The sequence below is a fragment of the Pedobacter jamesrossensis genome (assembly GCF_042650905.1).
GTDB lineage: Bacteria > Bacteroidota > Bacteroidia > Sphingobacteriales > Sphingobacteriaceae > Pedobacter > Pedobacter jamesrossensis.
In genome coordinates, this window is sequence record NZ_JBHSBY010000019.1 from 1 (window position 1) to 57,671 (window position 57,671).

The 57,671-nt window shown below is 33.5% G+C and carries 54 protein-coding genes and 1 tRNA gene (1 of these 55 running past the window's edge); 31 read left to right on the forward strand and 24 right to left on the reverse strand.

Going from position 1 to position 57,671, the window contains the following annotated elements; genetic code table 11:
* The first annotated feature begins 165 nt into the window (after window positions 1-165).
* The gene (locus tag ACFOUY_RS02935) at window positions 166-315 is read left to right on the forward strand and encodes a hypothetical protein (protein WP_378958957.1); all 150 of its coding nucleotides are present in this window, start codon (window positions 166-168) and stop codon (window positions 313-315) included.
* Between the two features lie 239 nt (window positions 316-554).
* On the opposite strand, the gene ACFOUY_RS02940 is transcribed toward ACFOUY_RS02935, so the two are convergent.
* Window positions 555-1,151 (reverse strand): P63C domain-containing protein, encoded by a 597-nt coding sequence (locus ACFOUY_RS02940; RefSeq protein WP_378958958.1) that lies wholly within the window; start codon window positions 1,149-1,151, stop codon window positions 555-557.
* A gap of 6 nt (window positions 1,152-1,157) precedes the next feature.
* Window positions 1,158-2,393 (reverse strand): ImmA/IrrE family metallo-endopeptidase, encoded by a 1,236-nt coding sequence (locus ACFOUY_RS02945; protein WP_378958959.1) that lies wholly within the window; start codon window positions 2,391-2,393, stop codon window positions 1,158-1,160.
* 493 nt (window positions 2,394-2,886) lie between these two features.
* On the opposite strand from ACFOUY_RS02945, the gene ACFOUY_RS02950 reads away from it, so the two are divergent.
* The 3 genes from ACFOUY_RS02950 to ACFOUY_RS02960 all read left to right on the forward strand — a co-directional run bounded on the left by ACFOUY_RS02950 (window position 2,887) and on the right by ACFOUY_RS02960 (window position 9,793).
* The gene (locus ACFOUY_RS02950) at window positions 2,887-6,003 is read left to right on the forward strand and encodes an Eco57I restriction-modification methylase domain-containing protein (RefSeq protein ID WP_378958961.1); all 3,117 of its coding nucleotides are present in this window, start codon (window positions 2,887-2,889) and stop codon (window positions 6,001-6,003) included.
* A gap of 124 nt (window positions 6,004-6,127) precedes the next feature.
* Window positions 6,128-7,888 (forward strand): DUF262 domain-containing protein, encoded by a 1,761-nt coding sequence (locus tag ACFOUY_RS02955; RefSeq protein ID WP_378958962.1) that lies wholly within the window; start codon window positions 6,128-6,130, stop codon window positions 7,886-7,888.
* 15 nt (window positions 7,889-7,903) lie between these two features.
* Window positions 7,904-9,793, forward strand: coding sequence for an SIR2 family protein (locus tag ACFOUY_RS02960; RefSeq protein WP_378958964.1), 1,890 nt, complete (start codon window positions 7,904-7,906; stop codon window positions 9,791-9,793).
* A gap of 313 nt (window positions 9,794-10,106) precedes the next feature.
* Here the strand turns inward: ACFOUY_RS02960 and ACFOUY_RS02965 are convergent.
* From ACFOUY_RS02965 to ACFOUY_RS02985, 5 genes are all read right to left on the reverse strand, one after another.
* Window positions 10,107-10,191: transfer RNA gene (locus ACFOUY_RS02965), tRNA-Ser, on the reverse strand.
* A 94-nt stretch (window positions 10,192-10,285) separates the two neighbouring features.
* Window positions 10,286-11,275 carry a YihY/virulence factor BrkB family protein gene (locus ACFOUY_RS02970; RefSeq protein WP_378958965.1) on the reverse strand — a complete coding sequence of 330 codons (990 nt, stop codon included), beginning with the start codon at window positions 11,273-11,275 and terminating at the stop codon, window positions 10,286-10,288.
* On the reverse strand, window positions 11,275-11,685 hold the full coding sequence (locus ACFOUY_RS02975) for an acyl-CoA thioesterase (RefSeq protein ID WP_378958966.1): 411 nt from the start codon (window positions 11,683-11,685) through the stop codon (window positions 11,275-11,277). The genes ACFOUY_RS02970 and ACFOUY_RS02975 overlap by 1 nt, the downstream gene beginning before the upstream one ends.
* The gene (gene mltG, locus ACFOUY_RS02980; protein ID WP_378958967.1) at window positions 11,685-12,740 is read right to left on the reverse strand and encodes an endolytic transglycosylase MltG; all 1,056 of its coding nucleotides are present in this window, start codon (window positions 12,738-12,740) and stop codon (window positions 11,685-11,687) included. The genes ACFOUY_RS02975 and mltG overlap by 1 nt, the downstream gene beginning before the upstream one ends.
* A gap of 18 nt (window positions 12,741-12,758) precedes the next feature.
* Window positions 12,759-13,529: a PASTA domain-containing protein gene (locus ACFOUY_RS02985; protein ID WP_378958968.1), complete on the reverse strand. Its 771-nt coding sequence runs from the start codon at window positions 13,527-13,529 to the stop codon at window positions 12,759-12,761.
* Window positions 13,530-13,698: 169 nt separating this feature from the next.
* Here ACFOUY_RS02985 and ACFOUY_RS02990 point away from each other — a divergent pair, with 169 nt between their 5' ends.
* The 3 genes from ACFOUY_RS02990 (at window position 13,699) to ACFOUY_RS03000 (ending at window position 15,825) form a co-directional block, all read left to right on the forward strand.
* The gene (locus ACFOUY_RS02990) at window positions 13,699-14,685 is read left to right on the forward strand and encodes a D-alanine--D-alanine ligase (RefSeq protein WP_378958969.1); all 987 of its coding nucleotides are present in this window, start codon (window positions 13,699-13,701) and stop codon (window positions 14,683-14,685) included.
* Window positions 14,686-14,724: 39 nt separating this feature from the next.
* Entirely contained in the window at window positions 14,725-15,306 is a 582-nt protein-coding gene (locus ACFOUY_RS02995; RefSeq protein ID WP_378958970.1) for a Crp/Fnr family transcriptional regulator, read from the forward strand.
* Between the two features lie 120 nt (window positions 15,307-15,426).
* Window positions 15,427-15,825 carry a DUF983 domain-containing protein gene (locus ACFOUY_RS03000; protein ID WP_378958971.1) on the forward strand — a complete coding sequence of 133 codons (399 nt, stop codon included), beginning with the start codon at window positions 15,427-15,429 and terminating at the stop codon, window positions 15,823-15,825.
* Window positions 15,826-15,872: 47 nt separating this feature from the next.
* Here ACFOUY_RS03000 and ACFOUY_RS03005 read toward each other — a convergent pair whose 3' ends face one another.
* From ACFOUY_RS03005 to ACFOUY_RS03025, 5 genes are all read right to left on the reverse strand, one after another.
* Window positions 15,873-16,397, reverse strand: a complete 525-nt coding sequence (locus ACFOUY_RS03005; protein ID WP_378958973.1) for a hypothetical protein — start codon at window positions 16,395-16,397, stop codon at window positions 15,873-15,875.
* A gap of 524 nt (window positions 16,398-16,921) precedes the next feature.
* The gene (locus ACFOUY_RS03010) at window positions 16,922-17,665 is read right to left on the reverse strand and encodes a copper homeostasis protein CutC (RefSeq protein ID WP_378958974.1); all 744 of its coding nucleotides are present in this window, start codon (window positions 17,663-17,665) and stop codon (window positions 16,922-16,924) included.
* The gene (locus tag ACFOUY_RS03015; protein WP_378958975.1) at window positions 17,665-18,699 is read right to left on the reverse strand and encodes a N(4)-(beta-N-acetylglucosaminyl)-L-asparaginase; all 1,035 of its coding nucleotides are present in this window, start codon (window positions 18,697-18,699) and stop codon (window positions 17,665-17,667) included. The genes ACFOUY_RS03010 and ACFOUY_RS03015 overlap by 1 nt, the downstream gene beginning before the upstream one ends.
* A gap of 109 nt (window positions 18,700-18,808) precedes the next feature.
* Window positions 18,809-19,612, reverse strand: coding sequence for a nitrilase family protein (locus tag ACFOUY_RS03020; protein ID WP_378958976.1), 804 nt, complete (start codon window positions 19,610-19,612; stop codon window positions 18,809-18,811).
* A 21-nt stretch (window positions 19,613-19,633) separates the two neighbouring features.
* Window positions 19,634-20,779 (reverse strand): methionine aminotransferase, encoded by a 1,146-nt coding sequence (locus tag ACFOUY_RS03025; RefSeq protein WP_378958978.1) that lies wholly within the window; start codon window positions 20,777-20,779, stop codon window positions 19,634-19,636.
* Between the two features lie 328 nt (window positions 20,780-21,107).
* Between ACFOUY_RS03025 and ACFOUY_RS03030 the strand changes: the two genes are divergently transcribed.
* Both ACFOUY_RS03030 and ACFOUY_RS03035 read left to right on the forward strand, forming a co-directional pair.
* On the forward strand, window positions 21,108-22,619 hold the full coding sequence (locus ACFOUY_RS03030) for a DUF2271 domain-containing protein (RefSeq protein ID WP_378958979.1): 1,512 nt from the start codon (window positions 21,108-21,110) through the stop codon (window positions 22,617-22,619).
* Window positions 22,600-23,274, forward strand: coding sequence for a PepSY-associated TM helix domain-containing protein (locus ACFOUY_RS03035; protein ID WP_378958980.1), 675 nt, complete (start codon window positions 22,600-22,602; stop codon window positions 23,272-23,274). Before ACFOUY_RS03030 ends, ACFOUY_RS03035 begins: the two co-directional genes overlap by 20 nt.
* Window positions 23,275-23,340: 66 nt before the next feature.
* Here ACFOUY_RS03035 and ACFOUY_RS03040 read toward each other — a convergent pair whose 3' ends face one another.
* Window positions 23,341-24,567 (reverse strand): multidrug effflux MFS transporter, encoded by a 1,227-nt coding sequence (locus ACFOUY_RS03040; RefSeq protein WP_378958982.1) that lies wholly within the window; start codon window positions 24,565-24,567, stop codon window positions 23,341-23,343.
* Window positions 24,568-24,726: 159 nt separating this feature from the next.
* Between ACFOUY_RS03040 and ACFOUY_RS03045 the strand changes: the two genes are divergently transcribed.
* Window positions 24,727-25,497 carry a queuosine precursor transporter gene (locus ACFOUY_RS03045; protein WP_378958984.1) on the forward strand — a complete coding sequence of 257 codons (771 nt, stop codon included), beginning with the start codon at window positions 24,727-24,729 and terminating at the stop codon, window positions 25,495-25,497.
* Window positions 25,498-25,764: 267 nt separating this feature from the next.
* Here ACFOUY_RS03045 and ACFOUY_RS03050 read toward each other — a convergent pair whose 3' ends face one another.
* Both ACFOUY_RS03050 and ACFOUY_RS03055 read right to left on the reverse strand, forming a co-directional pair.
* Window positions 25,765-27,189 (reverse strand): MATE family efflux transporter, encoded by a 1,425-nt coding sequence (locus tag ACFOUY_RS03050; RefSeq protein ID WP_378958985.1) that lies wholly within the window; start codon window positions 27,187-27,189, stop codon window positions 25,765-25,767.
* A 349-nt stretch (window positions 27,190-27,538) separates the two neighbouring features.
* Window positions 27,539-27,958, reverse strand: a complete 420-nt coding sequence (locus ACFOUY_RS03055) for an acyl-CoA thioesterase (protein ID WP_378958986.1) — start codon at window positions 27,956-27,958, stop codon at window positions 27,539-27,541.
* A gap of 157 nt (window positions 27,959-28,115) precedes the next feature.
* On the opposite strand from ACFOUY_RS03055, the gene ACFOUY_RS03060 reads away from it, so the two are divergent.
* The 12 genes from ACFOUY_RS03060 (at window position 28,116) to ACFOUY_RS03115 (ending at window position 39,151) form a co-directional block, all read left to right on the forward strand.
* Window positions 28,116-28,937 carry a carboxypeptidase-like regulatory domain-containing protein gene (locus ACFOUY_RS03060; RefSeq protein WP_378958987.1) on the forward strand — a complete coding sequence of 274 codons (822 nt, stop codon included), beginning with the start codon at window positions 28,116-28,118 and terminating at the stop codon, window positions 28,935-28,937.
* Window positions 28,938-28,985: 48 nt separating this feature from the next.
* Window positions 28,986-29,135 (forward strand): hypothetical protein, encoded by a 150-nt coding sequence (locus ACFOUY_RS03065; RefSeq protein WP_378958988.1) that lies wholly within the window; start codon window positions 28,986-28,988, stop codon window positions 29,133-29,135.
* 62 nt (window positions 29,136-29,197) lie between these two features.
* Window positions 29,198-29,329 (forward strand): hypothetical protein, encoded by a 132-nt coding sequence (locus ACFOUY_RS03070; RefSeq protein WP_378958989.1) that lies wholly within the window; start codon window positions 29,198-29,200, stop codon window positions 29,327-29,329.
* 152 nt (window positions 29,330-29,481) lie between these two features.
* Window positions 29,482-29,673: a hypothetical protein gene (locus ACFOUY_RS03075; protein ID WP_378958990.1), complete on the forward strand. Its 192-nt coding sequence runs from the start codon at window positions 29,482-29,484 to the stop codon at window positions 29,671-29,673.
* 325 nt (window positions 29,674-29,998) lie between these two features.
* A complete protein-coding gene (gene rpsO / locus ACFOUY_RS03080) occupies window positions 29,999-30,283 on the forward strand; it encodes a 30S ribosomal protein S15 (protein WP_025146265.1) in 285 nt (94 codons plus the stop codon).
* Window positions 30,284-30,456: 173 nt separating this feature from the next.
* Window positions 30,457-32,592 (forward strand): polyribonucleotide nucleotidyltransferase, encoded by a 2,136-nt coding sequence (pnp, locus tag ACFOUY_RS03085; RefSeq protein ID WP_378958991.1) that lies wholly within the window; start codon window positions 30,457-30,459, stop codon window positions 32,590-32,592.
* Between the two features lie 117 nt (window positions 32,593-32,709).
* On the forward strand, window positions 32,710-32,889 hold the full coding sequence (locus ACFOUY_RS03090; protein ID WP_378958992.1) for a hypothetical protein: 180 nt from the start codon (window positions 32,710-32,712) through the stop codon (window positions 32,887-32,889).
* A 3-nt stretch (window positions 32,890-32,892) separates the two neighbouring features.
* Complete coding sequence (locus ACFOUY_RS03095) at window positions 32,893-33,369, forward strand: DUF6036 family nucleotidyltransferase (RefSeq protein ID WP_378958993.1); 477 nt, start codon at window positions 32,893-32,895, stop codon at window positions 33,367-33,369.
* A complete protein-coding gene (gene rpe / locus ACFOUY_RS03100; RefSeq protein ID WP_378958994.1) occupies window positions 33,370-34,041 on the forward strand; it encodes a ribulose-phosphate 3-epimerase in 672 nt (223 codons plus the stop codon).
* An 82-nt stretch (window positions 34,042-34,123) separates the two neighbouring features.
* A complete protein-coding gene (locus ACFOUY_RS03105; RefSeq protein WP_378958995.1) occupies window positions 34,124-36,544 on the forward strand; it encodes a TonB-dependent receptor in 2,421 nt (806 codons plus the stop codon).
* 521 nt (window positions 36,545-37,065) lie between these two features.
* Window positions 37,066-38,139 (forward strand): 3-phosphoserine/phosphohydroxythreonine transaminase, encoded by a 1,074-nt coding sequence (gene serC, locus ACFOUY_RS03110; RefSeq protein WP_378958996.1) that lies wholly within the window; start codon window positions 37,066-37,068, stop codon window positions 38,137-38,139.
* Between the two features lie 61 nt (window positions 38,140-38,200).
* On the forward strand, window positions 38,201-39,151 hold the full coding sequence (locus tag ACFOUY_RS03115; protein ID WP_378958997.1) for a D-2-hydroxyacid dehydrogenase: 951 nt from the start codon (window positions 38,201-38,203) through the stop codon (window positions 39,149-39,151).
* Window positions 39,152-39,248: 97 nt separating this feature from the next.
* On the opposite strand, the gene ACFOUY_RS03120 is transcribed toward ACFOUY_RS03115, so the two are convergent.
* From ACFOUY_RS03120 to ACFOUY_RS03130, 3 genes are all read right to left on the reverse strand, one after another.
* On the reverse strand, window positions 39,249-39,395 hold the full coding sequence (locus ACFOUY_RS03120; RefSeq protein ID WP_378958998.1) for a hypothetical protein: 147 nt from the start codon (window positions 39,393-39,395) through the stop codon (window positions 39,249-39,251).
* The gene (locus tag ACFOUY_RS03125; RefSeq protein ID WP_378958999.1) at window positions 39,376-39,894 is read right to left on the reverse strand and encodes a hypothetical protein; all 519 of its coding nucleotides are present in this window, start codon (window positions 39,892-39,894) and stop codon (window positions 39,376-39,378) included. Before ACFOUY_RS03125 ends, ACFOUY_RS03120 begins: the two co-directional genes overlap by 20 nt.
* Window positions 39,895-40,073: 179 nt before the next feature.
* Window positions 40,074-40,853 (reverse strand): SAM hydrolase/SAM-dependent halogenase family protein, encoded by a 780-nt coding sequence (locus ACFOUY_RS03130; protein WP_378959000.1) that lies wholly within the window; start codon window positions 40,851-40,853, stop codon window positions 40,074-40,076.
* 104 nt (window positions 40,854-40,957) lie between these two features.
* On the opposite strand from ACFOUY_RS03130, the gene ACFOUY_RS03135 reads away from it, so the two are divergent.
* From ACFOUY_RS03135 to ACFOUY_RS03150, 4 genes are all read left to right on the forward strand, one after another.
* Entirely contained in the window at window positions 40,958-41,917 is a 960-nt protein-coding gene (locus ACFOUY_RS03135) for a PhoH family protein (RefSeq protein ID WP_378959002.1), read from the forward strand.
* 116 nt (window positions 41,918-42,033) lie between these two features.
* Window positions 42,034-42,978 carry a phosphoribosylaminoimidazolesuccinocarboxamide synthase gene (locus tag ACFOUY_RS03140; RefSeq protein ID WP_378959003.1) on the forward strand — a complete coding sequence of 315 codons (945 nt, stop codon included), beginning with the start codon at window positions 42,034-42,036 and terminating at the stop codon, window positions 42,976-42,978.
* A 45-nt stretch (window positions 42,979-43,023) separates the two neighbouring features.
* Window positions 43,024-43,401 (forward strand): STAS domain-containing protein, encoded by a 378-nt coding sequence (locus ACFOUY_RS03145; RefSeq protein ID WP_378959004.1) that lies wholly within the window; start codon window positions 43,024-43,026, stop codon window positions 43,399-43,401.
* Between the two features lie 67 nt (window positions 43,402-43,468).
* On the forward strand, window positions 43,469-44,374 hold the full coding sequence (locus ACFOUY_RS03150) for a ribonuclease Z (protein WP_378959005.1): 906 nt from the start codon (window positions 43,469-43,471) through the stop codon (window positions 44,372-44,374).
* A 116-nt stretch (window positions 44,375-44,490) separates the two neighbouring features.
* On the opposite strand, the gene ACFOUY_RS03155 is transcribed toward ACFOUY_RS03150, so the two are convergent.
* The 3 genes from ACFOUY_RS03155 to ACFOUY_RS03165 all read right to left on the reverse strand — a co-directional run bounded on the left by ACFOUY_RS03155 (window position 44,491) and on the right by ACFOUY_RS03165 (window position 47,262).
* Window positions 44,491-45,444 carry an MlaD family protein gene (locus ACFOUY_RS03155; protein ID WP_378959006.1) on the reverse strand — a complete coding sequence of 318 codons (954 nt, stop codon included), beginning with the start codon at window positions 45,442-45,444 and terminating at the stop codon, window positions 44,491-44,493.
* Between the two features lie 167 nt (window positions 45,445-45,611).
* Window positions 45,612-46,388: an N-acetylmuramoyl-L-alanine amidase family protein gene (locus ACFOUY_RS03160; protein WP_378959007.1), complete on the reverse strand. Its 777-nt coding sequence runs from the start codon at window positions 46,386-46,388 to the stop codon at window positions 45,612-45,614.
* 10 nt (window positions 46,389-46,398) lie between these two features.
* Window positions 46,399-47,262 (reverse strand): N-acetylmuramoyl-L-alanine amidase family protein, encoded by an 864-nt coding sequence (locus tag ACFOUY_RS03165; RefSeq protein WP_378959023.1) that lies wholly within the window; start codon window positions 47,260-47,262, stop codon window positions 46,399-46,401.
* A 74-nt stretch (window positions 47,263-47,336) separates the two neighbouring features.
* Between ACFOUY_RS03165 and ACFOUY_RS03170 the strand changes: the two genes are divergently transcribed.
* The 5 genes from ACFOUY_RS03170 (at window position 47,337) to trxA (ending at window position 53,692) form a co-directional block, all read left to right on the forward strand.
* A complete protein-coding gene (locus tag ACFOUY_RS03170) occupies window positions 47,337-49,994 on the forward strand; it encodes a putative LPS assembly protein LptD (protein ID WP_378959008.1) in 2,658 nt (885 codons plus the stop codon).
* Window positions 49,995-50,000: 6 nt separating this feature from the next.
* A complete protein-coding gene (locus ACFOUY_RS03175; RefSeq protein ID WP_378959009.1) occupies window positions 50,001-51,245 on the forward strand; it encodes a competence/damage-inducible protein A in 1,245 nt (414 codons plus the stop codon).
* Between the two features lie 56 nt (window positions 51,246-51,301).
* Window positions 51,302-52,639, forward strand: a complete 1,338-nt coding sequence (locus ACFOUY_RS03180) for a dihydrolipoamide acetyltransferase family protein (protein ID WP_378959010.1) — start codon at window positions 51,302-51,304, stop codon at window positions 52,637-52,639.
* Between the two features lie 61 nt (window positions 52,640-52,700).
* Window positions 52,701-53,315 (forward strand): hypothetical protein, encoded by a 615-nt coding sequence (locus ACFOUY_RS03185; protein ID WP_378959011.1) that lies wholly within the window; start codon window positions 52,701-52,703, stop codon window positions 53,313-53,315.
* A gap of 80 nt (window positions 53,316-53,395) precedes the next feature.
* The gene (gene trxA, locus ACFOUY_RS03190) at window positions 53,396-53,692 is read left to right on the forward strand and encodes a thioredoxin (RefSeq protein ID WP_378959012.1); all 297 of its coding nucleotides are present in this window, start codon (window positions 53,396-53,398) and stop codon (window positions 53,690-53,692) included.
* Here the strand turns inward: trxA and pdeM are convergent, their stop codons facing one another.
* From pdeM to ACFOUY_RS03205, 3 genes are all read right to left on the reverse strand, one after another.
* On the reverse strand, window positions 53,693-54,331 hold the full coding sequence (gene pdeM, locus ACFOUY_RS03195; protein ID WP_378959013.1) for a ligase-associated DNA damage response endonuclease PdeM: 639 nt from the start codon (window positions 54,329-54,331) through the stop codon (window positions 53,693-53,695).
* A 198-nt stretch (window positions 54,332-54,529) separates the two neighbouring features.
* Window positions 54,530-57,007: a ligase-associated DNA damage response DEXH box helicase gene (locus ACFOUY_RS03200; RefSeq protein ID WP_378959014.1), complete on the reverse strand. Its 2,478-nt coding sequence runs from the start codon at window positions 57,005-57,007 to the stop codon at window positions 54,530-54,532.
* 360 nt (window positions 57,008-57,367) lie between these two features.
* A protein-coding gene (locus tag ACFOUY_RS03205) for an ATP-dependent DNA ligase (protein ID WP_378959015.1) crosses the window boundary here: on the reverse strand, window positions 57,368-57,671 show its end. It continues 1,295 nt past the right edge of the window; the window shows 304 of its 1,599 coding nt (coding positions 1,296-1,599); its start codon lies off the right edge, out of view; the stop codon is at window positions 57,368-57,370.

Sequence of the window (57,671 nt, forward strand, 5' to 3'; positions counted from 1 at the left end):
CTTGGAATATTTAATTACCTCAACAAAAACTGGTGCACTTTGGCTCGGAATGACTGGTGTACTATGCCTCGGAATGGGTGGTGTAGTATGGGTCGGAATATCCATGAAACGCTAAATATTAAGAATAATGGCTCAATAGTTTATATCTGCATAAGCGAATTGCCTTTGAATGAACAAGAGCCTTTTAAAAATTGGCTTTTGAAAGAGGGGCAAACACAACCAGTAATAGAAGAAGAGCCGATTAAATTTGATTGCGCCTATCCGTGGGATTATGAGCTTTGGAAATCAAATCCAAATGCTACTCATTTGCTGTAGATTATTTTTTTTCTTTTGCTGTAACTAGACGTCTTTTTTTTCTTTAAAATACGGTTTTGCTATATTTTCTATCAATTTTGCTATAAAAATATATCGTTCAATGTCTTTTAAGGATTTTGATTACTTAATATCTATATTGAGAATTAGATAACCGTAATTTGTTTTTTTAAAAAAAACTTGAGCGGATTAATTTTATATAATCGGCTCAAGTAATTTCGTTTTGCATATTGAATAATTTGTTAATTAAATAAATCCATTTGATATGGAACACCGTGTTGTTCAAACATTTTAACTCTAAATTCATACCAAGTAGTTGAGTTTTTCATCACTTCAACTGCTTCATCAATAAACTGTTCAAGTTTACTTTGTCCCGCTTCATTTAAATATTGAAAATGTTTAAATCTTCTAACGCCAGCAACTATATAAGGGTTTTGCAATTGTATTGCCATTAATATATCTTTTGTGAAACGCCCGTAAATTACTTCAACAGTATATTTTGCAACCAACCAAGGTTTCCTGTAAACATTTGCACCTTGAACTTTCCAGCCCTTTAATCGAAACATCTCTTTGTAATACACTTGAGGGAATGTAACTTGATGAGCCTTAGCTGTATGCAAAACAAAGTTTTTTATCGCGTCTAATGAGATTTGGCTTGCTCCAAGTATAGCTAATCTTTCAAATTCTTTTTCCTTGTTTTCTTTCGATGGACTTTGCTTAATTCTTAATTCTGGTCCATCTAATAGAAACTGGAATAGTTCTGCTCCTGCAACTGGAATGTCTTCAATCTGATGTTCGTCCTTGACGGCATCCTCTGGTTTGGGTTTGTGTTTTTTCATATTTTATTAATTATAAATTTTTAATTTAAGAGGCTTTACAAATTGGGAAATGGGTTTATAATTTCCCCAAGAATTTTCCAGTAGAGTTAGTATGTTAGTGATGTCTGGATTATACTTTTTTGCTCTTGGCCAAGCATATTTATCTTTATTATTTTTCCCAATGTTATAAGCGTGAAATACATATATGAAGCTTTTATGCACGTGATTCGCTTTTGCGAACGAATCCACGTAGCTGTCATCATTGATGTAAGCTTGAATGTGTTTCAGTTTTTCGTTTGAAAAAAGATATTCTCTAGCAAAATTATCCGCTTCCTGCTCTTTTTCTCTTACTGAAAGTTGTCTTTCGCTTTCATCTTCAGAAAAATGATATTGTCCAACTTTAATTTCATCCCAGTCAAAAATTACGTGATACAATTCGTGGAGTAGGGCAAACCAAATTGTTGGATAAAAACCCCTGTAATCCGTTAATATAATGCAAGGTTTTCCATTAACGGGTATTGTAGCACCTCGTAAATGTATTGATGGAAGAGAAGCTTGCCAAACAACTGTAATGCCTAATTTAAACAAATCCTTTATTACATTAATTAATCCAAAATGTACATCAGTTGAATGCCATCTAATCTGCGAGAAATATTTAATAAGAGAGTTTCTGTTATATTCATACGAATTATTTAATGCCTTGATAGTTTTCTCAGCTTGCATTAACCATATTGACCTATTTTGTAAATTTTTAGGCTGAACTGCACCGGAGCTAAAAGCTACATCTACACTTGGGCTTTGATATTGAAAGATATCCTTTAGCTCAAAAAGCTCGCAAATATTTCGTTCAATTTCTTCAAAATCACTAATGCTTTTTATAAAGCCAACTTTTTTGAGCGTTGCTAAATCGAAGTTAGATTTTATGAATTCAATTTTGTCACTTGCTAATCTGTTCGTATCAGGAAAAGATTGCTCTAATGCCTCTAAATATAATTCGGCAACTTTTTGTTTTGAAATTTTAAGAAAACCAGCAAGTTTTAAAAGGATAAAAAAATCAACCCTTTTTTGAGAACCACTCAAAATTCCATTTAATGTTCTATATTCAATATCTATAATTTTTTGAGCATCTGTTCTGGTAATATCCAGTTCGTGAAGCCTTTTTTCAAACAGTGTGGTTAGCGTCGCTTTTTCGTTAACTTCTTGTGGTTTATACAAGTCGTTAAGTAATTGGTCTAAGCTAAAACTTTCGTTGTTTTCTGTCATTTATAAAATGTATTATTACAGATGCTAATATATCAATAATATATATTTAAATGTCATTTGGGTTGAAAAAATGTATTAGTACATTTTTTTTAATTAAACCTTAGCAAGAAGTTGATTTTTTAATTTCCAAAAAAATACGGTTTTGCTATATTATACGGTTTCCCGTAATTTAAATATGTGATTACTATCTATCTTAGTTCTAAAATTAAATAACTCAATTTATAAAAAGATGAATATTTAATCTGTCGGTCGGTATGTTATAATGGTTTTATGAAATTTACATTTATAGGAGAATAGAATCGTTACTTATGCCTGTATCGGTCGGCATGTTATAATGGTTTTTATAAATGAGCTTTAATTTACCATTAAACATCATTCTCTTAAAAACATTCGGTCGGTATACTATTACACTTTTAGATAAATTATCAACTTGTATTCATTTAATCTTTCTATTTTAGGAAATATTTAAATTAAAAATGTCTCATTGCCCTTTATGCCATTATTTCAAAAATCTGTAATTACCAAACATTTACAAAGTCAAGATAAATCTAAATTGCTTTTACAATGGAGCATATTTAAAAATCACTTTCACAATCTATTTATTCAAGAGAATATCCGTAGCAGTAAAGAAGAACAATACCAAGGAGAGTTCTTAATTGATTTGTTTGTTAATGGTTTAGGATATGTTAAAAACCCTACGCCAAATTTTAACTTAACGACAGAATACAAAAATGTAAAGGATAGTAAGAAAGCAGATGGTGCAATATTAGTTGATGGCAAGGTAAAAGCTGTTATTGAGCTAAAAGGAACAAACACTACCGATTTAGGCAAGATAGAAGTACAGGCATTCGGCTATAAAAACAATCAACCAGACTGTGCTTACGTTGTAACATCTAACTTTGAAAAGTTGAGGTTTTACATCGATAACGCAACAGAATTTTTAGAGTTTAATTTATTCCAACTTACAGAAAAAGAATTTGAATTACTTTATCTGTGTTTAGCTTACGAAAATATTGCAAATGATGTTCCTAAGAAATTAAAGGAACAATCGTTAAGCAAAGAAAAAGACATTACCAAAGCCTTATATACTGATTATTCGCTGTTCAAAAGAGAATTGCATCAAGATTTAGTAAAACAAAATTCAGCATTTGATGCATTGGAATTATTTAAAAAATCGCAAAAATTATTAGATAGATTTTTGTTTCTATTCTTTGCAGAAGACCGCCAATTGTTACCACCTAACTCTGTACGTTTAATTTTAAACGATTGGCGAGATTTACAAGAGAGGGATGAAAACGTCCCCCTCTATAACCGATTTAAAAAGTATTTCGAATATCTTAATACAGGATTTAAGGGCAAACGTTATGATGTTTTTGCTTACAACGGTGGCTTATTTAAACCCGATGAGGTTTTGGACGTTATCAAAATTGATGATGAATTGCTTTACAAGCACACACTAAAACTATCTGAATACGATTTTGCAAGTGAAGTTGATGTAAATATTTTAGGGCATATTTTTGAAAATTCCTTAAATGAATTGGATGAAATAAAAGCACAATTAGAGGGGACAGTAGCTGAAAAGGCAACAACTAAAAGAAAAAAAGACGGGGTATTTTACACACCAAAGTACATCACAAAATACATTGTCGATAATACCATTGGTAAGCTGTGCACCGATAAAAAAACAGAATTTAACCTGATTGAGGAAGATTACACAAACGATAAAAAACGTACTAAAGCAACCAAACAACCACTTTTAGAAAAACTAAATAACTACCGAAATTGGTTACTGCAAATTACTATCTGCGACCCAGCCTGTGGAAGTGGAGCTTTTTTAAACCAAGCTTTAGACTTTTTAATTACCGAGCATAAATACATTGATGAATTGCAAGCCAAACTATTTGGCGATGCATTGGTTTTGAGCGATATTGAAAAAAGCATTTTAGAAAATAATCTATTCGGGGTTGATTTAAACGAAGAAAGCGTAGAGATTGCAAAGCTGTCTTTATGGTTACGCACTGCACAACCCAATCGAAAACTAAACGACCTAAACAACAATATTAAGTGTGGAAACTCATTGATAGATGATGTGGCCATTGCCGGCGATAAAGCATTTAATTGGCAGACGGCATTTCCTAAAATATTTGAAAATGATGGTTTTGATGTGATTATTGGAAATCCGCCTTATGTTAGGCAAGAGCTATTAGGGAATATTCAGAAGAAGTATTTTTCTGAAAATTATCCAAATGTATTCAATGGTACTGCTGACTTATACGTTTATTTTTATAGTCTATCATTAACAATATTAAAGCCAAAGGGAATATTAGGATTTATAACTCCAAATAAATGGATGGAAAGAAAATATGGTTTTGAATTAAGGAATTATTTGAAGTCATTTTATATTCTTCAAATTATTAATTATGGTGAACTAAAAATCTTCGAAGATGCTTCTACTGAACCTGAAATCACAATTATCGAAAACACTATCAATAATCAAGATATAAAATATTCTATTATTAAATCATTAATTGATGCTCAAAATTATGATTATAAGTTACAATCATATAAAAAGGAAAATTTGGAAGATGCAATTTGGAGGTTTACTGATAATGAGGTTAATAATATCCTTAGAAAATTTAACAGTTCAAATTATACTTTAAACGAGTATACAAATGGAGGAAACTATAGAGGTATATTAACGGGACTAAATGAGGCATTTATTATTGATGAAAATACAAGAAATAAAATAGTTAGTAATGATAATAAATCCATTTCAATTTTAAAAAAGATGGTCGAAGGGGACGACCTAAGAAAATGGAGTTTATTATATTCAGGTAGGTATTTAGTTGCAACGGAATACAGTTTAGATGTTCCAAATGAATATCCTGCAGTTTTTGACTATTTAAAGTCGTTTGAGGAGAAATTAATAAAACGTCAGGATAAAGGATTAAATTATTGGAATTTGAGAAGTTGTGACTATTATAATGAGTTGGAAAAACCTAAATTAATTTATTATCATACAGCAGTTAACCATAACTTTTATTATGATACAGAAAAATATTATATAAGTGCGAACTGTTACTTTATAGCCAATGCTGATAGATACTTGCAGTGTGTTTTAAATTCAAAACTATTTAATTGCGTTAAAAAATATTTATTTCCAGCTTTTGGTGATAGCGAAAATGGGGGTAGGGTTAGATTAGATGCTAATAAAATGGTTAAACTGCCTATCAAGATAATTTCAGAAGAAATCAAGTCAAAATTTACCAAGAAAGCTGAAGAAATAACTTTATTCAGTAACCAACTACAGGAGCAATCTCAAAAATTCCAAAGAACGTTACAAAGAAAATTTGCTTTTGAAGTTCTATCTAAGAAATTACAATATTGGTATTTGTTAAGTTATGCTGATTTTATTAAAGAATTAACCAAGCAAAAAGTTAAACTTTCGATAAGTCAAGAAGCGGACTGGGAAGATTATTTTAATACCGAAGCAAAGAAAGTTTTAGCCTTAAAATCTGAAATAGATGCTACCGATAAAGAAATAGATGCAATGGTTTATAAGCTTTATGATTTAACTGCAGATGAGATTAAAATTGTGGAGCAGAGTTGAGCTTTATTTAGAGCTATAATGTTGAGTTCCCAGGGATATATCATTGTCACATATTCTGGTTAAAACCACAACAGTAATCAATTAACAATAATATTCATATAAAATAAAAGATAATTTAAATCGAATGGAAGATATTTTTAAACCTAGTAGCTTAACAATTAAACAACTATTTGGAAATACAGATAGTCTATATCAAATTCCAAGATATCAAAGACCATATTCTTGGGGCGATGACCAATTGGAAAAGCTTTGGGATGATTTAATTGAGGCAAAAGAGAATGACCCTAATTATTTTTTAGGTTCTGTTATCACCGCTAAGCCTGAAGATAGCTCAAGCTATTTGGATATTGTTGATGGACAGCAAAGACTTACAACATTAACTATTTTACTTTGTGTATATAGAGATTTATTCCCTAACATAAACCAAAATATACTTGACCAAGACCCTTTCGCAGTTGATAATAAAGTTATAGATAGTTCGATAAAATTTAATGACCGCTTTGAGAGATTGAGGCTTAGAACACATTCTAATCATCAGAGTGATTTCGAAACTATTATTTTAAATAACGATACTACTACAACAAAGAAACCGACAAAAAAAGATTTAAGAAAAGAAGAACCAAAGTTTAAGTTTCAAAATACTTCAAATTTTTTTACGAATAAATTAAATGAAATCGGAGAAGAGGAGGCTGGAGTTTTAATAAACTATTTATTCAATAGTGTTAAAATTATACGAATTGATTGCCAGTCAGTAGCATTTGCTATAAAACTTTTTCAGGTTTTAAATGATAGAGGACTTGACTTGTCAAATTCGGATTTAATTAAAAGCTTTTTGATAGGGCAGATACAAAAAAAGTATGAAAATGACTTAGAATTAAAGAAACAGAAAGAAGACCAATTTATGGACGATTGGAAAGTTTGTGAAAATTATTCTAATGATACTGAAACTACATTAAATGATTTATTTGTAATGTATGAGTATTATTTGCTAGCACAAAATCCAAAGAAGTCTTTATATGATGAACTTGTAGAAGAACTTAGAGGGAAAGACCCTAATCAAGTTATCAAGGAAATAAGAGATTTTATAGGTAATTATAGAACAGAAATTTATGATAAAGATGATAAACTAACTTATTCATTTTTCTATATAACCTGGGGAATGTATTGGCGTTCCATTTTACTCACAGCATTAAAAGAAAAATATCCAGATTATTTAGAATTTTCTAAAATTTTCAGGCGCTATTATTACTTGAATTGGATAGCAGGCAATACTCTAACAAAGATTAAGCAAACTTCATTTAATCTCATTAAATGGCTTAAAGAGAAGAAGTCTCTTGAGTTTATAAAAAATGAACTTGAACAAAATTCTGCTGAAACTACACGAAGAGCAATTGAAAATTTGCAAGGAGATATATATAATGAAAAATGGTGTAAGCCTTTACTTTTTTTAATTGAATATCAGCAGACAGACGATAGTAACCTTAATTTTTTAGCAATGTGGGACCGAAACATTCAAGTAGAACATATTCTTCCACGTGCTTATAGCAACAATTTAGAATGGAGAAATAAATTTGAATTGAATGACGAAATAGAAGACTGGGTAAATTCTGGTGCTAATCTTACTCTTTTGAGCGGAACAAAAAATTTGCAAGCCAGTAATTATGGATTTGAGAGAAAATTAGGCGCTTATACTGGAAAAGGATTTTACTCAGAAGAAAATGAAGGCATAACAGCTTTTAGGATTACTCAAAAGATTGTGGACGATTACACCAAAAATAAATACAATAAAGAGTGGAATTTAGAAGCGTTACAAGACCGTTGGAATTGGTTCTGTGGTCAAATAGAAACTATTTTGGAAATAGACCTAACTGAAATAAAGCATTAAAATCAAGAAAATTCTATGGATATAGAAGACCTTTATGAATTGATAAGAAAAGATAATGTTTGTCTTTTTATTGGTGCGGGATTTTCATTATATGCAGGATATCCTTCTGGAGGAACATTGGCAAAAATCATTTTTAACTCATTAACGGAAGAGGAAAAGAATAAAGTTTATGAAAATAGTGGCTTAAGTAAATTAGCCCAGGATTTTATAACGCTTAAAAATGGAAGTAGAAATGAATTAATTGCTATCCTGAGAAAAGAATTTATTAAAAAACCAACAAATACTCACAACCACGATTTGTTGAGTAGAGTGTCTTTTTTTAGAACTATCATAACGACTAATTATGATACTTTAATTGAGGACAGTTATACAAGTCGAGCTGTTGTAATATCAAAGCCAATAGATGTTACTATTCCTCAGCACAATAAAGTTAAAATTTACAAAATACATGGCGATATTCATGATGATAAAAGTATAGTTATCACCGACAAAGATTATTCAAATTTATACGGTACAGATTACAGAAATCCTTTTTGGGCTTCGATAATTAGTGAATTGGCTTCGAAGCATATAGTTTTTTTAGGATATGGATATGAAGATTTAAATGTATGGTCTCTTTTTGAGAAAATCCTTGAACATACAAACGGAGAGGGAAAAAAAATGTTCTATGTTTCTCCATTTATCCCTGAATTGAAAGAGGCTTTCTTGAAACAAAATGACATTCATAGCTATAAAATTACCGCAGAAGAATTCTTAAATGGCTTACATGAAAATATCAAGGATAATTTAAAAAAGGATATTGAAGATAAATCTATTTCCATCAGTACAGGACAGGAAGTATTTGATGCCCATAATTTAAAAATAGGGCTGAATTTATCACCTGAAAAAAATTGGATAACATCTATTGAAAATGCTACTGGAGTAACACAGCAGGAAATTCAATTTCAAATTTCAGATAGGCGGGTAATCGAAAAATATAAAAGATTTACGAATGGTAAAGGAGGGCTAAACCTTACTTTTACAGGAAAAGATTTAGCGAGTTTCAAATATTCTATTGAGGGTTTCAGTTTTCTTAAGCTTGATACTTTAGCAAAGTTAACCGTGCAAACACCCGCAGTATTTTCTCAAACTTGTTCAATTCAATTCTTGCATAGTGATTTTGAAGTAGAGAACATTAGATATGATGTTTACAACTTAAAAAGCAATAGGTTACTTGTTAAGACAACTATTGATACTTTCCGAATAGAGATAAATATTGATATAAGCAAACAACCAAAGTTTACTTTTAAGGTTAAAATTTTCGAACCTAACAAATTGATTTCAATTAATTCAGCTATTAAAGTCTATATGCTGGCTCATTTTATTTTTAGTGGTAAGTCCTTTAATTTGCATTTCCAAAACAATAAAAGCTTACTTAACAAATCATTAGATGTCAAAAATAACTTTACACCGAGTTATCTTGAAAAATTAAGGTTTTTTGAAGCTCTTAAGCAGATAGAAAAACATTTTAATGTGAAATTCAAGGATGTTAAAATTGCTGATTTACAGAAGTCTGCTTTGCCAGTTAATCATTTGTTAAAATTAATTAACCAAAAGCGTGTAATTGTAGATAATAAGGATGGAGTAATTATTGACGCTCAAAACAACAACATTGAAGTTGTAAGAGCATTAAAAAAAACATTGAAAAATAAAGTAGGGGTTGTAGTATTCCATAAAGGCAAAGAAATCATTCATCTTTTAGGTTTAGATTTTGATTTAGGAGATACTCAAATTTTGATTTTCGAGCCATACTCTTCTGAAGAAACTGATACATCAATATTGGTAAAAAGTAAAAGTAATACTATTACAATGATGTATGAGAAGTTTGGTTTTCAAGATGATGGCAATCTGATAGCAATTTGGTAATTAATTTTCCGAATGTGTTCTTTAATTTAAAATTAATAATCATTCGTATATTATACTATCGTGTCATCATTGGATTTAAATCTTTCCACACAACCCATCTTTTAAGCACTCTAATCAATTATTAATAATAATATGAGTAATTGTGTTTAAACTCCGAATAAAATCTATTATCCGCTCATTTCGACAGCAGATGAAAACTTGTATGCTATATTAATTTTCTACTTCAAGATTAATTTTAGCCCCACAATTAGCCCCACAGGGCAAAGAAAAAGCCCTAACTAATTGATTAACAATTAATTAGGGCTATAGTCAGCGGAGAGTGGGGGATTCGAACCCGCGGACCTGTAACAGTCAACAGTTTTCAAGACTGCCGCAATCGACCACTCTGCCAACTCTCCGCGACAAAAGTACAAACTCCATTTAATTTTGCAAATAGAGATCATGTTTTTTTTAAGAAAAATTGATAATTGCTTAACACAGAGAGAGAAAAATTTACTTCTTTCTCAAATTTCCTTCAATTGGGTCTGTTTTTTTAAACAAATTGAAGGTAGGACGTATGATTTTAACGCTTCTTTTACTCACATCTACACTTGCATTAAGCTCAAAACCTATTAATAAAATCAAAGAATTTAAATAAAGCCAAATCATTACAACAATTAAAGTTCCTATCGAACCGTAAACTTTGTTGTAAGAACCGAAGTTGTTGATGTAAAATGAAAATCCCCAAATGGTTAAAAAAGCCAAAATTGTCGCTAGCCAGGAACCGGCACTAAAAAGCTTCCATTTTTTTGCATGAGATGGACCATAACGATATAAAATGGAAATGGTAATAAAGTATAAAAAAGCAAGTAAAGACCAGCGTGTTAGTTGTATAGCGTAAACTGCTAAGCTATCCTTAATATGTAATTCTGTTTTTATATAATTTAATAATACTTCTCCCAGCGCCATTGCGCTAATGCAAATGATTATCGAAAAGCAAACAACTGTAGTTAATATTAAGGCAATTAAACGTTGCTTTAGCCAGCTTCGGGTTTCAATAATTAAAGAAGATTTATTAAATGCCTTCATTAAATTTTTAACACCGTTTGTGGCGAAGAAAATAGCTGATAGAAAGCCAAATGATAACAAACGACCGTTTTGTTTTTTGATTATATCTTTAAGTGTTGTTTCAAAGGCATCAAAAGCATTATGAGGTAAAATAAGTTCAATGATATTTAATAACTGATCTTGGAAACCTTTAATCGGGATAAACGGAATTAATGTGAAAAGAAAAATAATCCCTGGAAAAATGGCTAGCATAAAACTGTAAGCCAGCGATGATGATTTATTAACCAGCGAGTCTTTACCTATTTCTTTAAAAAAGAAAGTTGCAACAGTATAAAGAGGCAATGGACTAAAACCAGGCAATACGCAACCTTTAGTCCATTCGATAAATTCCGAATAGATTTTAAGTCTTAATAATTGCTTGTGTAACCAATCCATTAATTAAAATATTGACTCACACCCTCCATAAAATTTTTAGGTGGATGACAAGGTCTTCTAGTATTTTTATCAACGAAAACTAAAGTTGTTTTTCCAATATTTATAAGTTCTTCTTTTTCGTTGTAAATTTCATATTCTACATTTAAACGAACAGTAGGTAATTCTTTTACAATTGATTTAACCGTAAGCACCTGATTGTATAATGCAGGTTTTAAAAACTTAGATTGCAATTCTAGCAATGGCAACATTACACCATCGGCTTCCATAGATTCGTATGTTATTCCAGAACAAGCTTCAAAACATTCTGTTCTGGCAAGTTCGTAGTATAAGGCGTAATTGGCATGATGAACCACACCCATTTGGTCTGTTTCTGCATATCGAACCTTTACTTTAGTTTCGTGTACAAACATTATTTAAAAATGTTTCTTTTATTTAAAGCTTCGCGATATTTTTTCGCATTAATTTCATGCTCTGCTTTTGTTGCAGCAAAATTATGATAGCCAGAAAAATCTTCTTTAGCGCACATATAAATGAAATCATTTTGCTGACGATTCAAAACAGCATCTATTGCGTTAATACTTGGCATCATAATCGGGCCTGGTGGCAAACCTGCATATTTGTAAGTATTGTATAGCGATTGAACTTGTAAAAGTTTATTGGTAACGCGTTTTACTGTAAAATCGTTATTTGCGAAAATCACAGTAGGATCTGCCTGTAATAAAATTCCTTTGTTTAATCTGTTTAGGTATAAACCAGCAATTATCGGCATTTCTTTATCATAAAGTGCTTCAGCATCAACAATAGAAGCTAAAGTATAAACTTGAGCAGGGCTAAGGTTTAAGCTAGCGGCCTTTTGTTTGCGTTCTGCAGTCCAGAATTTATCATATTCTTTGTGCATACGTTCGAAAAACTCAACAGGTGATACATTCCAATACATTTCATAAGTATTGGGAATAAACATAGCATAAACATTATCCTGATTAAAGCCATATTTTGTTATTAATGGCGTCGAATCTAAAACGCTTATAAAACTTAACGAATCAGCCTCTAAGTTGCTTGCCAGATATGCAGCAAAATTCTCTTTTTTACGAATGTTTTGAAATTTTAATTTAACTGGTTCCTGGTTTCCAGCTTTAATCATATTAATTAAAGTGCGGTTTGTCATTCCTTTTTTTAGGCGGTAACGGCCAGGTTTAACGTTGGTTTTTAAGGTCATTTTATCAGCAGCAGTTTCAAAAGAAGCTGTGCTTTTAAGAATATCTTTAGTTTTTAAATTTGAAATTAGATCATCATAACTGCTAACTGTTTTAATGTAGAGGAATTTCTGATTTTCGGTAATATTGGGTGCAAAGTAAACTTTGTAAAGATTTAATGCGAAAAATCCACCAACCAAAATAACAAGCACTGCTATAATTATTGCAGCTTTTTTACCTGTATTCATTTTCTTTTTTTCTACTTCAGTCATTATTATAATATGCGTAATTTATTGTTGTTTGTTAGATAAGGTAATATTAATTTTTGTGCCTATTGTTACTTTGGTTAATGAATCTGCCGGCATCGGATCTTGTTTTGTAATAACTGCATTTGCACTATCTGTAATTGCACCTTCGTAAATAATGTTTCCTAAAGCTAACGCAGAACCTTTTAGGCTAAATTTAGCTTCGTCAATTGTTAGGCCAACTAACTGCGGAATATCAACATCCTGATTTCCTCTGCCATCTCCAAGCACAAGATTAATTCTAGAGCCAACCGGGATGGTTTGACCTGCTTCGATGGGTTGACCTCCAAAAGAGGCTTCTAAAACTACATCACGACTAACATCTGCCTTGTAAGAAGTATCGCCAAGTTTTAGTCTCGAACTTTCTATAATTGCCTGTGCCTCTCTTAAGGTCTTAAACGCAATATCTGGAAATTTTGTATTTGGTATTTTCCCCGCATTTATAGTTAAATAAATTGTACGATTGTCTTTTACAAAAGTATTTGGATCGGGATCCTGGTCAATTACAATACCTGCAGGCTGGTCTAAAATAAAAACAGAATCTACTTCATACTTCAAGCCTGCTTCTTCTAATTTTACTACAGCATCAGCAAAAGATAGTCCTTTTACCATCGGAACATTTAATCCCTGACCATGTTTAGTGTAAAATCTTAAACTAAAAAATGCAACAAGAAGAAGTACAATTACAGTAATAACGGCAGCTACTATGGTTGTTCGAAATGATTTGGTTTTTAAATAATCTATAAATTTAGACATGAATCTTAAAATATTGGGTTAAGCCAGTAAACTCAAATGTAATTATATTAATGTTTTAATGAACGATTGAATTCAATCATTTGTTATTCTGTTCTCTAAAATTAAATATTGCACAAAGATATTTATATTTTTGAGGATATATTTATATTCAATTTCTATTTATACCAGCATGAAAAAAACTATTGCATTATTAACTGGCGGAACCACAGGTGAATGGGTAATTTCGGTAAAAAGCGCAGCAACAATTGCTCAAAATATTGATACTGATTTATACGATGTTTACAAAATAATGCTAAACGATAAGGGATGGTTTTACGAACCATCCGATTCTGTTAAAATTGATATTGATAAAAATGATTTTTCCTTAACATTAGACGGTCGCAAAATTAAATTTGATGGTGTTTTTATTGCCATTCACGGTTCACCAGGCGAGGATGGTAAGCTTCAGGGCTATTTCGATATGCTAAAGATACCTTACACAACTTGTGATGCTTTAACTTCATCCATTACGATGAATAAAGGATACACAAAGGCAATTGTAGATGGAATTGATAATTTATATGTGGCGAAATCTATTCAAATATTTAAAGGAGGAAACCATAATTTAAATCAGATTAAGCAAGATTTAAAACTTCCATATTTCGTTAAGCCAAACAGCGGTGGCAGCAGTATTGGTATGAGCAAAGTTAAACATACGGATGATTTAGATGTTGCTGTTGAAAAAGCTTTTAAAGAAGATACGCAAGTATTAATTGAAGAATTTGTTAGTGGCAGAGAATTTTCTATAGGCGTTTACAAAGCAAATGGCGAAATAACGGTTTTGCCAACTACAGAAGTTATTCCAGCTAATGAGTTTTTTGATTTTGAAGCTAAATATACACCTGGTGCCACACAAGAAATAACACCAGGAAGTATGAGCGATGAAGAATTTTCGAGGGTACATCAAATTATTAAGGATGTTTACAAAAAACTGAATTGTAGAGGCGTTGTACGTGTTGATTATTTTCTTGAGCATGAAACAGGTAAATTTTATTTTATTGAGATAAATACAATTCCTGGTCAAACGGCGACTAGCTTTATTCCGCAACAAGTGGCTGCAATGGGCATATCGTTAAAAGAGTTTTATACCCGTTTAATGAAAGAAACTTTAAATTAAGTTTTTGAAAAAGGCGTATTTAAATATAATTCTTAATCCATGTACATTCAACAACTCTTAGATAAAGGTTATTCCGTTAAAGAATTCCCCAAAGATTCTATAATCTATGAGCCAGACATGCAGCCAAGATTTGTTTATTTTATTAAAAGTGGAGAAATAAGAATGGTTACTGTAAATGACGATGGAAAGGAATTTATACAAGGCGTTTTTAGAACCGGGCAATATTTTGGCGAACCAGCTTTATTAATTAACAGACCGTATCTTGCCTACACGTTTGCAAATAAAAATTCAGAATTAATTCTTGTTAAGAAAACAGATTTTTTCGACCTTTTAAAGGGCGATCCTGAATTTAGCATGGATTTAATTAAAGTTTTAAGCAAAAGGCTTTTCTACAAATCTATGATGTTAGAAGAACTTGCAAATGAAAAAGCGGAACATAGGCTGGAGACCATAATTAACTTTTTATTTACTGATATTTCTTCTGGCGAAAGCCTTAAAGTTACCCGACAAGAACTTGCTGATATGACTGGTTTGCGTGTTGAAACAGTGATAAGGGGGGTGAAATTATTAGAAGATAAAAATCTAATCATACTTAAAAGAGGCAAGATTTATAAAATATAATCAACTGTCTATTGTACAAAAGTTAGGCTTTTTTAAATTTCTAACGTTTTATAATTATGATTTAGATCATAATTTAGCGGATTCTCAAATCTTACATTTGTACTATAAATAAATTCAATTATGGCAGAGCTTTCAAAATTTCAAGCTGTATTACAATGTAAGTGCCCACGTTGCCGTAAAGGTGATATTTTTACCGGTAGCGCTTATGCTTTTAAACTTCAAAAAACTAATGTGAATTGCCCATACTGCAATTTAAAATTTGAAAGAGAGCCTGGTTTTTTTTATGTGGCTATGTTTGTTAGCTACGCAATGAATGTTGCAGAAATTATTACAATAGGAGTGGCATCTTATATTTTAGGTTTGCCACTTATTTACGAAAACTTGTGGTATTACGTTGGGCTAATTCTATTAGGAGTTTTTCTCCTTTCACCAATCAATTATCGATACTCGAGAGTTATATTATTACATTGGTTAACTCCAAACCTGGGGTATGTTCCAGGTAGCGGAGATAAAAAATAAAATTTTAAAGAACCAAAGTCCCGATGCAAAATCGGGACTTTGGTTCTTTATTTCTTTGCTGGATGTTGAACATATTCAGAGAGTCTAACAACTTTTCCATCTTTTAATTTAATATCATTATATAATCCTATAGTATCGCTTTTTCCATCTTTTGTAGTAGAAATTTGTTTATACCAAAGGCTTACCCATTCTTCACTTTTATCCGTATTAATAACCGATTCAAAATCAAGCATTTTAATTTTAAAGCTGCTCATTTTGGCAAACTCCCTTTGTATTTCCTTAAGAAATTCAGATTTAGTGCCTTTAAACTGGTAACCATCGAGGTCGAATAGTACACTATCCGATAGGATTTTGCCCATACTTGCAGTGTCTAGATTTTCGAAAGTTTTAATGAGATTCATTGCGGTTAAAGCATTTTTACTATCAGTATTCATTTGCCAACTTTGCATTTTTTCAATTGCATATGGATACTTTGTTGTATCTGTTGAGACCGAATCAGCCTTTTTTGTTTCTTTTGTTTGGCAAGAAGCCAAAAACAATGCAGATGCAAGTAAGAGGAATAATTTTTTCATTTTGCTTATTTTTAGAGTGAAATGATTAATTAAATATACTAAATATCTGATTGTTAAATTATTGCGATATTTTTTTTTATTTTTTTAATCTCTTTTAAATAACCCAATAAGCAGATTTAAAATGGGTAGGATTTGAATTAAGATAAAAACAAATGCAATACGGTTAATAGTAAGGCTATTTTCACTATAATAATTTGTTGAACCTTGTTTTGTCGTTTCGATTAAAGCAAGAGATTTATAAAAATTATAATTAACCCAAATGAAGATGAAAATTAATAAAATCGATAAAATAATATGAATCCAACTTAACGATTGGTACGCGAGACAATGTTGTAAAAATTTATAAATCGAACTAAAAAATAAAAGTAAGATTGCTATTATTCTTAAAAATTGGGTGAAATTGATTATATAATAAGTATCTAAAAAGTTTAAATGGATTGTTTGTGTGCTTACAAAAAACGAGGCAACTAGAAATAGTGTGGCTGCAATAAGGAGAAAATTGTATGGTTTAAGTATAACTTTCATTATTTAATTTGACTGATAAGCCCAACCAATCCTTTAACTTTTTCTTCCGAAGTTAACTCATATTGATATTCATCATTGATACTACCCATTTTAGTTTCTGTATTTCGATAAACCATTTGGCTTTGAACAAATACTTTGGCTGAAGCATGGAAATTTGTAGCTCCTGTTTTATCTATTAATTCTTGAATATTGCTTTCATTTATACCAGCTCCAGGCATAATAGAAATTCTTCCGTTCGCCCGCTTTACCAATTCAGCGAGTTTTTCAATACCTTGAAAAGCTGAAGAAGATCCCCCTGAAGTAAGCACACGAACGACTCCTAAATCTATCAAATCTTCCAAAGCCGTTTCCATATTATTACTCATATCGAAGGCTCTGTGGAAAGCTACTTGCATAGGCTTTGCTAAGTCGATTAATACTTTCGTGCGTTCTTTATCTATTGAACCATCTGCTTTGAGTATACCAATAACTACTCCATCACAATTTAATGATTTACAGGATATTATATCTTCTTTCATTAAGTCGAACTCTATGTCGGAATATAAAAAATCCCCACCTCTTGGGCGAATGATTGGCCAAATTTCTATAGATAAATTTCGCTTTGCTAATGCGATTTGACCATAACTTGGGGTTGTTCCGCCTTCGGCTAAATTATCACAAAACTCAACGCGTTTTGCACCACCATTTTGTGCGGCTAAAGCAGATGAATACGAGTTAGCACATATTTCTAAAATACCAGACATTAGTAATAACTTTTCCCTTTTATCAGTAAATCTTGCTTTTCGCTATTACAAACAGCATAACTAAAGCCCTGTTGTATTGCGTATGCACCATATTCGCCTTTTTTATTTATTGCTAAAAATCCAACTTGAATATTTTTAGCAATTTCTGGTTTCTTTTTAATGATGCGCATAACTGCTTCTTTACAAGCAGCTTCTGGTGTGTAGCCTTGTCGCATCAATTCAACAACTAAAAATGAACCAACATTACGCACTACTTCTTCGCCAACACCAGTAGATGTTGCGCCACCAACTTCATTATCTACAAATAAACCTGCACCAATAATCGGACTATCCCCAATTCGGCCATGTAATTTATAAGCCATTCCGCTTGTAGTACATGCACCAGAAATATTTCCTTTTGCATCAATAGCAAGCATACCAATTGTATCGTGGTTGTATTGATTACCAGGTAATTTTTGAGGAGCTACTTTATCATAAAGTTTATTCTCAATATTCATTACAGGTGCATATTTAGCTGTTATTAGCCACTCTTTCCAGGCTTTTTCACTCGCTGGCGTAAGTAAATTCTCTTTCTTAAAGCCCTGTTCTAAAGCAAATTGTAATGCACCGTCTCCGGCAAGCATAACGTGAGGAGTTTTTTCCATCACTTTTCTAGCTACAGAAATAGGATGTTTTATATGTTCTAGAGCTAAAACGGCACCACAGTTTCCAAGATCATCCATAATACAAGCATCAAGGGTAACTTTTCCATCCCTATCTGGCAAGCCACCGTAGCCAACCGATTGATTTTTTTCATCGGCTTCAGGTACCCAAACACCTTGCTCAACAGCATCTAAAGCTCTTCCGCCTTTTGATAATACTTTCCATGCATCAGCATTTGCGGCAATTCCAAAATCCCATGTGGAAATTACAATTGGAAAATTTGCAGCATTTGTAGTTTTTGAAGGAATTGCATCAGCCATACTGGTTTTATCAATGGCTAATAAGCCAGCAGAAAGAGCAGAGGCTTTTATAAATTTACGACGATTAAACATTTGTTTGGTAAAGTAATTAATTATTTGAAATGATTTAAGGAATATTGTTTGAATAATGAGGGAATTATATCAACTTTTTTATTACCTGAAAGTTGAAAACATATAGCTGTTAACTAATTTCAAAAGTATCTGCATCTTTTAAGAAGGGAAATTGGCGCCTTATTTTAACCAATTCTTCATAATTAATGGTTACAGTGTACATATCTTCATCTTCAGGCTTATAGTAAACAGTGCTTCCGTATGGGTCGATAACCATTGAATGGCCACCATGATAAACTTGATTACCATCGTGACCAACACGATTAACACCAATAACGTAGCTTTGGTTCTCTATTGCCCTTGCAGGAATTAATGCTTTCCAATGGGACGAACGTTTATCTGGCCAGCTCGCAACCAAAAGTAAGATATCGTATTCTTCATTTACGTTACGCAACCAAACAGGAAAACGCAAATCGTAACAGACTGCTAATCTGATTTTCCAGCCTTTAAGCTCAACTATTAGTTTATCTGTCCCAGGGCTAAAATGTTTGTCTTCATTGCCCATTCCAAACAAGTGACGTTTATCGTAATGTTTGAATTCTCCATCTTGGTTCATCCAGATTAGGCGATTAAAATAATGTCCGTTTTCTTTAATAATTAAGCTCCCAGTGACTACACAATTATATTGATGAGCTATTTTTTGCATCCATTGCATAGTGGGTCCACCCATTTCTTCGGCAAGTGTTTCAGAATTCATACTAAAACCACTATTAAACATTTCTGGTAAAATTATTAAATCTGTTTTTTCTCTAACGCCCATGGATAAGCGTAAAGCCAAATTTAAAAGGTTTTTCTCTATGTTTTCCCAAAATAAATAAGCCTGAAAAATGGTTACTTTCAGGTTTTCTATTTGAGTGTAAATAGGTGTTTCCATATGTTTATTTTTGCGGGATGATTAAACATTTTTTAATTTCTCTGCAGCCAAGGCAAGGGTTGAATTTTCTTTGGCAAAGCAGAAACGAATAATTTTATGGTCTGTTGCTTTTTGGTAGAATGCCGAAACAGGGATAGTGGCAACTCCAAATTCTTTTATCAGCCTAATACTGAAATCTGTATCCTTTTCCTCGCTGATATCACTATAGCTTGCACATTGAAAATAAGATCCATTACAAGGTAATAGTTTAAATCGGCTCTCAGCTAAAAGCCCTCTAAAGTAATCGCGTTTTTCTTGAAAGAAATTTCCGATTCCTAAATAATTTGCTGGTTCTTTAATGTATTGGGCAATGGCTTGTTGCATTGCACTATTAACGCTAAAAACATTAAATTGGTGTATTTTTCTAAATTCTTTGGTTAGTGTCTCTGGTGCGAGGCAGTAGCCCAGTTTCCATCCTGTTGCATGTAAAAGCTTGCCAAAAGATGCTACAATAAAACTTCTTTCCTTTAATTCAGGGTAAAGCATTACACTTTGATGTTTCTGTTCATCGTAAATTAAATGTTCGTAAACCTCATCGCTCAAAATTAAAATATCAGTTCCGCTAATCAGTTTAATTAACGCTTGCATATCATTATCTGATAAAATACTGCCTGTTGGATTCTGTGGAGAATTCAAAATAATCATCCTGGTTTTCGCTGTAAATAGCTTTTTAACCATATCCCAATCAATTTCATAATTGGGTGGAGCAAGCTCATAAGTTTTTACCAAACCGCCTAAAAGTTTTATAGTTGGTGCATAACTATCATAAGCAGGTTCGAAAATTATCACTTCATCGCCATTATTAATAATTGTAGTTAAAGCGGTAAAAATAGCTTGTGTTCCGCCAGCTGTTACGGTAATTTCTGTATCAGGATTATATTTTACTTTATATAGATTTTCTACTTTTTCGGCAATATTTCTTGTCAATAATGGCGAACCAGGCATTGGTGCATATTGGTTAAAACCATCTTTCATGGCTTTGTTAACTAAATCAATAAGCATTGGGTCGCAAGGATAATCTGGAAAACCTTGAGATAAATTAATGGCATTATGTTCTGCCGCAAGCTTAGACATTACCGAGAAAATGGTTGTGCTTACGCCGGGAAGTTTCGATTGTATATTTAACATCTTATAAGCGAAAATAGCAAAAAAAGCTTGAAATGTTAATTACTAAAAGGTTAAAGCGGTGTTTCTTTTTTAAATTTTAATCTTTTTTGAAAAGTAGAAATATGAAAAAGATTCGGTGATACTTCGTTAAACCTTTGAAATGAAATACCATCCAAATTTCATAAACCCATTTTCGTTGCAACAAAAGCGAGAGTGAGGTTATCGATAAAGTTAACACGCAAATTTTTTAAATAAATATTAAGCATGTAATATTTTAATTAATATTAGTCACTATTTTTATTTAATCCAAATAAATAATTTTCTTTGTCATAAATAACCTATTTCTATTATGAAATTTAAGCACCTCTTAGCCACTCTTATTTTGGCGATAACATTTTCGGCGTTCATAACGCCTAAAAAAGCTACGCGAACTTTTGTTTCTAACTACGAAAACGTCTTGGGAACCTCGTTAGAGCTAAAATTTAAATCTTCAAACCAAAGTGATGCTGAGCTTGCCGAAACCAATGCGCTAAACGAAATTGATAGGTTGGATAATATTTTAAGTGCTTACAAGAAAACGAGTGAATTTAGTAAATGGATGCAAAATGGTAAACAAACTACAAGAATTTCGACTGATTTGTTTGAGATTTTGCAACAGTTTGAAAATTATAGATCGGTTACAAATGGTGCATTAGATGCTTCTGCAGAAGTTATTGCAAAGGTTTGGAAGAAAGCTGCTGAAGAAAATCATTTACCATCTAACACAGAATTACAAAAGGCAGTTGCTACAGTAAAGCAAAAGCATTACGTTTTAAATGGAGAAAACCAAACCGTTACCCGCTTAGATGATGCACCGTTGGTTCTGAATTCTTTTGCGAAAAGCTATATTATTAATAAAGCTGCTGAGAAGGCAATTGCTGTTAAAGGTATTGAAAATGTGGTTGTAAATATTGGTGGCGATATGGTTGCTAAAGGTAGCGATACTGAAAATATTGAAATTGCAAACCCAAAAGCAAATGCAGAAAATGATGCTGTGCTAACAACCATAAAAGTATCGAATATGGCTGTTGCAACAAGTGGAAATTATCGTAGAGGTTATAGTGTTAATGGAAAATGGTATTCGCATATTGTTGATCCACGCACAGGAAACCCAGTTTCTGAGATTATTAGTGCAACAGTAATAGCTCAAAATGCAAGCGAGGCTGGTGCTTTAGCAACTTCTTTCAATGTTTTATCGGTTAATGAAATTGCAAAATTGGCTTCGACTAGAAATGATGTTGCCTATTTATTGGTAACCAAAAATGGCGACGAGATTAAAAGTAAAAATTGGGCTAAGTACGAAGCTAAAGTAGATAAACCTATTATTTCGGTAAATAGCAGCAAAGCTGATAAGCTTTGGAATACGAAATTTGAACTGATCGTTAATTTAGAATTGGCAAATATCGAATCGGTTGATGGCCGTCGTACCCGCCGTCCTTTTGTGGCCGTTTGGGTAGAAGATGCTGCAAAAAAACCAGTTCGTAATTTGGCAATTTGGTATAACAAACCGCGTTGGCTACCTGATTTAAAATCGTGGAATCGTACTAATGGCGAGGAGTTTAAGAAAGAGAATAGTAAACTAAGTTCTACAAGTTCTGCAACTCGTGGTCCTGGTAAATATAGTTTATCTTGGGATGGTAAGGACAATAATGGAAATTTTGTGAAAGCTGGTGCTTATACAGTTTACATTGAAGTTGCCCGTGAGCACGGAACTTACCAGATTATTTCTAAGCAAATGAAGTTTGCAGGTTCTGCCCAAAAAATTGAATTAACCCCAAATACAGAATTAACATCAGCATCGCTTGACTACCGAAAAAAGTAATATCGTATCTGCGCCAGTAGGTTTAGGAAAAAAGCCTATTAAAAAGGAAACTGGAAAAGGAAAAGGCAAAAAACGTTTTGCAGGTTTGTCGCGTTGGCTTCATATTTATTTATCGATGGTGAGTTTTACCATCTTACTTTTCTTTGCGGTTTCTGGTTTAACACTAAATCATGCCGATTGGTTTACTTCGGGAAAAGAAGTTGTTACCAAAGATTCGGGAAATGTGAATGTAAAATGGGTTAATCAAACTGATACAGCCAAAATTAACAAACTACAGATTGTAGAATTTTTACGAAGCAAATATGAGGTTAAAGGCACATTAAGTGATTTTAGGATTGACGATAGTGAACTAAGCTTAACTTTTAATGGACCGGGCTATTTGGCTGATTCATTTATCGACCGTGAAACTGGTAAATATAAACTTACGGTAACTCGATTTGGTGCTGTTGCTGTAATTAATGATTTGCACAAAGGTCGCGATTCTGGCAAAGCCTGGTCATGGATTATTGATATTTCTGCTGTGCTGATGACTTTGGTTTCGATTTCGGGAATTATATTAATCTGTTTCATTAAAAAGAAAAGATTAAGTGGTTTTATTATTGCTGCCGTTAGTACTTTGGTGTGTTATATTGTTTGGAAAATGTTTGTGCCTTAAGGTTGTTAAATCATCAAGACCCAAAGAACCATATTTGGCTGCTTTTTATGTTTCGATAATTAAATTTTAGTGTGCAGTAATTGCTGTATCTGCCGAGGCCTCAACTTCGGTTACAATAAATCTTCTTCCAATAAGTAAACAAAGCATTGCAATAAATGCAGCAGTTGTCATTACCAATGGCATTGGTACAACTGAATGTTCGCTGAATAAACTAACCATTACTGAAGCCAATGCGCCTAATCCCATTTGTAAAGCACCCATTAATGCCGATGCACTTCCAGCGTTTTTAGTAAAAGGAGCTAATGCTAAGGCTGCCGCATTTGGATTTATAAATCCTAAACAAGAAAGAAATAAAGCAATAAAACCGATAGTTAAGTATAAATTTAACCAATCATTTATAGCAAAAATTAAAAATATTAAGCTGAAAGCGCATTGAGCGGCCAAAGCCCATGTTACAATTTTCTTACTGGTAAACCACTTTAAAATTAAGCTATTGAGTTGACTTGAGCCAATAAAAGCGACAGAAAGTAAAGCGAAAATCCATCCATAACCAGTTTTACTTACTTCGTAAATCTTCATAAATACTTGTGGTGATGATGATACATAAGCGAATAAACCAGAAAAGGTAATTGAACTGATCAGCGCATAAGTGTAAAACTGTGGTTCTTTTAAAACAGTTAAAAAATTGGTAAGAATTGGTTTTGGTTTTAAAGAATAATTTGGGTCAGGCTGATAACTTTCCGGTAGCTTAAATATAGATGCCAGTAACATTAATATTGCCATAAAACCTAAAAATACAAATACATATTGCCAGCCTAATGCCGAAATTAAGTAACCGCCAGCAGTTGGCGCCAACATAGGTGAAACTGCAATTACCAACATTAATGATGCAAAAACTTTTGGACTTTCATCAACTGTAAATAAATCTCTTACCATTGCCATCGATGCTACAGCTGTAGCACAACTACCAATTGCTTGTATAAAACGTAAAACAATTAACTGGTTTACATCGGTTACGGCTAAACATAAAAATGAAGAAAGTATATAAAGAACTAAACCGAAGTATAAGGGTCTTTTACGACCAAATTTATCAAGTAAGGGACCATATAAAAGTTGTCCGGCAGAAATACCGATAAAAAAACTTGATAAAGAAAGCGCAACTGTAGATTCTGTACTTTTTAAATCCTTTGCAATATCTACAAAGCCAGGCAAATACATATCAATAGAAAAAGGGCCAAGAGCCGCTAAAGAACCCAAAATAAGGATGAGATAGAAGTTTTTTTTCTTAGCCATGTTGTTTATTTTTCCGAGGCGCAAAGATTGGTAGATTTAAGTTATTAACCTATTTTAAAGATCGAATGATTGTAAAATATAAGTCTGTTTTAGTATAAATTTGAAATTTAAGGCATTAAAAGATAAATCTAACTTGATTTATTTTTAGATTTATGCTCTATGACTTTTAAAACTAAAGAAAGCCGCTTACTACTCGTTCTGGGAAGTTTTTTTGTGGCAAATGCAATATTATCAGAGTTTATCGGAGTTAAATTATTCAGTGTTGAAGAAACTTTAGGTTTTAAAAAATTTGATATCAATTTACTTGGCGTTAAAAATCTATCTTTTGTAATGTCGGCTGGCGTTTTAACATGGCCAATAATCTTCATCATGACTGATATTATTAACGAATATTTTGGTGTTAAGCAAGTTCGTTTTTTATCAATTATGACTTCCATTCTAATCGCTTTTGCTTTTCTGGTAGTTTGGGGATCTATGCATTTAAGCGCCGCTGATTTTTGGGTTCATCAAAAAATAAATGGTGAAGACCTAAATATGAACAATGCTTTTGCAGGTATTTTTGGTCAAGGAATGTGGATTATTGTAGGTTCTATTGTCGCCTTCATTGTTGGGCAAATGGTCGATGTAATTATTTTTCACAGAATAAAAAAGATAACAGGAGAGCGGGCACTTTGGTTGCGAGCTACCGGTTCAACATTAGTTTCTCAATTTGTAGATAGTTTTGTTGTAATTTTTATCGCTTTTTATATCAACCCTCAATACAATTATAGTTGGCAACAAGTATTTGCCATTGGCTTGGTTGGCTATACTTATAAATTTGTTGTTGCTATCTTGATGACGCCAATCTTATATATCGTTCATGCTATTATTGATGGTTATTTGGGTAAAGACCTTGCGCATAAGTTGATGAAAATGGCAGGAAGAGGCTAGGTTCATTTTATGTGCTTAGTATTCAATTATATATTGGATTATGCAATCCTCGATTTTCTTTATAAGAATGGCAGAAAAGCTTAATAAACAATCTGATATCTTTTACTATTGCAATAAAGTTCAGCTTCCTTATGCAAAATATATTATTGGTTAACGTTCAATAAAGTTGATTTGAAATGATTGGAGTAATCGTAATTGCGAGGTAAGATTTTAACCAATAAATGATTTTAGCATACCTCGCAAAGACGAAAAATTATAGTAAACTTTCTAAACCTTTGTTTTCTTCCATTTGCCTTTTTTAAATAGAATAAATGCAGCAATTGCAATTCCAACTTCGGCACTTGGAATTGCTATAAAAACACCAGTCGGACCCATATTTAAATATTTTGCTAATAAATAAGCAAAAGGTATTTGGAATAACCAAAAGGCAAAAATGTTAATTTTTGTTGGTGTCCAGGTATCGCCAGCCCCGTTAAAGGCACTTGTAAGCACCATGCCCATTCCGTAAATGATAAAACCTATGCTGAGTATTTTTAAGGCTCTGCTTGCTATCTCAATTACTTTTTCGTTTGATGTGAAAAATGCTGCAAATAAATGTCCGCAGGTTAGAAAAAGTACACTCACTACAGCCATAAATACAAAAATATATTTCATGGTTTGGAAAACAGATTTTTCAGCCCTATCTATATGGCCTGCACCAAGGTTTTGACCAACCAACGTTGCTGCTGCATTGCTTAAGCCCCAAGCGGGCAATAAGAAAAACATCATCAATCTTAAAGCTGTCTGGTAACCAGCCGAACCCTCATCTCCGCCTGTGGTAGCTACTAATTCGGCTAAAAATACCCAGCTACAGCTGGCTATTACGAACTGAAAAATAGCTGGTGCAGCAACTTTAATTATAGCCTTAATTTGTTTAAAATCTGGAATAAAATAGCTCACTTTAATTTTTAAAGCATTTTTGCCGCTGAACAAATTGTAAATTTGATAAGTAACTCCTAATCCCCGACCAATAGTTGTTGCTATAGCTGCGCCAGTTAAACCGAATGCAGGTATTGGCCCAAAACCGTTGATAAAAATAGGGCAGAGGATGATATTTGCAATATTTGCAATCCACAAGCTTCGCATGGCAATTGCAGCATTACCAGCACCTCTAAAAATACCGTTAATTAAAAAAAGTAAAACGATAATAATACTTCCGCCCATCATAATACGAACGAAAGCAGTGCCATGGTTTGCTGTTTCTACAGATGCGCCCATGAGCAACAGTATATCGCGAGCATAAATTAACCCTAAAATACTAATCAATAAGTTAACTGCTACCGCAATAATAATAGTTTGCATACCCGCTTTAGAGGCTGCCTCTGGATTTTTTTCGCCAATTCTACGAGCTACAACTGCGGTGGCGGCCATACTTAAACCAATAGCTAACGAATAAATAATGGTTAAAACCGATTCTGTTAAACCCACGGTTTGTATGGCGTGGCTGCTGTTCTCTAAATGGCCAACGAAATATAAATCGACTAAGGCAAATACCGATTCCATGGCCATTTCCAACATCATTGGAATAGCTAATAATACGATGGCTCGTTTAATACTAATTGATGTTAAATCAACTTCGTTACCTTTTAAAGATTGAATAAGAACTTCGAAAAAAGAAGATAGTTTGCCCGGTGTCTTGATTGACTGTGACATATATAATAAATGTGAAATGTAATGAATAAACCAAAAAATACGCATTTAAACATGCGCAATTGAAATTAAATTTGAGGGAATCCTAGAGTTTTTAAAATCTTAAACGGATTGCAGATACTATCATGGTTTGTTCTTTTTGATAATACAAATATATATAAAATTCTGTATTGTCAAATTTCGATGACAGATTTTTAAGGAGTTGATTATTTGATTACCAAGAAAATACAGAAAAAATTAAAAATTCTTTCAACTGGAGCGCAGTGCAACAGAGAAATCTTTGAACAAAGAAATAGATACCATCTGTTACAAAGATTTCTCCACTTCGGTCGAAATGACGACTTATTTAAATTTATATACTATATGCCTTAATCATTTCTTCGGTAACTTTTGTTCCTCGATTTGTGTTCAAATCAATTAGTATATAGTCGAAAATCCCATCTGATGCTACTTTACCAGTTTTTTCATTAATAATTTCGAACTGAACCGAACAACCTTTATCGTTCATCGTTAAAATACCTGTTCTAATCAACATCAAATCATTCATTAATAGAGGACGTTTAAAGCTAATATCAACACGACTAACCACCCAACCTAAACCTAATTTGGTAAAATGTTCCCAAGGCATATTATAGAATTTTTCCATTTGCTCGTAACGTGCAGCCAGTACATAATCTAAGTATTTACTGTTATGTACGTGGTTAAACATGTCTATGTCATCTGGACGGACACGTAATTCGCTTTCGAAAATGCTGTATTGGTTCTTTATCATTTGAAGCAAAAGTAAATCATTTTCATGATTCCGAGGTGGGCTATAAATTAATTTTTAGTACTTACTGTATACTCGCCCAAAAACTATCTGCCATAAGTTCAGCGTTAAATGTTGTTAAAAATTTTATGCTAAATGGTTTAATTTATTACTTAGCGAAATGAAAAAAATCTTTTTAAGCTTACTCGCCATCAGTCTTCTAGTTTTAAATATTTCGGCTTTTGGTCAATCTGTAATTTCAGGATATGTAAAAAATAGCAATGGACAAATACTTCCTTATACTAATATTGGAATAAAAAGGGGAAAGATTGGCACGGTAAGTAAGGAAGATGGGAAATTTAGTATTTCAATTCCTGATTCTTTATCAAATGATTCACTTACTTTTTCGAGCATTGGGTTTAGGGATAAAAGCTATCTTATTAAATCAATTGCAAATAAAAAAAGTATTGAGGCTGTACTTGAAGAGAAGATTAATCAACTTGCTGAAGTTACTATAAGTAATGTTAAATTAAAACAATACAAGCTTGGAATAACTGGTAGAACACCAATGGTATCTATTCCTACTAAAAGCTACCAGCAAAATGACATATTAGAGCAAGCTCGATTAATACGCTTAAAGAAACCCGCAAAAATTATGAATGCTAACATTTTCGTGCTTTCTGAATCGATGAAAGAGGTTAGGATTCGTCTTAATTTTTATGCTTTTGAGAATGGTTTGCCTGGTAAAAGATTGATCGAAAAAAGTATTATTAAAAAGGCTATAATTAAAAATGGTTGGTTTACTATAGATTTAAAAGATGAAGCTATTTATCTTGATGAGGATTTTGTGGTTTCTTTTGAGTATTTGCCTAGCGAACAAAAATCTATTGTATTTGCAGCAAAATTAGGGGCAGCTAATAGTTTTTTGAGAAGTAGCAGTCAAGGTGTATGGATAAAGAACGAATTGGGTGGTTGCAGTATCTACGTTACAGCTGAAATGTAGTGCATAATTCCCAAAATTAAACAGTAATTTTACTATTTTTGATTTGTAATGGGAAAACTTACGCTATATGATACATCAATTCCACGCGAAACAATTGTTGAAGAGCGTGAAAATCTATATTTAAGTCGTACAGTAGAACAACATTTCTTTGGTGTTTTGCAACTCAACTATATTTCAGTTAGAATGAACGGGGGCTAACCTCTAAAAAAACCGCAAGGAAAGGGCATTGTTATTCGTAAGCCAAACGCATAATTTTAAATATGTCTTTTGATAAAGAAAATCCAGAAATGCTTTTGTTGTTAGAAACATTTGAGCAGTTTGATTTACGCTATCTTATTGTTGGAGGTTTTGCGGTAAATCGATACGGATACAATAGAACCACAGGAGATTAGATATTTATTTAAAAGGCTCTAAAGAAAATAGGCAAAACTTAATCTTTGCTTTAGATAAAATGGGCTATGGTAAATACGACATGCTTTTGGATGTTCCTATTGTTGCTGGCTATTACGAAGTAATGATGGATGATGGAAAATAGGCAGATTTAATGACCGATATACCTGGGTTAGATAAGTATAAGTTTGATGAATATTTTAAAATGGCTACTGTGGATGAAATAAAAGGGATTAAAGCCAGATTTCTTCATTGCAATCATTTACTTGAGAATAAGAGAGCAACCAATAGACCTAAAGACCAGTTGGACGTTTTAGAATTAGAACGTATTAATAAGAGAGGTTAAATTTTTTGCACAATTTTGAGTTCATTAAACCCGACTTAGCGAAAATACTTTTTGCCTCAATTGCCGAATGTGATTACTTCGTCGTTCCTCTTCGCAAAGACGGAAAAGGAAGTGCTGTTGCAAAAAGATTTTAGCGAGGGCGGGACTGCTGTAACCGATTAACACGGAACAATGCTTTCCAAGTCCAAATACCCTAAAAGTTACTTTAATGCTCGCAATAATTTCGCTTGCTTATAAATAAAAATAGCTTTATCTTTGCGCCATTCCAAAGGAACATCCTTTGCGATAATTAATTAATTTTTAAACACTTTAATATTATTCAAGAATGTATTTAAGTCCAGAGAAGAAAGCCGAAATCTTTAAACAACACGGCGAAGTAGAAACCAACACTGGTTCTGCAGAAGGTCAAGTAGCGTTATTTACATACCGTATTGCGCACTTAACAGAGCACTTAAAGAAAAATCGTAAAGATTTCTCTACACAGTTATCACTTCAAAAATTGGTAGGTAAACGCCGCGGTATTTTGGCATACTTATACAAAAAAGATATTGAGCGCTATCGTGCTATCATTAAAGCTTTATCGCTTCGTGATATCATTAAACAAAAATAAGCGTAATTTTATCAACAAGAGCCATTCTTTAGGGAATGGCTTTTTATTTTTCATTAGCTTTACAACAAGTTCTTGGAAACGCGGTAAGTTTAAAGCTTGCTTATTTTGCAAAAACAAAAACATATATAAACAAGGTGTGGGCAAAGAGGAAAACACACCATAATTCTAATTAAATGAATGTAATAAAAAAGTCGCTTGATTTAGGCGACGGCAGAACAATCGAGATTGAAACTGGTAAATTGGCTAAACAAGCTGATGGTTCGGTTGTAGTAAAAATGGGCGATACTATGTTGTTAGCAACTGTTGTATCTACTGTAGGTGCTAAACCAGGAACTGATTTCTTACCATTATCGGTTGATTATCAAGAAAAATACGCAGCAACCGGCCGTATTCCAGGTGGATTTTTACGTCGTGAGGCTAGATTATCTGATTACGAGGTTTTAATTTCTCGTTTGGTAGATAGAGCTTTACGCCCAATGTTCCCTTCAGATTATCATTCTGATACACAAGTGATGATTTCATTAATTTCTGCGGATAAAGATATTATGCCTGATTGTTTAGCTGGCTTAGCTGCATCGGCTGCATTAGCTGTATCAGATATTCCTTTCAACGGTCCAATTTCTGAAGTACGTGTTGCTAAAATTGATGGCAAATTGGTAATCAATCCATTAGCTAGCGAATTACAACGTGCAACTTTAGAATTTATGGTTGCTGGTTCGGCTAACGACATCGGTATGGTTGAAGGTGAGTGCGATGAAATTCAGGAAGATGAAATGGTTGAGGCATTGAAATTTGCACACGATGCAATTAAAAAACAATGTGCTTTACAATTAGAATTAACTGAAGAAACTGGTAAAACAGTAAAACGCGAATATAGCCACGAAGACCACGATGCTGATTTAAGAGCTAAGGTTTTTGCTGATACTTATGATAAAGTTTACGCTATAGCCAAATCTGGTTCTAATAAAGATGAACGTAAAGTTGGTTTCACCGCGATTATTAATGAGTTTTTCGAGGCAATGCCAGAAGATACTGCAGATTTAACTAAAGCAATGGCTAAACATTATTACCATGATGTTCAGTACGATGCGATTAGAAATTTGTTGTTAGATGAAGGTATTCGTTTAGATGGCCGTAAAACAACCGAAATTCGCCCAATATGGAGTGAAGTTGGTTATTTGCCAGCAGCACACGGTTCGGCAGTGTTTACACGTGGCGAAACTCAATCTTTAACATCGGTTACTTTAGGTAGCAAAGATGATGAGCAAATGATTGACGGTGCTTTCGTTAATGGTTACCAAAAATTCTTATTGCACTATAATTTCCCTGGTTTCTCAACTGGTGAAGTTAGACCTAACAGAGGTGCCGGTCGCCGCGAAATTGGTCACGGTGCTTTAGCACAACGCTCGTTGAAAAAAGTTTTACCTCAAGGTGAAGCTAATCCATATACAATTCGTATTGTTTCTGATATTTTAGAATCTAACGGTTCATCATCAATGGCAACTGTTTGCGCTGGTACTTTAGCGTTAATGGATGCTGGTATCAAAATTAAATCTCCAGTTTCTGGTATTGCAATGGGTTTAATTACTGATGAAAAAACTGGTAAATATGCTATCCTTTCTGATATTTTAGGTGATGAAGATCATTTAGGTGATATGGACTTTAAAGTAACTGGTACTGAAAATGGTATTGTTGCTTGTCAAATGGACTTAAAAATCAATGGTTTATCATACGAAGTTTTAACTAAAGCTTTATTACAAGCTAAAGAAGGTCGTTTACACATCTTAAACGAGATGAAGAAAACGATTAGCTCGCCTAATGAAGATTACAAGCCACATGCTCCACGTATTGTTTCTTTAACTATTGAGAAAGAATTCATTGGTGCAATTATCGGCCCTGGAGGTAAAATTATCCAAGAAATGCAACGCGAAACTGGCGCTTCTATCTCTATCGAAGAAGTTGATGGTAAAGGTATTGTAGAAATTTTTGCTGATAATAAAGCTGCAATTGATGCTGCTGTTACTCGTATCCGTAATATTGTTGCTAAACCAGAAATTGGTGAAGTTTACCAAGGTAAAGTAAAATCGATTATGCCGTTTGGCGCATTCGTTGAGGTTATGCCAGGTAAAGATGGTTTACTACACATCTCTGAAATTTCATGGGAACGTTTAGAAACTATGGACGGTGTATTGAAAGAAGGTGATAAAATCGAGGTTAAATTATTAGACATCGATAAACAAGGTAAAATGAAACTTTCTCGCAAAGTTTTATTGCCAAGACCAGAAAAACCAACTGCGCCACAAGCGTAAACCCCTAAATCCCCTAAAGGGGACTTTTAGATATTGAAACCCTTTCAGTTTTTTACTGAAAGGGTTTTTTGTTGTTAGCTATTTTGTTTAACAATGATTTTGTAACTTGCATTGCAGATGAAGAAAGATATAAATATTGTTGAGGAACCAATTGCTGATTATAAAAAGGCTGAAGAAGACTTATTAAAAAAGGGCTTATCAAGTTCGTATACAGAACGTTTTCATACCATGGCCAGATTGATGAAATTAAATATGATTTTAAAATCTGCGAAAATTACTCATAAAAAAATCGATTGATAAATGGATGTTTTTGATGATGAAATTTTAAAACTATGGCGGTCGCTGCTTAAAAATGAAGTTAGCTTTATAATGATTGGTGGAGTAGCAACAAATTTACATGGATTCCATCGAACAACTGATGATATAGATATTTGGATTAAAGATAACTTAGAAAACAGACAAAATTTACGGGCTGCATTCAAAGATTATGGCTTAGGAGATTTTAAGAACTTAGAAACTTTAGTTTTTATTCCAGGCTGGACTGATTTTTATTTGGATAATAATTTAAGGATGGATATCATGACTTCTGTAAAAGGTTTGGAAGAATTTGGTTTTGACAAGTGTTTAGAATATGCATCAATTGCAACTATTTATGAATTGGATATTCCGTTTTTGCACATTAATCAATTAATTGATTCTAAGAAAGCTGCAAATCGTCCGAAAGACCAAATAGACATAATTGAATTAGAAAATATTAAAAAATTAAGAAACGAATAAATGAAATACATCATTGCCCCATCCATACTTTCTGCCGATTTTGGCAATTTGCAACGCGATATCGAAATGATTAATCAAAGTGAGGCCGATTGGTTTCATGTTGATGTGATGGATGGCGTTTTTGTTCCAAATATTTCATTTGGTTTCCCAGTAATGGCTGCCGTTAAAAAACATGCAAAAAAGCCATTAGATGTTCATTTAATGATTGTTGAGCCCGATAAATATATTCAAGAATTTGCCCAGGCCGGCGCAGATAGAATTACGGTTCATTATGAAGCTTGTACACACTTACATAGAACGATTCAGTTAATCAAAGCAGCTGGCTGTAAGGCTGGTGTTGCATTAAATCCACATACACCAGTTACTTTATTGCAAGATGTAATTGGAGATTTAGATTTAGTGTTGATTATGTCTGTAAATCCAGGTTTTGGCGGGCAGCAATTTATCCATAATACCTATAAGAAAATTCAAGATTTAAAACACTTGATTCAAGGTGTAAATGAAGATTTAGTTATCCAGGTAGATGGTGGCGTAGGTTTGCAAAATATCGGCACATTAGTATCTGCAGGTGCGAATGCTTTCGTTGCGGGAAATGCAATTTTTGCAACCGATGATCCGGCAGAAACCATTTCTAAAATGAAAAGCTTGACCGCGAATAGTTTAACTGCCTAATTATTTATCTGATTATTTGTCGCAGACATTAATTTGATTCAAAGTCTTGATACTTGATACTCATATCTTGATACTTAAATAAATGCTCCAATTTCGGCTAATCCTTTTCCTTTTAATTGCTTGTTGCGGTTTAACCGTTGCTCAGCCTTTGGTTAGGGTTTCTGGGATTATTTATAATGATGAAAAATTGCCGCTTTCTCAAGTAACAGTAATTGTTTTGGGACAGGCTCAAAGTACAGTTACCGATGAATTTGGCATTTACACAATTTATTCAAAATCAAAAACCTTTGCCATTAAATATTCTTTGCTTGGTTATCAACCTCAAACTTTAAAATTTAGTGAGCGTTCTGGAGCAAGAATAACACAAAATTTAAGTTTGGTAGGCAATATTAACGAGTTAGAACAAGTTAATATCACAAATAAGCAAAATCAGCTTAGTAATACAACTACCATAAATATTGCAGATGTAGCATCAATGCCCTTGGTTTCTGGTAATTTCGAAACGCTGTTGAAAATGTTACCTGGCGTTTCTACAAACAACGAGTTAAGTGCGCAATACAGTGTTCGCGGAGGCAATTTTGATGAAAACTTAATTTACATTAATGATGTAGAAATAAATCGGCCTGTTTTAATTCGTAACGGGCAGCAGGAGGGATTGAGTTTTATAAATTCTGAGTTGGTAAGCAAAGCCAAATTTTCTGCAGGAGGTTTTGAGGCCAAATACGGCGATAAACTTTCATCAGTTTTGGATATAAGATATGATAAGCCAGATAGTAATCAAACAATTTTAAGTACAAGCCTTTTAAATACCTCTTTAACAGCTAAGCGGATTTTCAGAAGAAGCTTTTTGCTTACCGGTTTACGATATAAAAACAACGCCAATGTGCTGATAAAGCAAGATGAAAAGGGCAGTTACAGTCCAAATTTTGGTGATGTACAGGTACTTTATCAGTATGATTTTTCATCAAAGTTTAATTTAAGCTTTTTGGGAAACCTGAATTTAGGTCAGTTTAAATTAGTACCTACAAATCGCGAAACGAAGTTTGGTACTTTGAATACAACATTACGTTTAAATGTAGATTACAATGGTCAGGAGATTGATGATTACCAAGCTTTAGGGACTGCAGTAACGGCAACTTATTCGCCGAAACCAAATTTAGTTATCAAATTCATTAACAGCTATTTTAATACCATTGAAAGAGAGCGATTTGATATTGATGGAAGTTATGTTTTTGATGAAGTTGATAATAGCTTTCCAATAGAAGATTTTGGCCCAATTACCAAAAACAGGGGAGTTGGAAGCTATTATAATTATGGCAGAAATAGCTTGAATACACAGATTTTCGCATCAGAAATTAAGGTTGACCAAAATTTCAATAATCATGTTTTTTCTTGGGGATTAAAGTTTGATAAATCTAAATATGATGACCGTTTAAATGAATATAACTTCACCGATTCTGCCGGATATATTTTGCCAAACAATAGAAAAGATATTGTTCTACAAAATGTTATTAATGTAGAAAACAACATTGATATTAAAAATTATAGTGCTTACATTCAGGATAGTTACTCGCTTTCTAATTATGCAGAACTGCAATTAGGCGCTCGTGCAACTTATAGTTCATTGAGTAAGCAGTTATTGATTAGCCCACGGATGTTGCTTGCTTACCGACCAAATTCTAACAATAAAATTTTAAGGTTTACCGCAGGTGTTTATAAGCAACCACCATCTTATAGAACTATTCGAGATTTTACCGGAAAGTTGATTATTAATCAAAAAGCCCAAAGTTCTTACAATACTTCTATCGGTTACGATTATGCTTTCGATGCTTTTGGAACACGTTTAAAATTTACTTCCGAGGCTTATTTCAAATATTCTGATAGATTAATTCCTTATAAAATAGATAATTTGAGAATTAAATATTTAGCCAACGAGGTTTCGAGAGGTTATGCTTACGGAGCTGATTTTAGTATTGGTGGTGAGTTTGTGAAAGATTTGGTTTCGTATTTTCGCATGTCAGTTATGCATGCTAACGAAGATATTATTGGAGATAGCTATGTGCAAAATGGCGAAATAATTTACCCAGGTTACTTAAAGCGCCCAACCGACCAAAGACTTAATTTTTCTGTTTTCTTTCAGGATCGGTTGTTGAATAGTCCAACTTATAAAGTGCATTTGAATATGCTTTATGGTTCGCGTTTACCAATTGGTCCATCGCAAACGCCAAGATATTTGGATAAGTTTTATATCCCGTCTTACAAACGCGTAGATATTGGTTTCTCGAAAGATTTTTTAGATGATGCAGCCCTACATAAACCGAAGTTTTTAGATAAAAATTTCAGTTCTGTGATTCTATTTTTCGAAGTTTTTAATATGCTAAATATCGATAATACAGTTTCTTATTTGTGGTTGAAAGATGTTGATAATGTACAATATGCAATTCCAAATTATTTAACGGGCCGACAGTTTAATTTGAAATTGATTGTAAAGTTGAAGAATTGACCGGGATTAAATCAAGATTAAGGAATTATATAATTTTGTATTCATAGTAATTATTTATCCATTGGTTTAAAACAATGGCAACGAATATTGGTTTTGCTTATAAATTATGCTGTTCATTGCAGTCTGCTTTAGCTAACGGTCTCTTTTGATAGGCCATTTAGCCTTCAGCCAAATTATACAACTTTTACGGAAAATCTTCCCAAGAATTACCGAGCGTAAGTAATCTAAACCCGACAGTAGCAAAAATACTTTTTGTTGCAGTACCTCGACAAGCTAAGTGTGACAATTATAAAAAGATTGGAGCGAATGGCGGGACTGCCATAGCCGAAAAGCTACTGTTTTTGCTTTCCAGGTCATAAAAAATCTTGTGTTTTACATTAATGGTTTTAATTACAAAAAATGTAACAAAACCATCAATTTCAATGTAATTTTTAACAAAATTTAATTTTTTATGATACGATTTTGTAGCTATAACTGGCTTAAAAATTTTACATTTACGGCATAATCATTTATATAATAAGATGAAGCATAATTTTGGCGCAGGCCCTTGTATTTTACCTCAAGAAGTGTTTAAACAAGCTGCACAGGCAGTTTTAGATTTTAACGATGGATTATCGATTTTAGAAATTTCGCATAGAACAACCGAATTTGAGGCAGTTGTTGCTGAAGCAGAGAAATTGGTAAAAGAATTATTAAACGTGCCATCGGGTTATTCCGTTTTATTTTTACAAGGCGGTGCAAGTTTGCAATTTGCAATGGTTCCAATGAATTTATTAGGCGATGGACAAACTGCAAGTTATTTAGATTCTGGTGTTTGGGCTACAAAAGCTTTAAAAGAAGCTAAATTTGTAGGCAATGTAAATGTTGTAGCATCATCTAAGGATGCAAACTATACATTTATTCCAAAAGATTTCGAAATTCCTGCAGATAGTGCTTATTTCCACTACACATCTAACAACACCATTTACGGAACAGAACTTTTTGAAGCACCTAAAACTAGTGTTCCAATTGTTTGTGATATGTCTTCTGACATTATGAGCCGCGTAATTGATGTTTCGCAGTTCGATTTAATTTATGCCGGAGCACAGAAAAATGTTGGTCCTGCCGGTTTAACTATCGTAATTGTTAAAGATGAAATTTTAGGTAAAATTGACCGTAAAATTCCTTCAATGTTAAATTATCAATCTCATATTGATAATGGTTCGATGTACAATACACCACCAGTTTTCTCTATTTATGTTGCATTATTAAATCTTCGTTGGTTAAAATCGAAAGGTGGTGTTGCTGAAATTGAAAAAGAAAACAAGCAAAAAGCTGAAGCACTTTATAGAGAAATTGACCGTAACCCATTATTTAAAGGTACTTGTGCAGTTGAAGACCGTTCAAAAATGAATATTTGTTTTGTAATGGAAAACGCAGAATTAGAAAAACCATTCTTGAAACTAGCTGAAGAACAGGGTATTGTGGGTATTAAAGGACATAGAAGTGTTGGTGGTTTCCGTGCATCGATATATAACGCGTTGCCAATTACCAGCGTACATGCCTTAATTGAGGCAATGCAATCATTCGAAGAAAACCAGGCAAAAGCGAATTAATTTAAATTATAACCACACATTAATAGCATAATTGCTTTAATCTGTGCAATCATAAATAACAATGATTAAAATATTAGCAAACGATGGGATAGACCCTATCGGAAAAGAATTATTAGAAAAAGCAGGTTTCCAGGTTGATACTGAAACCATTCCTCAAGACCAATTGGCCGAAGCTTTGAAAAACTACGATGCGATTACTGTTCGTAGTGCAACAAAAGTTAGAAAAGAATTAATTGATGCTGTTCCAAATATTAAGTTAATTGGAAGGGGTGGAGTGGGTATGGATAATATTGATGTTGAGTATGCTAGAAGCGTAGGTGTTAATGTTGTAAATACTCCAGCAGCATCTTCACTGTCTGTTGCTGAATTGGTTTTTTCTCACTTATTTACAGGTATTAGATTTTTACAAGATGCTAATCGTAAAATGCCTGTTGAAGGTGCAACACAATTTAATAACCTTAAAAAAGCTTATGCAAAAGGTACTGAACTAAGTGGTAAAACTATCGGTATTATCGGTTTCGGGCGTATTGGTCGGGCTACTGCAAAAGTTGCTTTAGGTTTAGGAATGAATGTTTTAGCTTACGATTTATATCCGTCGGAATCTGAAATTACTTTAGATTTTCAAGGTGGAAAATCAGTTAGTATTCCAATTAAAACGGTTTCTTTAGAGGAAGTAATTACTGGAAGTGATTTCTTTAGCTTACATACTCCATTTGCAGATAAACCTATTTTAGGTGCTGAAGAATTTGCTAAAATGAAAAACGGAGTTGGTATTGTAAATTGCTCTCGAGGTGGAACAATTGATGAACTAGCTTTAATTGAAGCATTAGACTCTGGTAAGGTTGCTTTTGCTGGTTTGGATGTTTTCGATAACGAGCCTACACCTTTGGAAGCGATTTTAACTCATCCAAAAATTTCTCTAACACCGCATATTGGAGCTTCAACTAACGAAGCTCAAGAACGTATTGGTACGGAATTGGCAACTTTGATTATTGAGCACTTTAAGAAGTAAAATGATTTCAGACCTTATAGGTTTTTAAACGGCGCAGCCCTAAATGAGGCTATTGAAAACAACATCAACACCGAATTAAACCTATAAGGTCTATTTTTTAATCCAAGACATTAGTTAACACCCAATAACGATAACCCAGAACTGCTTTTTGAAAAGTAGTTAATTTGTTTGGGTCTTTTTTAATCAGACTTGGCAGAATCGCATTGTTAATTTTAAGCAAAACTTTAAACAATCCTTTTTTCATAACCTTTTAATTTTTTGTTGAAGAAATAAAATCCGCCAGCCATTATCAACAGCAAAAAGGCAATGATGTAAATAGATAAACTTCCATTATTTTTCTTTGCTAAATCGCTTTTTAATTCTTCATTTTGGTCCTGAAGCTTTTTAATCGTTCGCATGTAATTTTCAATTCTTTCCTGCGAATTATCAGCTACAGCAACTTTTTGTTGATTTTGCAGGTCTTTATAATCCATCAAAACTTTTAACTCCTTAAAAATATTATTATCAGTCAAAACCACCTGACGCAGAATTTCATTTGAGTTTTTAATATCTTTTTTGGTTTGCCAGCCAAATATTCCAGTTCGTTGGTTTAAACTTTCATCGTATTGACCGAATTTTTGACTACGCTCTGTTAGTAAAGTATTTACTTTAACACGTTGCGCTGCATAAGATGCAGTATCTTGTTGGGCAAAAGTTTGAAAACTGATGAATAGGATGGAGAGTAAATAACAATAGTTCTTCATGCGATATAAACGCGAAAATAGTGGAAGTTGTTTGGATTGGAATTACGTTATGGCGGGGAACGACGCATCCTTACAACAAGAATAAAGATTACCTCGTGCCTCTCAGTAACTTAAGGCTCTTTCATATATCACGTGTATAGTTGCGCTTCAGCTTTATTCTTTTACCCTTCAGCTCAAATTTAAGGATGAAACTCAACCCGAACAATATCACCTAAATGCAAGCCTAATAAACCACTAGCCTTACCTTTGTTAATGGCAATTTCTAGATGATTACTAATTCCAAATAAGCAAAGCTTTTCGCCCTCTTGCACTTCGTTGTAATGCCAGCTCAGTTGCGTAATGGTTTCACTCTTTCTAAAATACAGTGTGAAGTCGCGATTTTTTTGAATTCGAGTGAAAAGTTCTTTTGTAATATTGGTAATTACATTGCAAAAAGTATCAATGTAAACTACACTTCCTCGAATGATATCTTTCTCAATAACAGGATGTAAAAGCATCTTCTGCTCAATCTCTGCTACAGGTAAACCAATGTCTTTTAATCTACCACCTTTGGCTAAGTGTGTCGCTGCCTTTACAAAAATATCAACCAATGGAAAGTGTAGATATTTTAAATCCTGCATTATGTTTAGCTCTACAACATCTTCAGGAATATCATCAAAAAGCAAAGAAAAAATACCATTGTCTGCACCAACAAAATAATGATCTCGATGCTTTATAGCTATGTATTTTGTATTTTCGCTATAAACAGAATCTATCCCAATTAGGTGTACCGTGTTTTTCGGAAAGTATGGAAAGGCATTTTTTAATACAAAGGCTGCATAAGAAATATTAAAAGCCGGAACTTCATGAGTAATATCAATTAAATTAACATTAGGCATAAGACTTAGCAGACTACCTTTAAGGGCACTCTGGTAAAAATCTTTCGAACCTAAATCTGTTGTTAAAGTAATTATCCCCATTAAAAATTCATTATTATTGCTTATTCTTGTGGTATAGGCATAAGCATCTGCAAATATTCAAATTTTAATTAATATAGCCCGATAACTTTTTAAAATACTATCATTTGAACGAATTAAAATTAACACTGGATACCGTAAATCCTGCTCATTTTTGGGGAGCAAATAATGAGAATTACGAAATGATTAAAGGTTCGTTTGCCAAATTAAAGTTGGTTGCGAGAGGCAGTGATGTTAAGGTTCTCGGTGATGAACAGGAACTTAAGGCGTTCGAAGAAAAGTTTAATCAACTGGTTGCGCACTTAGAAAAATACAGTTCTTTAACCAATAACGATGTCGATTCTATATTGGGTGCAAAAGCTGCTGGTGTTGCAAAAAAAGATGTAGAACAGCCAACAGGCGGTGGTGGAGAAGTGATTGTTTTTGGTACAAACGGCTTATTGGTTAAGGCCAGAACGGCAAACCAGCGCAAAATGGTCAGCAGTATTGCTAAAAATGATATTCTTTTCGCAATTGGTCCAGCTGGTACAGGAAAAACCTATACAGCGGTAGCTTTAGCGGTTCGTGCTTTAAAAAACAAGGAAATTAAACGAATCATTTTAACTCGTCCAGCTGTTGAAGCAGGAGAAAACCTTGGTTTCTTGCCTGGAGATTTAAAGGAAAAAATAGACCCATATTTACGTCCGCTGTACGATGCTTTGGATGATATGATTCCTGCAGAAAAGTTGAAGTTTTATATTGAAAACAGGACAATAGAAATTGCGCCATTGGCTTTTATGCGTGGTAGAACGTTAGATAATTGTTTCGTGATTTTGGATGAAGCGCAAAACGCTACAGACATGCAGTTGAAAATGTTTTTGACGCGTATGGGCCCAACGGCTAAATTTATCGTTACTGGCGATGTTACTCAAATCGATTTACCGAAAAAACAAATGTCTGGCTTATTTAATGGTTTAAGGATTCTTGAAGATATTAAAGGCATCGATATAATTTATTTAAGCGGAGAAGATGTTGTACGCCATAAGTTGGTTAAAGATATATTGAGAGCTTATGGAGATATTCAATAGAACATCCTTTAATAATTTAAAACTCGTAGCTGGTAAAACTACGAGTTTTTTTTTGCCCAAATCTTCTGACCTCGAACTCCAAACTTTCCGACTTTTTTATTTATTTTTATGCCCTCATGAAAGCACAAAAAGAAACAAATTTCAATTTTCCAAACCAAAGTAATTTTTATAAAGGAAAAGTACGCGATGTTTATACTATTGCCGATAAATTAATGGTAATGGTTGTATCAGATCGTATTTCTGCGTTTGACGTAGTTTTGCCAGAAGCCATTCCGTTTAAAGGTCAGGTATTAAATCAAATTGCTGCAAAATTTTTATCTGCTACGCAGGATATTGTTCCTAACTGGGTTTTAGATGTTCCAGATCCAATGGTTACCATTGGCCGTATTTGCGAACCATTTAAAGTGGAAATGGTAATAAGAGGTTATTTAGCAGGGCATGCCTGGAGAGAATATAGTGCTGGTAAGCGTTCTGTATGTGGTGTTTCTCTGCCAGATGGTTTGAAAGAAAATGACAAGTTACCACAGCCAATTATTACACCAACTACAAAGGCATCAATAGGGCACGATGAAGATATTTCAAGAGAAGATATATTAGCTAAAGGCATTGTTTCGATAACGGATTATGAAAAATTAGAAGAATATACTTTTGCGCTATATCAACGCGGCACTGAGATTGCTGCTAAAAGCGGATTAATTTTAGTTGATACTAAGTATGAATTTGGGAAAGCAGATGGTGTTATTTATCTAATTGATGAAATTCACACACCAGATTCATCTCGTTATTTTTATGCAGAAGGTTATGAAGAGCGTCAGAATGCTGATGAACCACAAAAGCAATTATCTAAAGAATTTGTAAGAAAGTGGTTAATAGAAAATGGTTTCCAAGGTAAGGATGGTCAAGTTGTTCCTGAAATGACCCCCGAAATCGTAAATTCTATTTCAGAAAGATATATTGAACTTTACGAAAAAATTGTGGGAGAGGCTTTTATAAAAGCTGATGCTGATGCCATTTCAAACCGCATAGAAAGTAATGTTTTAAAGGCTTTACAAACACTATAGTTTCGAAAGAAAATTTATACATTAGTAAAATAAAGATTAGAAGAGATGAAATTTTCTGTAGACAAACACGATAAATACGTAACCTTAAAACTTAAAGAGTCTAAGTTTACAAACGATAATGCACCAGGTTTAAAATCAGAGTTGTATTTACTTAACGCCGAGGGTTTTAAAAATATTATAGTTGATTTAAGTCAGGTAAAAGAATGCAATGATGCGCAAGATTTAAGTTGCCTGCTAGTTGGAGATAGACTTTGTAAATCTGCAAACGGTTTGTTTATCGTAACAGGAATTAATGATGAAATTGCTCATATTATAGAATTATCAAACATATTTCAATCTGTAACGTTTGTTAGTACATTAGCAGAAGCAACCGATTTCATCTTTATGGATGAATTAGAGAAAGAGTTTAGAGGCGCAAAATAATTACCGTTAAAATAAATTTAAGCCTCGTAGTTTCTAAAATCTACGAGGCTTTTTATATATTACCATTATGAAATTTGAAGTTACCATTTTAGGAAGCAGTTCGGCCACACCTGTTTTTAACAGGAATCCATCGGCACAGCTTTTAAATTGTAATGAAAAATTTTACTTAATCGATTGTGGCGAAGGAACTCAACAGCAGCTAACCAAGTATAACTTCAAAGCTGCCAGAATCGATTATATTTTCATCAGCCATTTGCATGGCGACCATTATTTTGGTTTAATTGGCTTGCTTTCGAGTTTGCATTTGAATGGACGAATTAAGCCTATGCAAATTTTTGCCCCAAAGCCTTTGCTTGAAATTTTAGAAATTCAATTTAAATACTCGGATACTAAATTAAGATACCAGCTTGATTTTTTTCCGATAGAAGCTAATGAATCTCAACAGATATTTGAAAACGGTGATTTGATTGTAAAAACAATTATTCTAAATCACCGCATTCCAACAACAGGTTTTAGTTTTGAACAAAAACAAAGGCAAAGAAAGTTGATTAAGGAAAAAACTGATGAAATTCCAATGGCTTATTACACTGCTTTGAAAAAGGGGATTGATGTGGAGTTACCCAATGGTGAAATTTTAAAAAGCGAAGATTATACAACACCAGCAGAACCACCAAGAAGCTATGCTTATTGCTCGGATACGATGTTTGACGAACGATATTTTGCAACCATAAAGGATTGTGATACCCTTTATCACGAAGCTACATTTATGCATGATCTTTTGGATAGGGCAAATGAAACTCATCATACAACAGCATTACAAGCAGGCGAGATTGCTAAAATCATCGGAGCTAAGAAATTATTAATCGGTCATTTCTCATCACGTTACAAAACTTTACAAATGCTTTTAGAAGAGGCGCAATCTGTTTTCGAAAATACGGAATTGGCTATAGAGGGGCGGACCTTCCAGTTGTAATTTTTTTAAATTAATTAGTAAAGATAGCTTAACCCAGCAATGGCGAAACCTTATTTTCCTCTTACAAAAAAAGCCTTGAAGTAAACTCCAAAGCTTTCAATTTTATAAAATTAATATTACTTATCTTTTTTATTGCCACCGCCAAATACAGAGAAGTGTACGTAACGTTTAGGATTAGCCTTTAAATCTATCATTAAAGCATCTAGGTTTTTCGAGGCATTATTAAGGTTATCTGAAAGTGTTTTATCATTTAATAACTGACCTAAACTACCTTTACCTTCTTTAATACCAGATATAACACTCTGTAAATCTCCAATAGCACTATTTGCTTTATCTAAGGTTTCTTTAAAGTTAGCAGCAGCAAATTTATCAGTAACGGTATTAATGTTAGTTAAAATATCGCTAATTTTTTTGTTGTTATTATTCAAGTTAGCTGTGATGCCTTCAACATTTTTAAATATAGCTTCGATACGAGCACTTTCTGAACCAACTAAACCATCAACTTTTTTCGAAGTAGTTTCTAACGAGGCAAGAGTTCCGGCGATACTACTAAAACTTTTATCAACGTTTTTCTGAAAATTAGGATTAAGTATTGAGTTAACACTACTTAAAATAGAATCCATTTTGCCAATAATCAATTCTGCTTTCTTTTGAACTGGCTGAACTTGTTCCATCAAACCTTTCTCTACATTTGCATTAAGGGTGAATCCATCTTCAGCCATTTTTTTAGAATTTCCTAGCGACATTACAATTGCTTTGCTTCCTAAAAGATCGGTACCTTCTAAACGGGCAATACTATTTTCAGGAATATCATATTTGCTATTAATACTCAATGTAGCTAAAATTGTTCCTCCTGGTTCTAACTGAAGTTTTGCAACCCGACCAATTTGGTAACCATTAATTAGAATTGGTTTTGAAACAGTTAAACCATCAACTCTGGTATATCTGGCAAATAAAGTCGTTTCGCTCGAAAAAATTGAATTTCCTTTCAAAAAGTTATACCCGATAATTAATAAAGCAATGGCAAATGCAGCTAAAATACCTACTTTGGTTTCGTTCTTAATTTTCATGTGTTTCTGTTTATTGGCTGCAAATGTTGTTTTTTAACTATCAATATTTGCTCGAGCGCTATCTAATTTTTGTAATGCAAAGGTATTTATAATACATAATGTTTGCATTAGCGTTTTTGTTTGGTATTTGTTATATTTTTATAAATAATTAACATTTATAATGCCAATTATTTAACTTCTATGTTTTTCTTATAGGTTTTAATTGCAGCTAATATCGATTCGGCAATTTCATTTTGTCCTTTTTCAGAATTTATATATTTCTCTTCTTCCTTATTTGAAATAAATCCAACTTCGGTTAATACCGCAGGCATTCCGCATCTTTGCAACACTAAAACACCTTGTTCTTTAACACCTCGGCTTACTCTATCATCTCTATTTATGAAGCTGTTTTGAATTAATTTTGCGAATTTAATGCTTTTATCTCGAAAGGTATTTTTTAATAACGATAAAATTATAAATGTTGTGGGATTATTAGGATCGTAACCGTCGTATTTACTTTTATAATTCTTTTCTAATTTGATATCGGCATTTTCACGAATTGCTGCATCTTGCTCTTTTAGTCTATGAGAGCCTGCTACAAGTGTTTCAACACCTTTTATTCCTTTGTTGCCAGGTGGCATAGAATTACAATGAACAGATATGAAAAGATCTGCATTGGCTTCATTTGCAATTTCAGCCCTGCGGTACAGATCTACATCTACATCTTTTGTTCGCGTATAAATAACTTTTATATCTGGTAAATCTTCTTTTAACTTATTTCCGAGTTTTAATGCAACTTTTAGCGAAACATCTTTCTCTTTAGAAAAACTTCCAGATGCACCAGGTTTCCGGCCCCCATGGCCTGCATCAATAACAATTGTTTTGATTTTATAACCTTGGGCTAAGCTAAGCTTTACATTGAAAATAAATCCACAAAGAATTGCGATTAGAAGTTTAATCTTCATTTATGGTTAATTAAAAAGAGGTTTCTGATAAGCGTTTATAGTTTTTTATTGCTTTTATAATACCATTAACTATCTCGTTTTGCCCTTCAGGCGAATTCATATAGTCTTCTTCTTCAGGGTTACTAACAAAACCAATTTCTGTTAAAACCGCAGGCATAGCAGCACGAGCTAAAACAGCTAAACTTTTTTCTTGCACACCACGGTTGATTCTGCCTGCATTTACATATTCTTGCTGAAGCATTGAAGCAAACTTTAAACTTCTATCACGATTGGTTTGTTTCATTAATGATATCATGATATCATTCTCTGGGGTATTGGCAATAAAACCTTCGTAGTTTTTTTGGTAGTTATCCTCTAAAAACATAGATGCATTCTCTCTTTTGATAACCTCATCCTGTTCTCCCATACGGCCAGTACCCGAAACAAAAGTCTCAGTGCCTCTTGTTGATGTACTTTTTGAAGTTATAGTTCTATACACAGGAACTTTTCTTCCTTTTACTTTTTTATAATAATCTACAACCCTCGATACCCGAACAGGCATATCATTTAGGTGGATAGATATAAAAAGATCGGCTTTTGCGTTGTTTGCAATATTTATGCGCTCATATAGAGGAATAAATACATCACTTTCGCGAGTATAAATTATTTTTAAATCCTTAATACTGTCTTGTAAAGCTTTTCCAAGATTTAAAGCCGTTTTTAAAGCAACATCTTTTTCCTTAGAATAAACGCCGTGTGTGGCGCCATCTTTGCCACCATGCCCCGCATCAATAACAATTGTTTTAATTTTATATTCTTGCGCAAATGCTTGATTATCAAATGTATTGAGTAATACTAAACAAATAATAAGTGTTAAAAGGTTTTTAAGGTACATCAATGGTATATTTTTCACTAATTTTGAACGTTTTTGATTAAACATTTGTGCAAAAATAACATTCAAATACGAATTTGAAACTTCTTAGCAACTCTATTTTACTATTTTCTGTCATTTTATTAACACTGGTTGTTAGTAAAGCTAACGCATTTTCCGGTTTTTCATTGCAACAAGTCATCCAACAAGATACTTCCAAAAGAGATACTTCGAAAATAAAAACCAAAAATAACAGCGATCTCGATAAGAAAATCGAATACAAAGCCACCGATTCTGTTCGAATGAGCAAAGACAAAAATATTATTTACATGTACGGGAATGCACGTGTTGTATATGGTGATTTTGAATTGGATGCCGATTATATCCGTTATGATCAAAAGAAAAATGTAATTTTTGCCAGCGGCAGAACAAATCCAAAAACAAAACGATATGTTGGCCGTCCGATTTTTAAATCGGGTACGGAGGGTTCTGCAATTGCAGATTCATTGTATTATAATTCGGCAACAACCAGAGCTAAGGTTTTTGGTGTTTTTTCTGAACAAGAAGGAGGTTTCTTTTCTGGAGGGCAAAGTAAAAAGCAGGCAGATAATGAATTGCACATTAAAAATATGATGTACAGTACTTGTAATCTGCCACATCCACATTTTGGATTAATGATTAGTAAAGGTATAGCGACAGAGAAACAGATTATAACAGGGCCCGTTTATATGATTATCGAAGATGTACCCACTCCTTTTGCATTACCTTTTGCTTTTTTTCCAAAAACAAACAAAAGAACATCGGGTATATTATTGCCTACACCCGGAGAAGATGCATCTCGTGGTTTCTTTCTTCAAAATGCAGGATATTATTTAGGACTTAATGATTATTGGGACGCTAAAATATTAGGTACAATTTACACAAATGGCTCGTATGAAGCTACTCTAAGTAGTAATTATATTCAGCGATATAAGTTTAATGGTAATATTAATCTCAATTACGCTAGCACAAAAAACGGTATTCAAGGGCAGGAGGACGTAGGGAAAAACTTTAGGGTAGGTTGGTCGCACAGTCAAAATCCTAATGCTAGTCCAGGTTCTACATTTACAGCTTCTGTTAATGTGAGTTCGAGTACTTATTATAGAGCAACGGCAGCAACTTCCTCTTATGATCAAAGCGCAATTGCCCAAAATAGTTCAACAAGTTCAATTGCCTATTCGAAGGTTTTAGCAGGCGGACTTTTTAACTTTAGTACTGCGTTATTTGCCAACCAAACATTTAGTTCAAGGCAAATAGATTTACAACTGCCAACATTCAACCTAAACATGTCAACTATAAGTCCGTTTGATTCTAAAAATCGTTCTGGCGAACAAAAGTGGTACCAAAAAATTACCGTTGGTTATAGTTTACAAGGAAAAAATACCATATCAACTCAAGATAGTATTTTGTTTAAACCAGAAGGTTTAAGACAGTTAAAGACTGGTTTTGAACATAATATTCCTATTGGAATGAACTTTACTTTGCTTAAATATTTAACATTTAGCTTAGGTGGAACATATAATGAGGTTTGGAATTTTCAAACAATCGATAGGAGGTACACCACATTTACTGATGGAAGTTATACTTTTAGGACCGATACATTATCTGGCTTTAAACGTGCTGGAAGTTATAATTTATCTACAAGTATGTCTACCAAGGTATATGGTAAAACTAAAGAGTTTAAAAACCTGGGAAACATTCAACAATTAAGGCATGTAATGACACCGAGTGTAAGTTTTACTTATTCTCCTGATTTTGCTGATCCGTCTGCGGGAGTTTACAAATATGCATTAAACCAAGACGGACAACGAATTCGAAATCCAAGTACAGGTCAAGATCTTACTTACTCAATGCTAGAAGGAATGGCTTTTCCTGGTTCTTTCGGCGGAAGACAAGCTTCAATTGGATTTATTTTAGATAACACCACCGAATTAAAAGTTCGCGATCCAAAAGATACAACTGGTACTGGAAATAGAAAAATTCCAATTATACAAGGGCTGAGCTTTAGTGGTACTTATAATTTTCTTCAGCCAACAAGAAAATTATCTGATATTAGCTTTAGTGGCCGCTCACAATTTACAGATAAGCTTGGAATCAACTACAACGGGGTTTTAAATCCTTATTTGCTTAGAGATTCCACCAATAATGGAATATTTGTTCAAAAATTAGAAGATAGCCGTTACTTTTGGCAAGGAGGTAAGATCTTCCCCCGTTTACAAAGCTTTGGTTTCTCTTTCGATTACGGATTTAATGCGGAGGCCGTAAAAAAGAAAAACGAAAACTACGACAAATTAAAAGGTCAGGTTGAAAAACAGGGAATGACGCCGCTTCAGTCCGAGCAATTGAATGCAATCAATCGCGACCCTAATGCATTCGTAGATTTTAATATTCCATGGAATTTCGCATTTCAATATAGCTTTAATTACTCCAATATTTTAGGCGTAAGCCAAATAACAAATACCTTAAACTTTAACGGCGATTTTAATCTGACGCCAAAGTGGAAGTTTACTTTTAACGCTGGTTACGATTTTAAAAATAGTGGGTTAACGCCAATGAATATTGCCATTTACCGCGATTTACACTGCTGGGATATGAGCATCAACTGGATACCTTATGGTGCTTACAAAAGTTACACGGTAACCATAAAAGTTAAATCTTCTATTCTACAAGATTTAAAACTGAGTAAAAGACAAGGTTTCTACAATACCTATCAATAATATTATATGTTAGCTGAAATTATTACTATTGGCGATGAAATTCTAATTGGTCAAATTGTGGATACTAATTCTGCATGGATGGCTAAAGAACTAAATCTAATTGGTGTATCTGTAAAGCAAATTACATCAGTTTCTGATGATGAGCAACACATTTTAACCTCACTGGCAGATGCAGAAAAACGTGCCGATATTATTTTAATTACGGGCGGTTTAGGGCCTACAAAAGATGATATTACGAAGAAAACCTTAGCCAAATATTTTGGTATGGGTTTTCGTAATGATGCAGGAGCACTTGAAATGGTTACCTCGATTTTTAAAAAATATAACCGTCCATTATTAGATATTAATATTCAGCAAGCTGATGTTCCTGATGGTTGCGAGGTAATTGTAAACAAAAACGGAACTGCACCTTGTATGTGGTTTGAGCAAAATAATAAGATTTTTGTTTCGATGCCAGGCGTTCCTTATGAGATGATGTATCTGATGGATGATGAAATTCTGCCCAGAATAAAATCGAGATTTACATTACCTGCAATTGTTCATAAAACTATACTCACGGCAAATATCGGCGAATCATTTTTAGCTAAAGAAATAGAAGAAATTGAGGATAGATTACCTCAACATATCAAATTGGCTTATTTGCCAAAACTTGGACAAGTGCGGTTGCGTTTATCAGCCAAGGGCGATAATGAAACTGATTTAAAAGCTGAGGTTGAAATTTATGCCCAACAGATTATTGCAAAAGTTAAAAAATTTGTAGTGATTGATGAAGACATTCCTTTGGAAAAAGCCATTCTGAATATAATGAAAGAACGCGGCTTAACTTTATCAACTGCAGAAAGCTGTACTGGAGGTTATATTGCGCATTTGATTACGCAGCATCCCGGCTGTTCTTCAGTTTATTGGGGTGGGGCTGTTGCCTATGCTTACGAACTTAAAGAATCTATTTTAGGCGTACAAGAAAATACTTTAAAAACCTTTGGTGCAGTTAGTGAAGAAACTGTTACTGAAATGGCCGAGGGTGCGATAAAACATTTCAATACAGATTATTCTATAGCGGTAAGTGGAATTGCTGGCCCTGATGGGGGAACAGAAGATAAACCAGTTGGTACAGTTTGGATTGCAATTTCCTCAAAGAACAAAACAGTAGCTAAAGTGTTTAATTTCAGTAACAAACGTATTCAAAACATCGAACGTTCGGCTGCATCGGCATTAGCCATGCTATTAAATCTACTTAAAGAAGACGAGTAGAAAGAATAAAAACTGTATTTTTGTCGCAATACCAATATAATATACTGTAATTTAATATGGCTCAATACGAATTATTGTTACCAAAAATGGGTGAGAGTGTTGCGGAAGCAACAGTGATTAAATGGGTAAAACAGCCTGGCGATTCTATTGACTTAGATGATACCATTCTTGAAATTGCTACCGATAAGGTAGATTCTGAAGTGCCATCTCCGGTTGCTGGTAAATTAGTAAAACAATTATTTGCAGCAGATGAGATAGCTCAGGTTGGAGATGTAATTGCAATTATTGAAACTGAAGGCGGAAGTGAAGCCAAAAAAGAAGAAGCGCCAGTTGCAGAGCCTATTGTTGAAGAAAAACCAGAAACTATTCCTGGTATAGAGCAACTTCCAGAACAAAAAACCGTAGCACAAACTGATTTCTCTTCTTCAGAACGTTTTTATTCTCCATTGGTTAAAAGTATTGCATTACAAGAAAATATTTCTACAGCCGAACTCGATTCTATTAAGGGTACTGGTGCTGACGGTCGTTTAAATAAAGACGATTTATTGAATTATATAACAAACAAAAGTGCTGGAGAGCAGATTGCGACTTCTAAACCGGAAGTTGCATCAGTTGAAAGTAAGCCTGCTTCGGCTCCACTAATTTCTTCTGCGTCTAATAAAACCTCAACAACATCAGTTTCTGGTGGCGATGAAATTATTGAAATGGATAGAATGCGTAAACTTATTGCCGACCACATGGTGATGAGTAAAACCACTTCGCCACATGTAACTTCATTTGTTGAGGCTGATGTGACCAATATGGTTTTATGGCGTAATAAAGTTAAAAACAGTTTTGAAAAACGTGAAAATGAAAAAATAACTTTTACACCAATTTTTGTAGAAGCCGTTGCAAAAGCTATAAAAGATTTCCCGATGATTAACGTATCGGTTAATGGAACGCAAATAATTAAAAAACATAACATTAACATAGGTATGGCTGCAGCTTTGCCAAGCGGAAACTTAATTGTTCCGGTAATTAGAAATGCAGACCAATTAAACTTAGTTGGCTTAACAAAAGCTGTCAACGATTTGGCTTTAAGGGCAAGAAACTCTAAACTAAAACCTGATGAAACACAAGGCGGAACTTTTACGCTAACTAATGTTGGTTCTTTTGGTAATGTAATGGGAACTCCAATTATAAATCAACCCCAAGTAGCTATTTTAGCGGTGGGTGCAATTAAAAAGAAACCAGCTGTTTTAGAAACCGAACACGGTGATGTAATTGCTATTCGCCATATGATGTTCCTTTCACTTTCTTATGATCATAGAGTTGTAGACGGTTCCTTAGGAGGAATGTTTGTGCGTAGAGTTGCTGATTATTTGGAGAACTGGGATTTTAACAGAGAGATTTAATCCGTTTACTATTATCAATTTGTTTTGAAAAACCAACAATTTATCAATTGAACAATAGAAAATGTTAGATTCAATTTTAAAGTCGATAGTTGCAGATAATGTGTTGCATGCCAAATGGTTAAACACCTTGTCTTATATGGAGAATGCAGGTGCTAAAAAGATTTCAGCATCCGAGCATAAGGAAAATGTTAATCTGATTATTCTTAAACATGCTGCAGAAGAACATCGCCATGCTTATTATTTGAAGAAGCAAATTGCAAAGATTGATGAATCATTATGTAAAACGTATTTAAATACAGAGTTACTTTCTCCAAACCATACAAAATACTACTTACATGCCTTAGATATTGCTGTCTGTAGATATTTGAAAGCAGAATTTAATCTATCTGGTTACGAATTAAAGTTTGCAGCTTATCTTTTTGTTACCTACGCAATCGAGGTTCGGGCTGATGAATTGTATCCTGTTTATCAAACAATTTTAGATGATGTAAAAAGTAAGGTTAATGTGAAATCAATCATTTTAGAAGAAGAAGGACATTTAGAAGAAATGATAAATCAATTAATTGGATTTTCTAATGATTGGGAAAATCATGCTGCAGAAGTAATTAAAATTGAAAAGGCACTATTTGATAATTGGGTTTTGGCTCTGAATGCTGAGTTGCCTGTAAGTGCTTAATTTATGCAAATTGTCAGTAATCCTGGAAGCCGTAAAAACTAAAATTAACTTTCATTGTTTTTGAATTAAAGATAGAAATCATGTCAAAATTTTTCGATTTAATTAATGGCGATAAACCTGTTCTTGTAGATTTTTTCGCAGAGTGGTGCGGTCCCTGTAAAATGATGAAACCTATCTTAGAACAATTGAAATCGCAGGTAGGTGATTCAGTCTCAATTATTAAGATTGATATTGATAAAAATCAACCAGCAGCAGCAACTTATAATGTTCAAAGTGTGCCTACCTTGATTTTATTTAAAAAAGGTAAACCCGTTTGGCGACAAAGCGGTGTGGCACAAGCCTCGCAACTTAAACAGGTTATCGATTCGCATTCATAATTAAACTTCTAAAACACTTTTTGGCGTAACAGCAAAAATTCTTTCTGTTGTTTTCGGGTAGATATTATACAATCCTGTAAACAGACTAAAAGCGGGTAGAACCGCATACTCATTTCCAAAATAAAAACATGGAAATTTTAAGCGTTGCTTTGCTTTACCAATAATGGAAACACCTGGATGAATATGCCCACTAATTGGATAAAGTTCTTCTTTTTTATTTTGTGGCGCATCGTGAATAAAACAAAATGGTCCCAAACAAAAACTTGGTTCGTGTATTTCAATTTTCATTGCCGAATAATCAGCGTTAGCCAATCTATCGTGATTTCCTTTTACCAACAACAAGTTTAGATTTTGATATTGCTTTCTCCACACTGAAAAGTCGTCAATATCTGTGTTTATTCCATGATGAAACATATCGCCATTAATGAGCAAAGTTTCGGGTTTGTATTTTTCGATTAGTAAGCTGAGGCGCTGTAAATCACTTTGCGCAATAGTCGCTGGTACTTGAACACCAGCTTGGCGAAAATGTGCAGATTTACCTAAGTGTAAATCACTAATGGCTAAAAGTTGATGTTTTGGTAAGTATAAAGCCCTTTCTTTATCTAAAATCAGTTCTTCTCCGTGGCTTGTTATGGTCATTATTCTTTTATTTATTTTCAAAGGTCGTCTTTTCGACTGTAGCGCAGTAAAATGGAGAGATCTTTGTAATTAACTCACAATGTTAAAAGATTTCTCGGCTTCGATCGAGATGACGGTTTTATTAATTTATATTTTGGGATATGCTTTAAAGTCACCGCAGAAATTTAATTAAGAAATTTCCTCCTTTCTGGCCATAATCTATCTAATTTTCTCTGATTCTGCTTTCATTCTGGCAATCCGTTGTTCCAATTCTTCCGAACTCATATTTTCTCTCAAACTATCCACTTTAATTGGGAAAGATAGTGGAGTGAAACCCTCAGGATTTGTAATTATAATTGCTCCATTTTGAATTCTTTCCAAAGCTGCTGCCAATCTGGGTTCTTCTAACTGCTGGTAAAAAACTTCATCATACGCTTGGCGCAAAAGTAAATTATGTTTATCGTAATCGCTAAAAACATTAAAAAACAAACCAGCCGATGACTGCAAATGTTTATTCGCTACATACTTACCCGGATAACCTTGAAAAACCAAACCAGAAATGCAGGCAATATCACGAAATTTTCGTCTTGCCATTTCGGTTGAATTGATACTCAGTGTAATATCTTCAGTTAAGTTTTTTGGCGAGAAAACCTCATACGCAATAGATTCATCCATCGGGATTTCAATATCGCTCAAAAGTTCAAAACCGTAATCATTCATTGCAATAGAAAAACTAATTGGTAATAATTTGCTCAAGCGATAAGCCACTAAAGCAGCTAAAACTTCATGTACTAATCTTCCCTCAAACGGATAAGCAAAAAGATGAAAACCCTCTTTGTTATTAATCAACTCAATGAGTAATTCATCATTTCTTGGTACATGAGAACGCTTTTCTTGTAATAAGAATAGTGGATAAACCACATCCAATTCTTCATCCTGATGAGTTTTATCTAAAGCTTCGTTATATTTTTTTCTCAACACAGAACCTAAATTTGATGATAATGGTAATCTTCCTCCATTCCAACTTGGCGAAATGGCATTTTTCTGCTTGCTGTTTCGCACAATAACAGTCATGTCTTTTACATGCACAAATTCCAAAACCCGACCAGCCAAACGGAAATTATCGCCTGTTTTTAATCGGGTTACAAAATATTCTTCAACCATACCAATATAACCTCCTGAAAGAAATTTAACTTTCAGCATGGCATCACTCACAATGGTGCCTATATGCAAACGATGGCGCATAGCGAGCTGGCGGCTTTTTACTTTCCAAAGTCCATCTTCATCTCTGGTTACCTTTTTAAACTCAGTATAAGCACTTAAGCTATCGCCACCCGACGTTATAAATTGCATTACCCAAGTCCATTCTTCGGGTAAAATGAGTTTAAATGCATGGGTATTTTTAATCTCTTCGTAAATAATTTTATCATCAAAACCATCGCCAATGGCAAGTGTTACTAGATATTGCACCAACGTATCGAAAACCATAATAAATGGCTCTCTGCTTTCAATATTATTCGTTTTAGCAGCTTCTTTAATTGCAGCAGCTTCAACTAATTCTAAGGCATGAGTAGGTAGGAAGTAGATTTTAGAAACCTCATGTGGCGAGTGTCCTGATCGACCCGCACGTTGCAAAAACCGGGCAACACCTTTTGGTGAACCCACTTGCACAACAGTATCAACGGGTTTAAAATCGACACCCAAATCTAAAGAAGAAGTCGCAATAACAGCTTTTAATTGTCCAGTATGCAAAGCATCTTCAATCCAGTTTCGTAATTCAAAATCTATCGAACCGTGATGGATGGCAATTCTTCCTGCTAATTCCGGCTCCAAATTCAACAAATGCTGGTACCACATTTCTGATTGGCCACGGGTATTGATGAAAATTAATGTGGTTTTACTTTTCTCAATAATCGGTAAAAGTTTATAAGCCAATTTTAATCCCAAATGACCAGCCCAAGGCAAGGTTTCAATATCATCAGGTAAAATAGATTTAATAAGAATTTTCTTTTCTAAATCTGCTTTAACGATAATTCTTTTCGCTGTTTCATCGGGTTCTAAAACATCTAAAGCCTCATCGATATTACCAATGGTTGCCGAAATGCCCCAAACTCTTAAGAATTGGTTTTTCTCTAGTTTTTGTAAACCTTTAATTCTCGATACAGCAAGTTCAACTAAAACGCCACGTTTACTGCCCAAAAGTTCGTGCCATTCATCGGCTACGATACATTTTAAGTTTTTAAACAAAGTTGATGACCCTTTTTGAGCCAAAAGTAAGTGTAGGCTTTCGGGCGTAATCAATAAAATTTCGGGCATCGATTTCTTTTGTTGCACTTTTTCTGCCTGAGAAGTATCCCCATTTCTAACACCAACATGCCAATCCAATTCCAGTTCTAATAAAGTTTCTCGCATCGCTCTAGCCAAATCTTTTGCTAATGAACGCAATGGTGTAATCCAAATAAGTTGTAGGCGGTCTTTCGCTTTTTTGTTGCTTGCTTCCGATGCATTTAAAGCCTCGATTACAACCGCAAGAAATAGTGAAAACGTTTTACCGAAACCTGTAGGTGCATTAACCAAACCACTATAACCACTGAGATAATATTGCCAGGCATCTTCCTGAAATTGAAAAGGCTTGCGCTTGTTGGCTTTCAGCCACGATTTTATCTTCTTATAACCCTTGGTTTTGGTTTGGTTCATGTGTAATTTTCCTGTTCTTAAATCTATTATTTTTTTGAAAAGCAGTTGCAGTAATTCTTCGGTTAAATCAGTCCCGCCATTCGTTGCAATCTTTTATTGTAAAAGTTACCAACTCTAAATAACCATTAGCTCAGGAGAGTTAGTAACTTTAATAACAATAAAAGATTGCAACGAATGGCGGGTTTAGGATAGTAAGGTAAACCTAAGTAAAATAAACCTGACAGGAGCGAGCACGAATCCCGATTTAAGCATCTGCCTTTATTTTTTTATAGGTATGCTTGCTTGTTGCACAGGTTTTCATCGGGAGAGTAAAGCGAATGGCAGGGCTTTCGTAACCGATAAACACAGAACCTTGCTTTTCTAATCGTTAATAAAGGTTGAGGCAAGCAGTTGTCTTAAATCTTCTAAAGTATTAATTTCTGCAGCTTTTTTATCTTTCCGCCAACGCAAAATACGTGGGAAACGCAGTGCTAAACCTGCTTTATGGCGTTTACTTTCGGCAATGCCCTCAAAAGCAATTTCAAAAACCAATTCGGGTTTTACGGTTCGCACCGGACCAAATTTTTCAATCGCATTTTTAGTAACAAATGAGTTTACTTCCTTAATTTCTTTATCCGTTAAGCCTGAATAAGCTTTTGCAATCGTTACTAAATTTTCTCCATCA

Excerpts from the sequence above, each read along its gene's own strand:
- ACFOUY_RS02940 (WP_378958958.1), bottom strand. The coding sequence starts at position 1,151 with ATGAAAAAACACAAACCCAAACCAGAGGATGCCGTCAAGGACGAACAT.
- ACFOUY_RS02945 (WP_378958959.1), bottom strand. The coding sequence starts at position 2,393 with ATGACAGAAAACAACGAAAGTTTTAGCTTAGACCAATTACTTAACGAC.
- ACFOUY_RS02950 (WP_378958961.1), top strand. The coding sequence starts at position 2,887 with ATGCCATTATTTCAAAAATCTGTAATTACCAAACATTTACAAAGTCAA.
- ACFOUY_RS02955 (WP_378958962.1), top strand. The coding sequence starts at position 6,128 with ATGGAAGATATTTTTAAACCTAGTAGCTTAACAATTAAACAACTATTT.
- ACFOUY_RS02960 (WP_378958964.1), top strand. The coding sequence starts at position 7,904 with ATGGATATAGAAGACCTTTATGAATTGATAAGAAAAGATAATGTTTGT.
- ACFOUY_RS02970 (WP_378958965.1), bottom strand. The coding sequence starts at position 11,275 with ATGGATTGGTTACACAAGCAATTATTAAGACTTAAAATCTATTCGGAA.
- ACFOUY_RS02975 (WP_378958966.1), bottom strand. The coding sequence starts at position 11,685 with ATGTTTGTACACGAAACTAAAGTAAAGGTTCGATATGCAGAAACAGAC.
- mltG (WP_378958967.1), bottom strand. The coding sequence starts at position 12,740 with ATGACTGAAGTAGAAAAAAAGAAAATGAATACAGGTAAAAAAGCTGCA.
- ACFOUY_RS02985 (WP_378958968.1), bottom strand. The coding sequence starts at position 13,529 with ATGTCTAAATTTATAGATTATTTAAAAACCAAATCATTTCGAACAACC.
- ACFOUY_RS02990 (WP_378958969.1), top strand. The coding sequence starts at position 13,699 with ATGAAAAAAACTATTGCATTATTAACTGGCGGAACCACAGGTGAATGG.
- ACFOUY_RS02995 (WP_378958970.1), top strand. The coding sequence starts at position 14,725 with ATGTACATTCAACAACTCTTAGATAAAGGTTATTCCGTTAAAGAATTC.
- ACFOUY_RS03000 (WP_378958971.1), top strand. The coding sequence starts at position 15,427 with ATGGCAGAGCTTTCAAAATTTCAAGCTGTATTACAATGTAAGTGCCCA.
- ACFOUY_RS03005 (WP_378958973.1), bottom strand. The coding sequence starts at position 16,397 with ATGAAAAAATTATTCCTCTTACTTGCATCTGCATTGTTTTTGGCTTCT.
- ACFOUY_RS03010 (WP_378958974.1), bottom strand. The coding sequence starts at position 17,665 with ATGTCTGGTATTTTAGAAATATGTGCTAACTCGTATTCATCTGCTTTA.
- ACFOUY_RS03015 (WP_378958975.1), bottom strand. The coding sequence starts at position 18,699 with ATGTTTAATCGTCGTAAATTTATAAAAGCCTCTGCTCTTTCTGCTGGC.
- ACFOUY_RS03020 (WP_378958976.1), bottom strand. The coding sequence starts at position 19,612 with ATGGAAACACCTATTTACACTCAAATAGAAAACCTGAAAGTAACCATT.
- ACFOUY_RS03025 (WP_378958978.1), bottom strand. The coding sequence starts at position 20,779 with ATGTTAAATATACAATCGAAACTTCCCGGCGTAAGCACAACCATTTTC.
- ACFOUY_RS03030 (WP_378958979.1), top strand. The coding sequence starts at position 21,108 with ATGAAATTTAAGCACCTCTTAGCCACTCTTATTTTGGCGATAACATTT.
- ACFOUY_RS03040 (WP_378958982.1), bottom strand. The coding sequence starts at position 24,567 with ATGGCTAAGAAAAAAAACTTCTATCTCATCCTTATTTTGGGTTCTTTA.
- ACFOUY_RS03045 (WP_378958984.1), top strand. The coding sequence starts at position 24,727 with ATGACTTTTAAAACTAAAGAAAGCCGCTTACTACTCGTTCTGGGAAGT.
- ACFOUY_RS03050 (WP_378958985.1), bottom strand. The coding sequence starts at position 27,189 with ATGTCACAGTCAATCAAGACACCGGGCAAACTATCTTCTTTTTTCGAA.
- ACFOUY_RS03055 (WP_378958986.1), bottom strand. The coding sequence starts at position 27,958 with ATGATAAAGAACCAATACAGCATTTTCGAAAGCGAATTACGTGTCCGT.
- ACFOUY_RS03060 (WP_378958987.1), top strand. The coding sequence starts at position 28,116 with ATGAAAAAAATCTTTTTAAGCTTACTCGCCATCAGTCTTCTAGTTTTA.
- ACFOUY_RS03065 (WP_378958988.1), top strand. The coding sequence starts at position 28,986 with ATGGGAAAACTTACGCTATATGATACATCAATTCCACGCGAAACAATT.
- ACFOUY_RS03070 (WP_378958989.1), top strand. The coding sequence starts at position 29,198 with ATGTCTTTTGATAAAGAAAATCCAGAAATGCTTTTGTTGTTAGAAACA.
- ACFOUY_RS03075 (WP_378958990.1), top strand. The coding sequence starts at position 29,482 with ATGACCGATATACCTGGGTTAGATAAGTATAAGTTTGATGAATATTTT.
- rpsO (WP_025146265.1), top strand. The coding sequence starts at position 29,999 with ATGTATTTAAGTCCAGAGAAGAAAGCCGAAATCTTTAAACAACACGGC.
- pnp (WP_378958991.1), top strand. The coding sequence starts at position 30,457 with ATGAATGTAATAAAAAAGTCGCTTGATTTAGGCGACGGCAGAACAATC.
- ACFOUY_RS03090 (WP_378958992.1), top strand. The coding sequence starts at position 32,710 with ATGAAGAAAGATATAAATATTGTTGAGGAACCAATTGCTGATTATAAA.
- ACFOUY_RS03095 (WP_378958993.1), top strand. The coding sequence starts at position 32,893 with ATGGATGTTTTTGATGATGAAATTTTAAAACTATGGCGGTCGCTGCTT.
- rpe (WP_378958994.1), top strand. The coding sequence starts at position 33,370 with ATGAAATACATCATTGCCCCATCCATACTTTCTGCCGATTTTGGCAAT.
- ACFOUY_RS03105 (WP_378958995.1), top strand. The coding sequence starts at position 34,124 with ATGCTCCAATTTCGGCTAATCCTTTTCCTTTTAATTGCTTGTTGCGGT.
- serC (WP_378958996.1), top strand. The coding sequence starts at position 37,066 with ATGAAGCATAATTTTGGCGCAGGCCCTTGTATTTTACCTCAAGAAGTG.
- ACFOUY_RS03115 (WP_378958997.1), top strand. The coding sequence starts at position 38,201 with ATGATTAAAATATTAGCAAACGATGGGATAGACCCTATCGGAAAAGAA.
- ACFOUY_RS03120 (WP_378958998.1), bottom strand. The coding sequence starts at position 39,395 with ATGAAAAAAGGATTGTTTAAAGTTTTGCTTAAAATTAACAATGCGATT.
- ACFOUY_RS03125 (WP_378958999.1), bottom strand. The coding sequence starts at position 39,894 with ATGAAGAACTATTGTTATTTACTCTCCATCCTATTCATCAGTTTTCAA.
- ACFOUY_RS03130 (WP_378959000.1), bottom strand. The coding sequence starts at position 40,853 with ATGGGGATAATTACTTTAACAACAGATTTAGGTTCGAAAGATTTTTAC.
- ACFOUY_RS03140 (WP_378959003.1), top strand. The coding sequence starts at position 42,034 with ATGAAAGCACAAAAAGAAACAAATTTCAATTTTCCAAACCAAAGTAAT.
- ACFOUY_RS03145 (WP_378959004.1), top strand. The coding sequence starts at position 43,024 with ATGAAATTTTCTGTAGACAAACACGATAAATACGTAACCTTAAAACTT.
- ACFOUY_RS03150 (WP_378959005.1), top strand. The coding sequence starts at position 43,469 with ATGAAATTTGAAGTTACCATTTTAGGAAGCAGTTCGGCCACACCTGTT.
- ACFOUY_RS03155 (WP_378959006.1), bottom strand. The coding sequence starts at position 45,444 with ATGAAAATTAAGAACGAAACCAAAGTAGGTATTTTAGCTGCATTTGCC.
- ACFOUY_RS03160 (WP_378959007.1), bottom strand. The coding sequence starts at position 46,388 with ATGAAGATTAAACTTCTAATCGCAATTCTTTGTGGATTTATTTTCAAT.
- ACFOUY_RS03165 (WP_378959023.1), bottom strand. The coding sequence starts at position 47,262 with ATGTACCTTAAAAACCTTTTAACACTTATTATTTGTTTAGTATTACTC.
- ACFOUY_RS03175 (WP_378959009.1), top strand. The coding sequence starts at position 50,001 with ATGTTAGCTGAAATTATTACTATTGGCGATGAAATTCTAATTGGTCAA.
- ACFOUY_RS03180 (WP_378959010.1), top strand. The coding sequence starts at position 51,302 with ATGGCTCAATACGAATTATTGTTACCAAAAATGGGTGAGAGTGTTGCG.
- ACFOUY_RS03185 (WP_378959011.1), top strand. The coding sequence starts at position 52,701 with ATGTTAGATTCAATTTTAAAGTCGATAGTTGCAGATAATGTGTTGCAT.
- trxA (WP_378959012.1), top strand. The coding sequence starts at position 53,396 with ATGTCAAAATTTTTCGATTTAATTAATGGCGATAAACCTGTTCTTGTA.
- pdeM (WP_378959013.1), bottom strand. The coding sequence starts at position 54,331 with ATGACCATAACAAGCCACGGAGAAGAACTGATTTTAGATAAAGAAAGG.
- ACFOUY_RS03200 (WP_378959014.1), bottom strand. The coding sequence starts at position 57,007 with ATGAACCAAACCAAAACCAAGGGTTATAAGAAGATAAAATCGTGGCTG.